The following is a 57,671-nucleotide window of genomic DNA, read 5'->3' on the forward strand; positions in this document are numbered from 1 at the left end:
CGAAAAGGCCGATTTAATTTCTACCTATTTTATTCAGAAATCTTTTACCAAAGAAACATTACTTATACAGGAAGGTAAGACTAGTAAAAATTCTTATTTTTTAGAGTCGGGCATAATAAGGTGTTATATTATAGATTTAAATGGGAACGAGGTAACTACCAGATTTTTTTCTGCTCCAGATTTTTTAAATGATTATTTATCTTTTTTTGAGCAGAAACCAAGCGAAGAAAATTACGAGCTATTAACAGATTGTGTTCTCTACAGTATTAGTTATGATAATGTGCAACATTGTTTTCATACCATACCAGAATTTAGAGAATGGGGCAGAATGCTTTTAACCTTAAATTACACGTTTGTAAATAAAAAAATGATATCCCTTTACAAAGAAACTGCGCAAGAACGTTACCTTAATTTAGAAAAAACAAATCCGGAAATTATAGAAAAAGTGCCCTTACATATTATAGCATCTTATCTAGGGATTACAAAATTTTCTTTAAGCAGAATTAGAAAAGAAATTCAAGAATTGTCATAGGGCAATTTGTAATTCTTTCATGTTCTACATCTTTGTAAAAAAAAGATGGATTTAGCAATAACACAAGTACCTGTTTGGTTATCAATACTTTTTATAATTAGCTTTAGTACTATTCCTGTTTTTTTAATAAACCAAGCAGTAAAATTTGCTTATGAAAATTATAAGACTAGCTCTTTGCTAAGAAAAAGGATAGTTATTTTTTATTGGTTGTATTTTGGAATAGTAGCAGTACTATCCTTAACAGGGTTTTTCATGAAAAATGTGCTACCGCCCAGAATAATCTTAGTTACTGTAATTCCTCTTTTTCTATTTTATATACTGTATGTGCAAAGAACAAAATGGTTTGCTATAGTATTTAAGCATATTAAGTTAGAGCAATTAGTTTTTATTCATGTCTTTAGGTTTGTGGGTGTGTTTTTCTTTTTGGTTTATTTTTATGATGTTATACCCAAAGAATTTGCATGTATAGGAGGTGCAGGAGATATACTAACAGCCGTTTTAGTTTTTCCAGTGGTAAGGGCATTAAAAAAAAGATATTCGTATGCAAAGTTAGTAACTTGGGTATGGAATATTATAGGGGTAATAGATATAGTTTCCGTGTTAGTAACAGCTATAGTTTTAACTAAAGTAGCTGTCCAAAATAATACAGAAGGAGTAAGTCAGTTCGGTACTTTCCCTTTTAGTTGGATTCCTGCTTTTGCACCAGCAACCATAATTTTCTTACATATATTGGTATTTAAGAAATTAAAAGAAGAATAATTAAGAAATAATTATTGTAAAGCAACCATTTTAAATTAGTGCATCTTTTTTCTAAATAGTTTTATATAACATTTATAGAATAAAAAAGCACTATTATGAAGGAAAAATGGATATTAATTATGGTTTCTCTATTTGTATTAAATTGTAATGATTCTAAGGAAGATTGTTCATTAGTCCTTTGTTTAGAAAGAGGTTATTTTATAGAGTTGATAAGCAAAGACACTAAGACTAATTGGATTATAGAGAATGGCTATACAGAAGAAGATATACAGGTGCTTAATACAGAGTCAGATACAGTCTATTTTAGCTTTAATAACTGTAGTATTTGGATTCCGGCATCTAATAGTGCTCATGGAATGCATACGCTGTTAATAGATGAAATTGAAATTCCATACAGTTATGATTTTACAGAACCGGGTGATGGTTGTTGCGATTTTGGAGATTTAACAGATGTTACAGTTACCAATTATGAATTTACAGCTAAAGATTATCAAATAGAAATCTTTTTATAGGTAGTTACTCTTCAAATTAAAACAGGATATTCCACTATCTTTGCCGCTTCAAAACATAGGAATGTCTTATAAATTATTAGCTTCTCCTTTACAAGGTTTTACCGATTTTAATTTTAGAAATGCGCAGCAGCATTTTTTTGGAGGCATAGACACTTATTATGCCCCTTACATTCGGTATAATAAAAAAATGATTATTAAAGGGTCGTATCAAAGAGATTTAGACCCAGCAGTAAACACCAGTTTAGAGGTAATACCGCAAGTAATGACTGCAGATGCAGATGCTTTTATATTCACTATAAAGTATATAGAATCTTTAGGTTATAAAGAATTAAATTGGAATTTAGGTTGTCCGTATCCTATGGTTACTAATAGCGGAATGGGTTCTGGACTTATTTGTAATACCGAAAAAATAGACCATATTTTGGAACGTGCGCATAACGAGACTAATGTTACTATTTCTATGAAAATGAGATTAGGATATGAGACTGCAAATGAGATATTAGACGCTTTTCCTATCCTAGAAAAATATCCGCTTAAGAATGTTGCTATACATGCTCGTCTTGGAAAACAATTATACAAAGGCGGTGTAGATTTAGACGCTTTTCAAAAGTGTGTAGACGTAGCTAAACATACGTTATACTATAATGGAGATATTACTACGGTAGCTCAGTTTAAAAAAATGCGAGAACGTTTCCCAACTATAGAGCATTTTATGATTGGCCGTGGTCTTATTGCAGACCCTTTTTTACCAAGTATGATAAAAGCAGATACCACAGAGTACCCTGCTAATAGATGGAAAATTTTTAAAGAATTTCATGATACCATATACCAGCAGTATGATGCTAAACTTTCTGGTCCAACCCCTATAAAAATGAAAATGTTAGGTTTTTGGGAGTTTTTTGCACAATCTACCCATGATCCTAGAAAAGTATATAAGGCAATAAAAAAAGCAGGGAACCCCTATAAATACCGAAACGCTGTAGCAGAAATTATTGCAGCGCAGAAATAAAACTAGTAAAATTTAAAACCCCTTAAAACGGGGTTGTTCTTATGAATGCAAATGAATATTTTTATAGAATGAAAAATATAAAACATATTCTAGTACTTTTTGTTATGGTAGTTTTAACTGCCTGTAGTGGTTCCGATACGTATAGAGGAGATTGGAAAGCTATTAATAACCAAGGAGAAAAATATAAATTAATTTTTGAGGCTAAGAGTTTTGTGGTTACCAATGCCAATGGAGAAACAACAAATTACAATTATACCCAAAACAAAGTAAGTATATCTAATGGCGTAGAAACTTATGGTTTAAATTTAGAAGATGGTAGAAAATACCAACTAAATTTTCCGCTTGCTGATGATGAATCTGTAGGTGTGTTACTAGATACTAACGGAAAGGTTTTGTATACTATTGCAAGAGATGAGTACATAACTTACGATGCTATTTTTGCTTTAGATTAAGACATTTTTAATAGCTGTTTTTATGAGGAAAATCTTTATAATCTTATTGTTTTTTAGCATAACTTTTAGTTATTCTCAGACAGAGGTTAAACCTAATTTATCGGATTGTGCTATGCAATTAACAAAGCAAAAAGTAACGTATGACCCAAGTTATTTTTCTATAGGCTATCCTAATGGTGATGTTCCAAGTGATAAAGGTGTTTGTACAGATGTTGTAATACGCGCTTATAGAAAATTAGGAGTTGATTTACAGAAAGAAGTACACGAAGATATGAAAGCCAATTTTAGTTTGTATCCTAAAATATGGGGGTTAAAAACTACAGATAAAAATATTGACCACAGAAGAGTTCCTAATTTAATGACTTATTTTAAAAGAAAGGGAGCAGAAAAAGAGATTTCTGAGAAGGCAAAAGATTATATCCCTGGGGATATTGTTTGTTGGAATTTGGGAGGAGCAATAACACATATTGGAATAGTTGTTGACAAAAAATCTACAGACGGAAAAAGGAATTTAATAGTTCACAATATTGGTGCAGGTCAAGTTTTGCAAGATTGTCTTTTTGAGTATAAAATTATTGGGCATTATAGTTATAATCGGTAGCAACTATCTGTAATAGTTAAACAGTTATATGAGGAATAACCTCTTTTACTAAATTCTTATTTTTTAATAATAATATTTAGATTATGTTTGATTTTAAATAAGAATAATACCGCAATCCTTAGTAAACATTTTATGAAATTAAAATCGCTAAAATTTATTGGAATACTTTTTTTAGGCTTTGTTTTATTAGTAGCAAATACAAGTTGTACTAGTCTTATAGAAGATGAAGTAGATAACCAGAAAGAAGAGGAGGAAAAGGAGGAAGTAATTGCAACAATGACAGCAGAGGTTAATGGTGAAGCTTTTGAGTCCTATATTATTGGTGATGGGGAAAGTGTTTCTGCTACCATAAATATATTATCTACAGGAGGCTACCTCGGAGCTATTTCGGGTTTTGATTTTACTATAGGATTAAAAAGACCCAAAGCCATTATTTTTTATTTTATCGGAGGCGATTATGAAGCGTTAAGTAATGGAGAAATTTACAATACTATTACTCCAGATTTTCTTTCTAGTGGTGCTTATGCGTGGTATACCCAAAACAATGGAGAAGAAGAAGGAAATGAAGGTTTTGGAGATAATAAAGAGCTTGAAGAAGTTTACGTAAAAATAACTAGTATAGATAAAGAAAACAAACTCCTTTCCGGAGAGTTTAATTATAAAGGGACTTCTTCTGTAACAGGTAAAAAGTATGCAATTACGAACGGAAAATTTTCTAATGTTCTTTATGTGTTAGACCAAGAGTAAATTAATAAACAGCTTTATTGTATATTTTTTTACACAGTAAAGCTGTTTTCTTTTTAAAAGAGAAATTGTTAGTAACGAATAGTTTTTACAAAATTGGCAATACCATTTACTCCCTCTTTATGTAAATGTTTTATAAAAGCAGAGCCAATAATAGCCCCCTTTGTAGATTTAGTTGCTTGAGTAAATGTTTCGGCATCTTTAATACCAAAACCAACTATTTGCGGGTTTTTTAATTTCATATTTTCTATTCTACTAAAATAATCTTCTTGGGTATTTCCAAAACCAGATTGTGAGCCAGTTACTCCCGCAGAACTAACCATGTATATAAATCCGTCCGAAGCAGCATCAATCTGTTGTATACGTGCATCGCCAGTTTGTGGTGTAATTAAAAAGATGTTTACAAGCCCGTGTTTTTCAAAAATAGCTTTGTAATCACGCTCATACACATCTAACGGAAGGTCGGGAATAATAAGTCCGTCAATTCCAATTTCTGCACATTTTGCACAAAAATCCTCTACGCCATATTGCAACATTGGGTTAAAGTAACCCATGATAATAAGAGGAATAGTAACCGTTTTTCTAATGTCTTTTAATTGATCAAAAAGAATCTCTGTAGTCATCCCATTTTTCAAAGCAATAGTAGAGCTCTCTTGTATGGTAGGACCATCTGCTAAAGGGTCGGAAAAAGGAAGTCCAATTTCAATAAAATCGACATCATTTTTTTCTAAATCCTGAATAATGGTAACAGTGTCATTTAAAGAAGGGAAACCAGCACTAAAATATATAGAGAGTAATTTTTTGTCCTCTTGTAGTTTTTGTTTTATTCTATTCATTACTTTGTTAGGTATTAAGTAAAGAGTACAAAGTAGTTAGTATAAAGTATTCTAACTACTTAATACTTTGTACTATAAATTAAAGTACTTTATATAATTATCTAAATCTTTATCTCCTCTACCGGAAAGGCATATAACTACCACATCTTCTGGCTTAAAGGCTTTATGTTTAAAAATAGCAAGGGCGTGGCTACTTTCTATAGCAGGAATAATGCCTTCTAGTTTAGTGAGTTCTAAACCTGCTTGCATTGCTTCATCATCCGTAGCGGAATAAAATTCAGCACGTTTAGTTTTATACAAATGCGAATGCATAGGACCCACACCTGGGTAATCTAAACCAGCAGAAATAGAATAAGGCTCTGTGATTTGTCCGTCCTTAGTTTGCATTAATAAGGTTTTGCAACCGTGTATAACACCTTCTTTCCCTAATGCTGAGGTTGCTGCACTTTCTCCAGAATGAACCCCTTTACCAGCAGCTTCAACAGCAATAATACCTACTTCTTCTTCATGTAGGAAGTGATAATAAGTTCCTGCTGCATTACTGCCGCCACCAATACAAGCAATTACATAATCCGGATTTTCTTTTCCTTCTTTTTCTTTTAACTGCCATTTTATCTCTTCTGAAATAACCGATTGAAAACGCGTTACCATATCTGGATAGGGGTGGGGGCCAATGGCAGAACCAATAATATAATGGGTATCTACAGGATTATTAATCCAATCTCGGATAGCTTCATTGGTAGCATCTTTTAAAGTTCTACTGCCAGATAATGCAGGACGAACTTCTGCGCCTAACATTTTCATACGAGCTACGTTTGGCGCTTGACGGGCAATATCAATTTCGCCCATGTATACAATACATTCTATGCCCATAAGTGCGCATACTGTAGCTGTAGCAACACCGTGTTGACCTGCGCCAGTCTCCGCAATAATACGTTTTTTGCCAAGGCGTTTAGCCATTAATATTTGACCAATAGTATTATTTACCTTATGTGCTCCAGTGTGGTTTAGGTCTTCTCTTTTTAGATAGACTTTAGTGTTATATTTTTTGGATAATCTTTTTGCTAAATATAGCGGTGATGGCCTACCAACATAATCTTTTAATAATTGGTCAAATTCTTCTTTAAAAGAAGGTTCTGCCATTATTTTTAGATAGTTTTGTCTAAGGTTCTCTACGTTTGGATAAAGCATTTCTGGAATAAATGCCCCGCCAAAGTCTCCGTAATATCCTCTTTCGTCAACGTTATAATTCATATTCTTTTTTCTTAATAGTAATAAGTCCTAAGTATTTAGTACAAAGTACTGAGTTCTCATTTATATTTTTCTAATTACTTTGTACTCATGACTAAATACTTAGTACTTAATCCTAAGTACTAATTTCATCAATAAACTGTTTTAATTTCTCAATATCTTTTAATCCAGGTTCTATTTCAAACTTGCTATTTACATCTAATGCGTAACAATATTTAGAGGCATCGGTTTGTAAAAAGGCTTTTATTTTATCCGTTTCTTCAAGACCAATTCCACCACTTAAAAAGAAAGGTTTGGTAGAAGGGTAATTTTTTAACACACTCCAATCAAAGGAATAACCGTTGCCACCTGGAAGTTTTCCTTTAGTATCAAACAAAAAGAAATCACACACCTTTTCAAAATCATTTAAAACTTCAAAATTGAATTCATTTTTTATAGAAAACACTTTAATAATCTCTATTCCTTTGGCTTTTTCATGTAATTCTTTACAGAATTCTGGGCTTTCTTTTCCGTGTAATTGTACTCCTAAAAGATTGTATTCCTGTATTTTGTATAGGATCTCCTGAAGACTTTCATTAACAAATACACCAATTTTTTTTATGCTGTGTTGTAGCTCTGGCATTTGGCTATTAAAGCATCTTTTAGAAGGTTTCCAAAAAATAAACCCTAAGTAATCTGGAGATAAGCTTGCAACTTCAGAGATATTAAGATGCATACCACAAATTTTAAGTTTAGGAAAACCATCTCTTTTAAACTCTTTTTTTTGTGTGTAATAATAATCGCTCATCTCAATTATTTTAAACTAGAAATAAAAGAGGCTGCACTTTCACCAGGATTGTTGGTCTTCATAAAATTCTCTCCAATTAAAAATCCTTTAAAACCAAAAGGCTGTAATTTTTTAATAGCTTCTATAGAGCTAATACCACTTTCTGAAACTTTTACAAAATCGTTCGGAATTAAGGTAGAGAGTTTTTTACTAGTTTCTAGACTAACTTCAAAAGTTTTAAGGTTGCGGTTGTTTACACCTAACATATCTAAACTAGGCATAATAGATTTTTGTAACTCTTGCTCATTATGCACTTCTAAAAGCACATCTAAACCTAAGCCTTTAGCAAACTCAGAAAAGCTTTTTATTTCTTCTCTAGTAAGTATAGCTGCAATTAATAAAATAACGTCTGCACCATAAGCTTTTGCTTCTAGAATTTGATAGGGATCTATAATAAACTCTTTGCGTAACAAGGGCATTTTTACAGACGCTCTTGCTAATAGTAAATCGTCCAGAGCACCACCAAAATATTTACCATCGGTTAAAACCGACATGCCACAAACACCAGCATTTTCATAACCAGTTGCAACATCTTGTACATTTAAGGTATGGTTTATTACAGATTTTGAAGGGGAACGCCTTTTATGTTCTGCAATAATACCGGTAGTACTATTTTTTAATGCATTTGCTAAAGAAACGGTTTCTCTAGAGAAAAGTACAGAACTTTCTAATTGGGAAACAGGAATTAAAGATTTACGTAAATCTACTTCCTTGCGTTTATCAATAACTATTTTTTCTAAAATATCCATTATGCGCTAAGGTTTTGTAATTTTTTAAGAGTTTCTAATCCTTTACCACTAAATAAGGATTCTTTAGCATGCTCAAAACCTTCTTTTGGCGTAATGTTCTTTACGGTTGCAATAGCAACACCAGCATTGGCACAAACAACATTATTTTGCGGTTCTGTTCCTTTGCCTTCGAGAACATTCATAAATATTTTTGCGGAGGATTCTACCGTATCACCACCATAAATTTGTGATTGTTGAATTGGCTGTAAACCAAAATCGGACGGTTTTATAATTCCTTCAGTATGGTTAGATATTGTTTTGGTATCTCCAGTTAAAGAAATTTCATCATACCCATCTAAAGCGTGTAAAACGGTAAAATTCTTATCTGTATTCTGATATAAATATCCATACATTCTTGCTAGTTCTAAATTAAAAACACCTACCATTTGGTTTTTAGGGAAGGCAGGGTTTACCATTGGACCTAACATATTAAAAAACGTTTTAACTGCTAGTTCTCTACGAATAGGGGCAACATTTTTCATAGCAGGGTGAAACAATGGTGCGTGTAATACACAAATACCAGTATCTGCTAAACACTTTTCTAAAAAGCCAGCATTGTTACTAAATTTTATACCAAGATATTCCATTACATTACTACTACCACAAGCAGAAGAAACACCATAATTTCCATGTTTGGTAACTTTAACACCAGCGCCAGCAGTAACAAAAGAGGATAGGGTAGAGATGTTAAAAGTATCTTTGCCGTCGCCACCAGTACCACATAAATCTATAGGATTATATGCTGATAAATCTACTGCTAAACAAAGTTCTAAAAGCGCATCACGAAAACCTTCTAATTCTTCTATAGTAATGCTACGCATCATATACACAGTTAAGAAAGCTGCAATTTGGCTCGTATTATAATCACCTTTAGCAATATTTACCAATACTTGTTTAGCATCTTCTTTTTCAAGAATATCGTGATTAATAAGTCGGTTTAATATTTTTTTCATTTTTTTGGTTTGTATAGTCTTAAGTAGATAGTACAAAGTACTAAGTAAATATGTCTAATTTTTTAAATAATTGTTAGAATTTATTTCTTCTTAATTTCATTTTCCTATTAAATACAGAGCATAAAAAATTCGATTAATACTTTTTACTTCTTACAGATTTTTAGCTCATTACCCAGTTTTCTAGTATTTTTTTTCCATTAGGAGTAAGTACAGATTCTGGATGGTATTGTACTGCAGAAACATCGTATAATTTATGACGAAGGGACATTACTTGTCCGTTTTCATCAAAAGAAGTAGCTTCTAAAACTTCTGGTAAATCTGGATTAACAACCCAAGAGTGGTAACGGCCTACTTCAATCTCTGTATCTAATCCTTTAAATAAAATATCTTCAGGTTTGGTAATTTCTATTTTAGTAGCAATACCATGATATACTTGGTCTATATTTATTAAAGAACCACCAAAAACTTCGGCAATGGCTTGTTGGCCTAAACAAACACCAAAAATACTTTTGGTAGGAGCATATTTTGCAATTATTTGTTTAAGGAGCCCTGCTTCATCTGGAATTCCAGGTCCTGGAGAAAGCACAATTTTATCAAAAGCATCTACTTCTTCTAAACTAAGTTGGTCGTTACGTTTTACAACAACTTCGCAATCTAAGTCTTCTAAATAGTGTACCAAGTTATAAGTAAAGCTATCGTAATTATCTATGACTAATATTTTTTTCATTTTATTCTCAATTTTGGAAATTTAGATAGATTTTGCTATTTCCAATGCTTTGGTTAAAGCACCTAGTTTGTTGTATGTTTCTTGTAACTCATCTTCTGCTTTAGAGGCAGCAACTATACCTGCACCAGCTTGGTAGTGTAATTGGTGGTTTTTACTTAGGAAAGTCCTAATCATTATGGCATGGTTAAAATTACCTTCAAAATCCATAAAACCTATGGCGCCACCATAATAGCCTCTACTTGTTTTTTCATACTTTTCTATAAGTTGCATTGCCATGTGTTTAGGAGCACCACTTAATGTTCCGGCAGGGAAAGTATCTGCTACAACTTTCATAGTTGGGATATCTTCTTTCTTTTGTCCGGTAACTTTAGAAACCAAGTGTATAACATGAGAAAAGAACTGTACTTCTCTATAGTTTTCTACTTTAACTGTATTTCCGTTTCTACTAAGGTCGTTACGCGCAAGGTCTACAAGCATAACATGTTCACTATTTTCCTTGTCGTCTTTAGTAAGTTTTTTTGCAAGAATGGCATCTTGCTCATCATTGCCTGTTCTTTTAAATGTACCTGCAATTGGATGAATTTCTGCTTTTCCTTCTTTTACAATAAGTTGTGCTTCTGGAGAACTTCCAAAAATTTTAAAATCTCCATAATCAAAATAAAACAGGTAAGGGGAAGGGTTTACGGAGCGTAATGCTCTATACACATTAAACTCATCTCCTTTAAATTCTTGAGAGAAACGTCTAGAAAGTACTAGTTGAAAAACATCGCCACGTTGGCAGTGTTTTTTAGCAAGTTCTACATGTTCTTTGTATTCCTCATCTTTTAAGTTAGAAGTTGGTTCTCCTTGGGTAGTAAAATTATAAGAAGCAAAACTTCTAATATTTAAAATTTGCTCTATCTCGGCAATATTTTCTTTACTGTTGTAACAATGTGCAAAAATATAAGCCTCATTATTAAAATGATTTATAGCTATTATATTTTGATATACCGCATAGTAAATATCTGGAATAATAGCACTATTTTCTTTTTTAGAAAGGTCTACATCTTCATAATAGCGTACTGCATCATAAGCCATATACCCAAAAAGACCATTGTTTATAAACTTAAAGTCATTTTTACTGCCTTTAAATTTTTTACTAAAATCATCTAGTATAGAAACAACATCTGTATCTTCTTTAATTTCTATTTCTTTAGAAGTACCATCTGGAAATTGTTGTAGGATTACCTCGTTCTCTACTTTAATAGATGCAATAGGATTGCAGCATATATAAGAGAAACTATTATCATTAGCGTGGTAATCGCTACTTTCTAATAGGATACTATTAGGAAAACGGTCTCTAATTTTTAAATACACACTAACCGGAGTAATGGTATCTGCAAGTATTTTTTTAAAATGTGTCTCTAATTGATATTTCATTAGATAAAGTATTAAGTTTTTTAAAAAAGGAAAGGCTTGTCGTGATGACAAGCCTTTTATATAGTTTTACTACAATGATGCTTTGCTCACGATGTTTTTCGTAAGTTACTCCACCACCAAATATTTGTTTTATTATTCCTCATTGTGCTTCAAATATAAAAAGGATTTTTATAATAGCCAATAGCCTATTGTAAAAAATAATAAAACCCTATTACTTTGTTATAAGTTATAGGGTTTTTAAAATGTTTTTGTTGTTTTTAGAAAGCTAATTCCACAACTAAATCAAACTCATCATAGATTGCTTTGTCTTTTAAATCATCAAAGAAACTAGAAGAACCATATTTAATATTGTATTTTGTTCTATCTACTTTTAAAGTAGCAGTAGCTTTATTTTCAAATACAGAAACTACAAATGTTACTTCTTTAGTAATCCCTTTAATAGTTAAATCTCCTGTTACCGTATAAGAATCTTTATTAAAAGACTTTAGGTCTTTGAAAACTAATTTTGCAGTAGGGTGCGCTTTTACACCAAAGAAATCATCAGAAGCTAAATGCCCATCTAATTTTCCTTTGTACTCTCCTTCTAAATCTGTAGTGTTAATTGTAGTCATGTCTACTACAAATTCTCCACCAGTAAGTTTACTTCCTTTAAAATCTAAAGAACCAGATTTTAAACTTATTGTGCCAGCATGTTCCCCGGTTACTTTGTAACCTTTCCATGTTACTGTACTTTCACTAGTTTTAATTGTTTTTTTGTCACCATCTATTGGTGTGTTGGCAGTAGCTGTAAATCCAAATACTACTGCAAATGCTAGACTTAATAATTTCTTTTTCATTTTTAATGTAATTAATAGTTAATGTTATATTTAAAATTTATTGAACAATACGTTCAGGTACTCTAGTTCTTCTTCGGAAAAATTTTGAACAATATGTTTGTCATTCTTGTTCATTGCAATATCCATGCTAGAAAGTGCTTTTTCTCCTTTTGTGGTAATATAAATCTCAATTTTTCTTCGGTTAGTTTCACAGGTTTTTCTTTTTACATACCCTTTTAGTATTAATTTATCTACTAACCTAGTAGTGTTACTCATTTTAGTAACCATACGTTCATTTAAGGTTTTTAAGTTGGCAGGTTTGCCACACTGTCCTCTTAAAATACGTAATACGTTAAATTGCTGAATAGAAACATCAAAAGGCTTTAAAGTTGCATTTATTGTTTCATTTACTTTATTGCTTACTAACATTAAATGGATTACCGTTTTACTTGGTAATTCCATTTTTTTATCCGTTTTTATTATTTCTTCAACATTCATGTCTCTACAATAATTGTATATACAAATGTATGTTGATTTGTTTTAATATATGTGTTTTTAGAATTAAATTTTTGTTAAAAAAAGAGTTTGTATTTAATATAAGAAGATTGAATAATTAAACTATTAAGTGTAAATTGAGTCAAACTACTAAAAAATCTATTTTGAAAGATACTCATATAAGGCATTTGTACCAGCGAGCAGGTTTTGGTATTTCTCCTAAAACAGTGGAGAAATTATCTGGTTTAAAAAAGAAAGAAGTAGTAAAAAAACTATTTAAATCTTCTAAATCTATTACGCATTTGTATTTGCCAACTCCAGATATAGATGCCTTTATGCAGACAGATACACCTAAAAAAAATCCAAAAAAATTTAGACAGCTAATAAAGGTGAGTAGGAGTAAGTTAAAGGATTACAATTTAGTTTGGGTAGATAAAATGGCAACTTCAAATGAAGAGTTAAGAGAACGTATGACTTTGTTTTGGGCTAATCATTTTGTAGTACGTACTAATAATATAGTTTTTTCCCAGCATTATAATGCAACTCTTAGGAAATATGCTTTAGGTAATTTTAGAGATTTTGTAATTGCTATAGCAAAAGAACCTGCAATGCTAAGCTATTTAAACAACCAACAAAATAGAAAAGGTAAACCTAATGAAAATTTTGCAAGGGAACTTATGGAGCTTTTTACGCTAGGAATAGGAGCCTATACAGAGAAAGATATTAAAGAATCTGCAAGAGCCTTTACGGGTTGGGGGCATACTTTTAAAGGAGAGTTTGTTTTGCGTAAGAAACAACATGATTTTGGGGAAAAAGAATTTTTTGGCGTAAAAGGTAATTTTAATGGGGAAGATATTATAGACTTAATTTTAAAAAGACCAGAATGCGCGCAGTTTATTGCTAAGAAAATATATCTCCATTTTGTTAATGATATTCCTAATGAAGGCAGAATAGAGGAGTTGGCAATTGTTTTTAGAGAAAACTATAATATAGAAGAAGTAATGCGTCACCTTTTTATGGCCAATTGGTTTTATGAAAAGGATGTGATAGGTCAAAAAATTAAATCTCCTATAGATTTATTAGTACAATTGAAAAGAACCATACCTTTTTCTTTTAAAAAACCAAATGAGTTTCTGTATATACAGCGTTTGTTGGGGCAGGTTTTGTTAGAACCCCCTAATGTAGCGGGTTGGTCTGAGGGTAGAAATTGGATAGATTCTAACACTATGATGGTTCGATTAAAATTACCTTCTGTTTTGTTTATGAATGGCACAATAGCCTTTGATGTTAAAGGGGAATTCGAAGATAGTTTTGAGGAGTTTAATAAGAAAAAATCTAATTTTAATAGAAGACTTACAGTAACAAAAAACTGGGAAGTGTTTCATGAAAATTATGGGCATTTAAATTATGAGGAGTTGTATCATAACTTAATAAGTACTACAACAAACAAAGGTACTCAGGAGTTTTTACAAAGTTTAAAAAAGACAAATAAGCAGGAGTTCTGTGTGCAATTAATGTCATTACCGGAATATCAATTATGCTAAAAAAAAGAAACTATGAAAAGAAGAGACTTTTTAAAAAATAGTGGTTTAGCAAGCACAGCTTTATTTGTGCCAAGTTTTGTGCAAGCTTATGAAACTACAGATGTTACTCCTAGAGATAAGAAAATAGTAATCCTACAGTTATCAGGAGGTAATGATGGTCTAAATACTTTGGTGCCGTATACAAATGATATATATTATAAGAATAGAAATACAATAGCTAGAAACAAGCATGAAGTATTAGCAATAAATGATACGCATGGTTTTCATGAAAGCTTAGCCGATTTTAAGTCTTTGTATGATGCAGGTTATGTGAGTGTTATAAATAATGTAGGGTATCCTAACCCAAGTAGGTCTCATTTTAGAGCTACCGATATTTGGCATACCGCTAGCGGTTCTGGAGAATATTTAAAAACAGGTTGGGTAGGTAGGTATTTAGCCGAAGTAAGTAAAAAACCTTTAGGAGCTATAGAAGTAGATGATACTTTGTCTTTATTAATGAAAGGAAAAACTATTAATGGGATAGCAACTAAAGACGCTTCTCTTTTTTATAAAACAACTAAGGATGCATATTTTGGTAAAATGCTAGATAAATATACAGCTTCCCATTTAAGCGAACATAATTTAGGCTACTTATATAAAACAGTTGTAGATGCTAAGTCTTCTGTAGCTCAGATATATGAAAAAACTAAAGTCTATTCTTCTTCTCAAGAATATCCGAATAATGCTTTTGGAAAACAATTAAAGACTATCTCAGAATTTATTAACTCAGGTCTAGAAACGCAAGTATATTATGCAAGCCTTGGCGGTTTTGATACACATGCAAATCAATTAAATTCTCAGAAAAGACTTTTAGATGTGTACTCTAAAGGGATAGCAACTTTTGTAAAAGATTTAAAGGAAACAGGTGCTTTTAAGGATACTATTATTGTAACTTTTTCTGAATTTGGTAGAAGATTAAAGCAAAACGCGGCTAAAGGTACCGATCATGGTGCTGCTAATATGGTTTTTTTATTAGGAGAAAACCTTAAGCATCCAGGAATGTATAATAAGCCAGATAATTTGTTAAACTTAGATAGTAATGGAGATTTAATATATGAGGTTGATTTTAGAAATATTTATGCCTCTCTTATTAAAGAATGGTTGGAAACAGAACCTAGTTCTATCCTAAACGGAAAATTTAAAACCTTAGATCTTGTATAAGAGATTGTTTAAATAATGTAGTATTTTTGATGTATTAAAATAAAGCAGTAAAAAATGGCAGATTTATCACAACAAGAATGGGAAGAACAATTAGAAAAAGATGATAATGCTTTTATCTTAGATGTAAGAACTCCTGAAGAAGTAGAAGAAGGTTATATTCCTAATTCTACAAATATAGATATATATTTAGGACACGATTTTTTGACAGAGGTAGAAAAATTAGATAAAACAAAGAACTTTTATGTGTATTGCCGTTCAGGTAACCGTAGTGGGCAAGCTTGTGCTATTATGAATAGTATAGGTTTTGAAAATACCTATAATTTAGTAGGTGGTTTTATGAACTGGGAAGGTGAAGTTGCGGAATAAGTAAAAAGGATTTAGTAAATTAAACCCGCTTTTAAGTGGGTTTTTTTATGACCAACACTCAGATTTTTATTAAAAATACATGCAAGAAGATTTATTACACTTTGTTTGGAAACATAAAAAAATACCAACAACTAATTTAAAGACAACAGATGGCGTACCGGTAACTGTTGTAAAAATAGGGCAGCATAATCATAAAGAAGGGCCAGATTTTTTTAATGCCCAAGTTCGTGTGGGGGAACAGTTGTGGGTTGGTAATGTAGAAATACACCTGAAATCATCAGACTGGTATGCGCATAATCATGAGGTAGATGATAATTATAATTCTGTAATACTTCATGTAGTTTGGGAAGATGATGTTTCTGTTTTTAGGAATGACAATAGTAAAATACCAACTTTAGAGTTAAAAACATATATAGAAGAGAAGCTTTTAATAAATTATGAGAATATATTTAATGCTACAGATGCTAAGTTTATAAATTGTGAAAAAGATATTAATGGAGTAGATGATTTTGTAGTCAATAATTGGCTAGAACGTTTGTTTTTTGAGCGTTTAGAGCAAAAAACAGAGGTGATAAAAGAACTCTTAAAAAAATCTAATAACGATTGGGAATATGTACTTTTTATTATGCTTTTAAAGAGTTTTGGGCTAAAAATTAATGGGGATTCTTTTTTTAGTTTACAGAAGAGTCTAAATGCATCTACAGTGTCTAAACTTAAAAATAATGACTTTCAGCTAGAGAGTGTGTTATATGGTTTGTTGGGACTTTTAGAAAAAAAAGACTGTGTAGATGTTTATTATATTAAACTAAAAAAGGAATATGAGTTTCTTAAAAATAAGCTAGAACTTAGTGAGGTAGGTATAGAAAAACCTCATTTTTTTAAACTTAGACCGCCTAATTTCCCAACAATAAGGCTTTCTCAATTTGCAAGTATGTATGGGGAACATCAAAATTTATTTTCAAAACTAATAAGCGAAACATCTTTAGAAGATTTGTATACTATTTTTACTGTTAGTGCTAGTGAATATTGGGATACGCACTACAGTTTTGGAAAGGAAAGTAAAAAAAGCAAAAAGAAAATAACTAAAAAGTTTATAGATTTAATAGTAATAAATACTATTATCCCCTTTAAATTTTATTATGCAAAAAGTCTTCGAAAAGATGTAAATGAAGAGCTGCTTAATATTATTTCAAAAATAGATACAGAAGATAATTCTAGAATAAATAACTTTAAAAAAAGAGGTGTAACTGTACCATCTGCAAAAGATAGTCAAGCTTTATTGCAGTTGTACAACGGTTATTGTACAAAAAATAAATGTTTACAATGTGCAATAGGAGTAAATTTATTAAAAGGAAATACCTAATTTTAAAGCATGAATTTTTTTTATAAAATCTTATATTTTTTCCAGAAACGAGGTTTTGAAGTATGTGGTCGTATTGCGGACCGTTTAGGTATAAGAGCAAGAGTGGTACGCACTTCATTTATATATGTAACTTTTGTAACTCTGGGCTTTGGTTTTGCGTTATATTTATTTGTTGCTTTTTGGTTAAAAATTAAAGATTTAGTATACACTAAAAGAACTTCTGTTTTTGATTTATAATTATGATAAAGCTTTTTAAGTCTAAATTTTATTTAGCACTAACATTAATGTTGGTAGTGTTTGTTTTTGGCGTGTTTGGTTATCGTTATATATCAGGTTTTTCTTGGGTAGATGCTTGTTATATGACAATAATAACAGTGACTACGGTTGGTTTTTCTGAAGTACAACCTTTAGACATGCAAGGAAAAATATTCACAATATTTTTAATTATATCTAGCGTATTTATTTTTGCTTTTGCAATTTCTGTAATTACAGAGTATATTTTAAGTAGAAACTCCGAACAACTTTTAAAAAAGAAAAAAGTGAAAAATACTATTAAAAAAATGTCTAACCATGTTGTAGTTTGCGGTTATGGTAGAAACGGAAGGCAAGCTGCAGAAAGATTAAGAGCGTATAAAAAGCCGTTTTTGGTAATAGAAAAGGATAAAGAAATTATTGAAAAACATGAAGAAGATGTTTTATTTGTAGAGGGAGATGCTAATGATGATGAGGTACTATTAGAAGCGGGTATAGATCGTGCACAGTATTTAATAGTAACACTTCCAGACGATGCCGCAAATTTATTTGTAGTGCTCTCCGCAAGACAAATAAATAAAAAGTTATATATAATTAGTAGGGCTTCTTTGGTAACTTCTCAGAAAAAACTTCAGTTGGCAGGAGCAAACCAAGTAATAATGCCAGATAAAATTGGAGGGGATCATATGGCATCTTTAGTTGTAATGCCAGATCTAATAACTTTTATGGATAAACTTTCAACAGAAGGGGAGCATACTACTAATTTAGAAGAAGTTGCAATTGAAGATTTTGCGGATCAAGTAGATTGTAATTCATTGAGGGACTTAGATTTAAGAAGAAAAACAGGGTGCACAATTATTGGCTATATAGCGCCAGATGGGGAATATATTATAAACCCAGAAGCAGATATGAAGTTGCAGCCAAAAAGCAAAGTAATAGTATTAGGAAGACCAGAACAGATAAAAAAACTAAACAATATGTTTCATATTGAATAATATTATTTTAGTATAATATTTGATTACGGGCATAATTTTTAGGATATTGCTTGCCGACTAATTAATTCATTAAAAATAACTCAAATATTATGAAGTATAAACTTCTGGCATTTCTTGCCTTTTTTTCACCATTATTAGCTATGGCCCAAGAGGTCGGGATGGATCAAAAAATAGATCAAGCTTTTAAACCAGTTTCCGATTTCTTTTCCGCAGTAATATTTTTCCCTGTATTTGGTGTTCCATTTGTTTTAATACTACTTGTAATGAGTGCTTTGTTTTTTACTTTATATTTTGGTTTTCCAAATATTAGGTATTTTGGAAAAGCAATAAATGTAGTAAGAGGTAAATATGATGAAGTAGATCATCATGGTGTAGAAAAATCGGATGTTAATATCATTGATGGTGATATTATGGATACGATAGAGGACGAAAGTAGAGAGGGAGAAGTAACACATTTTCAGGCTTTAGCAACTGCTGTATCTGGTACAGTAGGTAATGGTAATATTGCAGGTGTAGCTTTAGCAATTGCATTAGGAGGCCCAGGCGCTACTTTTTGGATGATAATTTGTGGACTCTTAGGAATGTCTTCAAAATTTGTGGAATGTACATTAGGAGTGCAATATAGAGATGTGGGAGAAGATGGTACTGTTTATGGAGGACCAATGTATTATATAAGTAAAGGACTTAAAGAAAGAGGGTATACGGTTTTAGGTAAAATAGCAGCAGCAATGTTTGCTATTTTTTGTATAGGAGGTTCTTTTGGTGGTGGTAATGCAGCGCAATCTAACCAAGCTACTATTGTGATAAAGGAATTAATGGGCTTAACAAGTTCTAGTGCAGGAGCAATAATTGGTGTTATTTTAGCAATTTTAGTGGGTATCATTATAATTGGTGGTATTAAAAGAATTGCACAGGTGACAGAGAAAGTAGTGCCTTTTATGGCAGTAATGTATTTAATTGCGTGCTTATATATAATTTTAAGTAATTTCTCTTTAATAGATGATGCTTTTGGATTAATACTATCGGAAGCTTTTAACCCTACTGCAATTGGAGTGGGAAGTTTAATTGGAGTGTTATTGGTAGGATTTAAAAGAGCAGCCTTTTCTAATGAAGCTGGGGCAGGTTCTGCTTCTATAGCACATTCTGCTGTTAAGACAAAATATTCAGCATCAGAAGGTTTGGTTGCATTATTAGAACCTTTTATAGATACGGTTGTAATTTGTACAATGACAGCTTTAGTAATTGTTATTTTTAATTTTGGAGGTTTCTTTGAGTATGGAGGTGAAGGTTCTGTTATGATTAATGGCGTGGCGTATGAAGGAGCTGGAATAACCTCTATGGCATTTGCGCAATATATTCCTTACTCAAATGTATTCTTAACTGTAGCAGTTGTTTTATTTGCAGTTTCTACAATGATATCTTGGTCTTATTATGGATTACAATCATGGAAGTTTTTATTCGGAAGAGGAAAAACAGCTGATATGGTTTATAAATTACTTTTCTTAACCTTTATAATTATTGGAGCAGCAGCAAGTATGAAATCTATTTGGGATTTCTCAGATGCTATGATTTTTGCTATGGTATTCCCTAATATGGTAGGTTTATTTTTCTTATTCCCTGTTGTTAAAAAAGAACTAGGTAGATATTTAAGTGCTATTAAGGAGGCTAAATTGTAAACAATACTCTTATTTTGAAAAATATAAAATCCCGCATTCAGTTTTCTAAACAAGAACAAAGTGGGATTTTCTTTTTGTTATTATTTATTGTTTTGCTTCAGGGTGGGTATTATTTGTATGATAAAAATTATTCAAAACCCCTAGAAGATAAATTTGTTTTAAATCTTTCGGAGCAGAATAAATTAGACCTTTTAAAGAAGGGTGTAGCTAATAAAAAATCTATAATACATCCTTTTAATCCCAACTTTATTTCAGACTATAAAGGATATACACTAGGAATGTCTGTTGATGAAATTAATCGTTTACATACATATAGAAAAACAAATAAGTATGTAAATACTGCAATAGAGTTTCAGCAAGTAACCAAAATTTCAGATTCTCTTCTTAAGAGAATACAACCTTATTTTAAATTTCCAGAATGGAAACAAGAAAAAACAAAGGAGTTATTTGTATCAAAAAAGGACAAAAAATCTGACTATATTAAAAAATATAAAGATTTAAATATAGCTACTTCTGTAGATTTAAGAGAAGTATATGGGATAGGAGAAGTTCTATCTAAAAGAATAGTTAAATACAGGAAAAAGCTTGGAGGTTTTTCTAATAATAATCAAATCTATAAGGTTTATGGCTTAAAGCCAGATGTAGCCAATAGACTTTTAGAGAAATTCCAAGTATTAAAAGCTTCGAATATTAAGAACTAAATTTAAAACTGTGTCAACTTTGTTATTCGATTAAAAATTATCATATGTATAATTTACAGTAATATAAGAGGTTTTTTTTACGTATTATTTATTTTTAATGCTTTATTTTTTAATATATGATAAAAAATAAAGACTTTCAGTTGTTATGAGATTCGTAAAATTAAGTTATATTTGGAACTCAAATAAGAATTTTTTGTATTGTAAATTAAGGCATGGATAAAAGATATTTTAGTGAAGAACACGAGTTGTTTCGTGAGAGTCTAAAAAGTTTTCTAAAAAAAGAAGTTGTTCCTCATGTAGATAAATGGGAGAAAGATGGTGTAATTGAACGCTTTATCTGGAAAAAATTCGGAGACATGGGTTATTTTGGTTTAACCTACCCAAGTCAATATGGCGGTTTAGAGTTAGATTTATTTTATACGGTTATTTTCTTAGAGGAACTGCAGAAAATAAATTCTGTTGGTTTTGCTGCTGCAATGTGGGCGCATATGTATTTAGCAATGACCCATTTAAATAAAGAAGGGGATGAGCGTATAAAACAAGAATATTTAGCGTCTAGTATTTCAGGAGAAAAAATAGGTTGTTTGTGTATATCGGAACCTTTTGGAGGGTCAGATGTTTCAGGAATGAGGACTAATGCAGTAAAAGAAGGAGATTATTATATATTAAATGGTTCTAAAACTTTTATAACCAATGGTGTTTATAGTGATTATTTAGTGGTGGCTGCTAAGACCTCTCCAGAATTAGGTAATAAAGGTATAAGTATGTTATTGGTGGATAGAGAAACTCTAGGGGTCTCTGCAACTAAATTAGATAAATTAGGGTGGAGAGCATCAGATACTGGAGAAATAGCTTTTGATAATGTAAAAGTTCCTGTAGCTAATTTGTTAGGGGAAGAGGATAAAGGTTTTTCTTATATAATGCAGCATTTTTCATTAGAGCGTTTAATTATGGCAATTAATGCGCATGCTCGTGCAGAATATGCTTTAGATTATGCAATAAATTATATGTCAGAAAGAACTGCATTTGGAAAAAAAATAAATGAGTTTCAGGCTTTAAGGCATAAAATGGTAGAAAGAACTGCCGAAATGGAGATGTGTAAAGAGTATAATTACTCTGTAACCTATAAGTTAAGTCGTGGAGAATATGTAGTTAAAGAAGCTACAATGTCTAAATTATTATCAACAAAAATGGCAGATGAGGTAATATACGATTGCCTTCAAATGCTTGGCGGCTACGGTTTTATGGAAGAGTATCCTATGGCTAGATTGCTTAGAGATAGTAGGTGTGGCCCAATAGGTGGGGGTACGTCAGAAATATTAAAAGAAATATTATCAAAAATAATCATAGATAAAAAAACATATAAACCTGCAGTGGAGGTTTAATTTAAATAAAATAATAATAAGGTTTGTTATGTAAATATAAATAGTATATTTGCACCCTTAATCACAAAAGAGAGGAGGTAGTAGCATATGTTAATTATACCAATTAAAGAAGGAGAAAACATAGATAGAGCTTTAAAGCGTTTTAAGCGAAAGTTCGATAAAACTGGAACAATGCGTCAGTTAAGAAAGCGTCAACAATTTACAAAGCCATCTGTAGCTCGTAGAGCGCAAATACAGAAAGCTCAGTATATTCAAGGTTTAAGAGATCAAGAAGAAGTTTAGGTCTGTAAATCTGTTTAGATATTTAAAATCCTGCTATTAGCAGGATTTTTTTATGGATTAATTTTAAATTATATACTAACTTTGAGAGTATGTTGATAACTCCTTTTTTAGATTATTTAGGTTTAGAAAAAAAATATTCTGTCCACACTGTTTTGGCATATAAGAAAGACATTCAGGAATTTATATCCTTTTGTGAGGAGGAATATGCTGTTACAGATGTAGTGCATATAGAGTATAAAGTTATTCGTAGTTGGGTTGTTTATTTAAGTGAAAAGAAAATTTCTAATAGAACAATAAATAGAAAAATAGCATCTTTAAAAGCATATTATAAATTTCTTCAAAAAGTAGGAGACATAAAGGTATCGCCATTAGTAAAACATAGGGCTTTGAAAGTTTCAAAAAAAATAGAAGTTCCGTTTTCAGAGGTAGAAATGGAGCAAATGCTGTCGCAAATTACTTTTAACGAAGGTTTTGAGGGTGTTAGAGATAAATTAATAATAGATGTATTGTATGCGACTGGAATGCGTAGAGCGGAGCTTGTAAATTTAAAACTTTCAGATTTAGATTTAAAGCAAGGTGTTCTTAGGGTTTTAGGGAAAAGAAAAAAAGAAAGAATAATCCCTTTATTATCAAAAACCATAAAGTTATTTAATGTATATCTAGAGGAGAGAAATACTTTAACAAAAATTAACGATTCGGAGTATCTTTTTCTTTTAAAGTCGGGCAATAAAATCTATGAAACTTTTGTTTATAGAATAATAAATGGGTATTTTAGTAAGGTGTCTTCTAAAGTAAAAAAGAGTCCGCATATATTAAGGCACACTTTTGCAACACATTTGTTAAATAAAGGCGCAGATTTAAATGCGGTAAAAGAATTACTAGGTCACTCAAGCTTGGCATCGACTCAAGTTTATACCCACAATGGTATAGAGGAATTAAAAAAAGTGCATTCTAAAGCGCATCCTAGAGGAAAAAAATAATAGTACTTAATTGTTTAACTTTTTAAAATAATATTCTATGAAAGTAAATGCACAATCCGTGAACTTTAATGCAGATAAGTCTCTAATACATTTTGTACAAAGTAGGTTAGATAAGCTAGAAACTTTTTATGATAAGGTCATAAGTTCAGAAGTTTTTTTAAAATTAGATAATAATAAATTGAAAGAAAATAAGATTGTAGAGATAAAATTGAATATACCTAAAGATAATTTTGTGGTAAAAAAGCAATGTAAATCTTTTGAAGAAGCTGTTGATTCTGCATGTAATTCACTGGAAAGAAGGCTAATAAAAAAGAAGCAAAAAATAAGAGCACAAGCTTAGTTAAATTTTTTTCATTTTTTGTTTTGTTTAAACAAAAAAACGTATACATTTGCAGTCCGTTAGAAATAGCGGACTTTTTTATAGCTAAAAAAGTATAAAAAGCCGATGTAGCTCAGCTGGCTAGAGCAGCTGATTTGTAATCAGCAGGTCGTGGGTTCGAGTCCCTCCATCGGCTCTTTAAAAAGTTCTTTAAATAATGGTTTGGGGAGATACTCAAGCGGCCAACGAGGGCAGACTGTAAATCTGCTGACTACGTCTTCGCAGGTTCGAATCCTGCTCTCCCCACAAAAAATTTTAGAAAGTACTTTTAAAAGGTTACTTTTGCAAAGCTAAAATCAAAATTAGCTTTTAAGTAAAAGATTATTTTAAAATAGTTTTTTGAAATTTTGAAAATGTTGTAATTTTGCTTTCTGAATTTTTTCAAGAAGTAAATAAGCGGGAGTAGCTCAGTTGGTAGAGCGTCAGCCTTCCAAGCTGAATGTCGCCGGTTCGAACCCGGTCTCCCGCTCAAAACATAAGAAACAGAACAGCCATGGGTTGCTTCTGTTTTTTGTGTAATAAACACCTTTAATGGGCTTTGGTTGTTTAAGGTGTTAAATTGAGCACTTTACGCCGGTGTAGCTCAGGGGTAGAGCGTTTCCTTGGTAAGGAAGAGGTCACGAGTTCAAATCTCGTCATTGGCTCATTTTGAAGATAAAATTTGTACACTAATATAAACTAAAGATTAAAATTCATTAAACATGGCAAAGGAAACTTTCGATCGTTCCAAACCGCACTTAAATATAGGTACTATTGGACACGTAGATCACGGTAAAACTACATTAACTGCTGCTATTACTACAGTATTAGCAAATGCAGGTCTTTCTGAATTAAGAAGTTTCGATTCTATCGATAACGCTCCTGAAGAAAAAGAAAGAGGTATTACAATTAATACATCGCACGTAGAATATGCTACTGCAAATCGTCACTACGCACACGTAGATTGTCCTGGTCACGCCGATTATGTTAAGAACATGGTAACTGGTGCTGCTCAAATGGATGGTGCTATATTGGTTGTTGCTGCTACAGATGGTCCAATGCCACAAACACGTGAGCACATTTTATTAGGTCGTCAGGTAGGTATTCCAAGAATAGTTGTATTCATGAATAAAGTGGATATGGTTGATGATGAGGAGCTTTTAGAGCTTGTTGAGATGGAAGTAAGAGAATTACTTTCTTTCTATGAGTATGATGGTGATAATGGGCCTGTTGTTGCTGGTTCTGCTTTAGGTGCGCTTAACGGTGAGCAAAAGTGGGTTGATACAGTAATGAAATTAATGGAAGAGGTTGATGCTTGGATTGAGTTGCCAAAGAGAGATGTTGATAAAGATTTCTTAATGCCAATTGAAGATGTATTTACAATTACTGGTCGTGGAACTGTTGCTACAGGTCGTATCGAAACTGGTGTTGCTAATACTGGAGACGCTGTTGATATTATTGGTATGGGTGCAGAAAAATTAGCTTCTACAATTACAGGGGTTGAGATGTTCCGTAAGATATTAGATAGAGGTGAAGCTGGTGATAATGTTGGTATCTTATTAAGAGGTATTGAAAAGACTGATATTAAAAGAGGTATGGTAATCTGTAAGCCAGGTTCTGTAACTCCACATGCTAAATTTGAAGCTGAGGTTTATATCCTTAAAAAAGAAGAAGGTGGTCGTCATACGCCATTCCATAATAACTATCGTCCTCAGTTCTATGTAAGAACAACGGATGTAACAGGTACAATTAATCTTCCTTCTGGAGTAGAGATGGTTATGCCTGGTGATAACCTTACTATTACTGTTGAGTTATTATCTCCAATTGCATTAAGCGTAGGATTACGTTTTGCAATACGTGAAGGTGGTAGAACAGTAGGAGCTGGTCAGGTAACTAAGATTTTAGATTAAAATAATTTATAGTTTTACATTATAAGGTGTCCGCCATTGGCGGATACCTTTCAGTGTAAAATACACACGGTTGTAGCTCAGTTGGTAGAGCACTGGTCTCCAAAACCAGGTGTCGGGAGTTCGAGTCTCTCCTGCCGTGCAAATTGTAAAAGAAATATTTATTTCTTTTTTCTAATCAAACTGAAAAAAATAATATAGCTATGTTGTCATACATAAAAGAGTCTATTGAGGAGCTAAAAAATAATGTCACACTGCCTCCGCGTTCGGAGTCATCGAACCTTATGGTGGTAGTTGCGGTATTTTCAATTTTGTTCGCATTAGCTACTTGGGGTGTAGACTCTGCTTTAAGTAAGTTGGTTCAGTTGTATTTTAATAATGTTTTAAACTAAGCTCAATCATGTCTGAAGTTTTAGAGAAGAAGTGGTATGTGGTAAGAGCTGTTAGTGGGCAAGAGCATAAAATAAAAGGATATATCGAAAGTGAGGTTACTCGTTTAGGTTTTTCTGATTATTTAGAAGATGTTTTGGTTCCAACGGAGAAAGTTATTCAGATTAGAAACGGAAAAAAAATTAATAAGGAAAGAGTGTATTTTCCTGGTTACATCATGATCAAAGCTAATTTAGGTGGAGAGATGATTCATATTATTAGATCTATTACCAATGTTATTGGTTTTTTAGGAGAAACTAAAGGAGGTGATCCTGTTCCGCTTAGAAAATCTGAAGTAAATAGAATGTTAGGTAAAGTGGATGAGTTAACTGTGAATACAGATAGCGTTGCAATACCTTTTGTTTTTGGAGAAACAGTGAAAGTAATAGATGGTCCTTTTAATGGTTTTAACGGTACAGTTGAAAAAATTAATGAGGAAAAACGTAAACTTGAGGTAATGGTTAAGATTTTTGGAAGAAAAACACCATTAGAATTAAGTTACATGCAAGTAGAAAAAATTTAATTTAATAATTTGTTACATATTTAAAAGTAGTATCGCTTCCACTGGTACACTTTCAATTTAATTAAAAACAATGGCAAAAGAAGTAGGTAAAGTAGTTAAACTACAAGTTAGGGGAGGTGCAGCGAATCCATCGCCACCGGTTGGACCCGCCTTAGGTGCTGCCGGTGTTAACATAATGGAGTTCTGTAAGCAGTTTAATGCTCGTACACAGGATAAACCAGGTAAAGTATTACCAGTTGTTATCACCGTATACAAGGATAAATCGTTTGATTTTATTGTAAAAACACCACCAGCGGCAGTTCAGCTATTGGAAGCAGCTAAGATTAAAAAAGGATCTGGCGAACCTAACAGAGTAAAATCAGGTAATGTAACTTGGGACCAGGTTAAGGCGATAGCCGAAGACAAAATGGTAGATTTAAATGCATTTACTGTAGAATCAGCAATGAGCATGATCGCAGGAACGGCAAGATCTATGGGTTTAAAAGTTGCAGGTAAAAGACCTTTTTAAAATCTTAAAAGCAATTTAAATGGCAAAGTTAACAAAGAACCAAAAGGAGGCTCGTGCTAAAATAGAAAAAGATAAACTTTATTCTGTTGATGAGGCGTCTGCTTTAGTAAAAGAAATTACCAAAACAAAATTTGATGCATCTATAGATTTAGCTGTTCGTTTGGGTGTAGATCCAAGAAAAGCAAATCAAATGGTTCGTGGGGTTGTTACACTTCCACACGGAACGGGTAAAGATGTAAAAGTTTTAGCTTTGGTTACTCCAGATAAAGAAGCCGAAGCTACAGCAGCTGGTGCAGATTATGTTGGATTAGATGAATATTTGACAAAAATAAAAGCGGGTTGGACAGATGTTGATGTAATTATCACAATGCCAAGCGTAATGGGAAAATTAGGTCCTTTAGGACGAGTATTAGGTCCAAGAGGTTTAATGCCTAACCCAAAAACAGGTACTGTTACTATGGATGTGGCTAAAGCAGTTACAGAAGTAAAAGCAGGTAAAATAGATTTTAAAGTTGATAAGACTGGTATAGTGCATACGGCAATTGGAAAGGCATCTTTCTCTGCTGATAAAATTGCAGGAAACTGTAAAGAGTTATTAGATACTTTAAATAAATTGAAACCAACGGCTTCTAAAGGTGTGTATATTAAATCAATATTCATGTCTAGTACAATGAGTCCTAGTGTTCAATTAGACCCAAAAACAGTTTAATTAACTGGTAGTTTAAAAATTTAATTATGACAAGAGAAGAAAAAGCAAACGTTATACAAGATTTGACTACGCAGTTAGGAGATAGTTCTACTATTTATTTAGCAGATATCTCTGGTCTTGATGCAGTTACTACTTCTGATTTAAGAAGAGCGTGTTTCAAGGCAGATATTAGACTGGCAGTAGTTAAAAATACATTGCTTGCAAAAGCAATGGAGGCTTCTGATAGAGAATTTGGAGAACTTCCTGAGGTACTTAAAGGGAATACTTCTTTAATGTTTTCTGAAGTAGGAAATGCGCCTGCAAAATTAATAAAGAATTTCAGAAAAAAATCTGATAGACCTTTATTAAAAGGTGCTTTCGTAGAAGAAGCAGTTTATATTGGTGATGAGAATTTGGATGCTTTAGTTAGCATTAAGTCTAAAGAAGAAATGATTGGAGAGATTATAGGATTATTACAATCTCCTGCTAAGAATGTTATTTCTGGACTTAAATCAGGTGGTGGTAAACTGGCTGGTATCCTTAAAACATTATCAGAGAAATAGTACGCACTAAAAACAATTATATTTTAAAAATTTATTAAACGATAGTAAAAATGGCAGATTTAAAAGATTTCGCAGAACAATTAGTTAATCTTACTGTAAAAGAAGTAAACGAATTAGCTGATATATTAAAAGATGAATACGGTATAGAGCCTGCAGCTGCTGCAGTTGCTGTTGCTGCTGGTGGAGCTGCTGCTGGTGGTGAAGCTGCTGAAGAAAAATCAGAATTTGATGTAATATTAAAAGCCGCTGGTGGTTCTAAATTAGCAGTTGTAAAATTAGTTAAGGAATTAACTGGTTTAGGTTTAAAAGATGCTAAAGATATCGTTGATAGCGCACCAAAAGCAATTAAAGAAGGTGTTTCTAAAGACGAAGCTGAAGGAATTAAAAATTCATTAGAAGAAGCAGGAGCAGAAGTTGAGCTTAAATAATAGCAACAACATATAGCACTTATGGTTTAGGTCTTTTCGCAATTTGCGCTTAGACCTAAGCCTTTTTTATATATTATGTATATTAGGTAATATACAACCCATTTAGTATTCACGATCAAAATACTGTCCATAGATGTTCAAAAATCAGACTCAGAGAATTAATTTTGCATCCGCTAAGAACACTCCGGAATATCCAGATTTCTTGGATATTCAGATTAAATCATTTCAAGATTTCTTTCAACTTGAAACTAAATCTGATCAAAGAGGAGATGAAGGATTATACAATACCTTCATGGAAAATTTTCCAATAACTGATACTAGAAATCAGTTTGTATTGGAATTTTTAGATTATTTTATAGACCCACCTAGATATTCAATTCAAGAATGTATTGAGCGTGGACTTACTTACAGTGTGCCTTTAAAGGCTAGACTTAAATTATATTGTACAGATCCAGAACATGAGGATTTTGAAACAATTGTACAGGATGTTTACTTAGGTACTATACCTTACATGACACCTAGTGGTACATTTGTTATAAATGGTGCAGAAAGAGTTGTTGTATCTCAGTTACACCGTTCTCCAGGGGTATTCTTTGGACAATCTTTTCACGCAAATGGAACTAAGCTTTATTCTGCAAGAGTAATACCTTTTAAAGGTTCTTGGATAGAATTTGCTACAGATATCAATGGCGTTATGTACGCTTATATTGATAGAAAGAAAAAATTACCTGTTACTACTTTATTTAGAGCAATTGGTTTTGAAAGAGATAAAGATATTTTAGAAATTTTTGACCTATCTGAGGAAGTAAAAGTTTCTACAGCAGGATTAAAAAAAGTATTAGGTCGTAAACTTGCGGCTAGAGTACTTAATACATGGCATGAAGATTTCGTTGATGAAGATACTGGTGAAGTTGTATCTATTGAAAGAAATGAAATAGTTTTAGATCGTGACACTATTCTTGAAAAAGATCATATTCAAGAAATTATGGATGCAGATGTTAAGACGGTATTATTGCATAAAGAAAATAATGCGCAGTCTGATTATGCAATTATTCATAACACACTACAGAAAGATCCAACAAACTCTGAAAAAGAAGCTGTTGAACATATATACCGTCAATTACGTAATGCAGAACCGCCAGATGAGGAAACTGCAAGAGGTATAATTGATAAATTATTCTTCTCTGATCAACGTTATAACTTAGGTGAAGTTGGTCGTTATAGAATGAACAAAAAATTACAGTTAGATATTGGAATGGATAAGCAAGTCTTAACCAAAGAAGATATTATAACTATTATCAAATATTTAATTGAGTTAATTAACTCAAAAGCAGAGATTGATGATATTGATCACCTTTCTAACCGTCGTGTACGTACCGTGGGAGAACAATTGTCATCTCAATTTGGAGTAGGTTTAGCTCGTATGGCAAGAACTATTCGCGAGCGTATGAATGTTCGTGATAATGAAGTCTTTACACCAATTGACTTGATTAATGCTAAAACATTATCTTCTGTAATTAACTCATTCTTTGGAACTAACCAGTTATCTCAGTTTATGGATCAAACAAATCCATTAGCAGAGATTACACACAAGCGTAGATTATCTGCTCTTGGACCTGGAGGTTTATCAAGAGAAAGAGCTGGTTTTGAAGTACGTGATGTTCACTATACACACTACGGAAGATTATGTCCTATTGAAACACCAGAAGGACCAAACATTGGTCTTATATCTTCTTTAGCAGTTTTTGCAAAAGTTAACCCAATGGGGTTCTTAGAAACGCCATACCGTAAGGTAACAGATTCTAAAGTTGATATTGAAGAGTTTAGGTACCTAAGTGCAGAAGAGGAAGAAGGAATGAAAATTGCGCAAGCAAATATTCCTTTAAAAGAAGATGGTACAATAGATACAGAAAAAGTAATTGCAAGAGAAGAAGGAGATTTTCCAGTTGTAGATCCATCAGAAATACAATATACTGATGTTGCACCTAATCAAATTGCATCTATATCTGCATCTTTAATTCCATTCTTAGAACATGATGATGCCAACCGTGCATTAATGGGGTCTAACATGATGCGTCAGGCTGTGCCATTATTAAAGCCACAATCTCCGATTGTAGGTACTGGTTTAGAGCGTCAAGTAGCATCAGATTCTAGAGTATTAATAAATGCTGAAGGGGCAGGTGTTGTTGAGTATGTTGATTCTCAGAAAATTACTGTAAAGTACGATCGTACAGATGATGAGAGACTAGTTAGTTTTGAAGAAGATTCCAAGACCTACAAATTAGTTAAGTTTAGAAAAACAAACCAAGGAACAAGTATTAACCTTAAACCTATTGTTCAAAAAGGAGATAGAGTTAATAAAGGACAAGTACTTTGTGAAGGATATGCAACTGAAAAAGGAGAATTAGCATTAGGTAGAAACTTAGTGGTAGCATTTATGCCTTGGAAAGGATATAACTTTGAGGATGCAATTGTAATTTCTGAAAAAGTTGTTCGTGAGGATGTATTTACATCAATACACGTAGATGAATATTCTTTAGATGTTCGTGATACCAAATTAGGAGCTGAAGAATTAACACATGATATTCCAAATGTTTCGGAAGAAGCAACAAAAGATTTGGATGAAAATGGTATGATTCGTATTGGAGCAGAGGTTAAGCCTGGTGACATACTTATTGGTAAAATTACACCAAAAGGAGAATCAGATCCAACTCCTGAAGAAAAATTACTACGTGCAATATTCGGGGATAAAGCTGGAGATGTAAAAGATGCTTCATTAAAAGCGTCACCATCTTTAAGAGGTGTTGTAATTGAAAAGAAATTATTCTCTAGGTCTATAAAAGATAAGCGTAAGCGTTCTGAAGATAAAGAAGCAATTTCTAAATTAGAATTAGAATACGAAGTAAAGTTTCAACAACTAAAAGATATCTTAATTGAAAAATTATTTATCATAGTTAATGGGAAAACATCACAAGGAGTATTGAACGATTTAGGGGAAGAGGTTTTACCAAAAGGTAAAAAATATACCATGAAGATGTTAAATGCTGTAGATGATTTTGCACACTTAGTTGGTGGAAGCTGGACTACAGATAAAGATACAAATGCACAATTAGCAGATTTATTACATAACTATAAGATTAAGTTAAATGATCTTCAGGGTAACCTAAGAAGAGATAAGTTTACCATATCTGTAGGAGATGAATTGCCAGCAGGTATTATCAAATTAGCTAAAGTTTATGTTGCTAAAAAACGTAAATTAAAAGTTGGTGATAAAATGGCGGGACGTCACGGAAATAAAGGTATTGTTTCTCGTATAGTACGTCATGAAGATATGCCATTCTTAGAAGATGGAACACCAGTAGATATTGTATTAAATCCGCTAGGGGTACCTTCTCGTATGAACATTGGTCAAATTTATGAGACTGTATTAGGTTGGGCAGGACTTAAACTTGGTAAAAAGTTTGGAACTCCAATTTTTGATGGAGCTACTTTAGATCAAATTAATGCATATACAGATGAAGCAGGTATTCCAAGATTTGGACATACATACCTTCATGATGGTGGTACAGGTCAGCGTTTTGACCAGCCAGCAACAGTAGGTGTAATCTATATGTTAAAATTAGGACATATGGTAGATGATAAAATGCACGCTCGTTCTATAGGACCATACTCTTTAATAACACAACAACCATTAGGTGGTAAAGCACAATTTGGTGGTCAACGTTTTGGAGAAATGGAAGTATGGGCATTAGAAGCATATGGAGCATCTGCAACATTACGTGAAATATTGACTGTGAAGTCTGATGACGTTATAGGTAGAGCAAAAACATATGAATCTATTGTAAAAGGCGAAACAATGCCAGAACCTGGTTTACCAGAATCCTTTAACGTATTAATGCATGAACTTAAAGGTTTAGGTTTAGACATTAGATTAGAGGAATAAGTAAAAATCGATAAAACGATTTAAGAACACATTGTTAATTTAGTATCACCATTATATTATGGCTAGAATAAAAGATAATAACCCAATTAAAAGGTTCGATAAAATTTCCATCGGATTAGCATCTCCTGAAGCAATTTTAGGAGAGTCTAAAGGTGAAGTTTTAAAGCCTGAAACTATTAACTATAGAACTCACAAACCAGAGAGAGATGGTCTTTTCTGTGAGCGAATTTTTGGTCCTGTTAAGGATTATGAGTGTGCTTGTGGTAAATATAAAAGAATTCGTTACCGTGGTATTGTTTGTGACCGTTGTGGGGTAGAAGTAACAGAGAAAAAAGTACGTAGAGATAGAGTAGGGCACATTAATTTAGTTGTTCCTGTAGCGCATATCTGGTATTTCCGTTCTTTACCTAATAAGATTGGATACCTTCTTGGATTACCATCTAAGAAACTAGATATGATTATCTATTACGAGCGTTACGTGGTTATACAACCAGGTATAGCTAAAGGTCCAGAAGGAGAAGAAGTTAAGAAAATGGATTTCTTAACAGAAGAAGAGTATTTAAATATTGCTGAGGAATTACCGCAAGAAAATCAATATTTAGAAGATTCTGACCCAAATAAGTTTATTGCTAAAATGGGAGCGGAATGTCTTATAGATTTATTGGCTAGAATTGACTTAACGGAATTATCTTATGAGTTAAGACATAAAGCTAATACAGAGACTTCTAAGCAAAGAAAGACAGAAGCTTTAAAAAGACTTCAAGTTGTTGAAGCTTTAAGAGAATCTCAGGAAAATAGAGATAACAGACCAGAATGGATGATTATGAAAGTAATCCCTGTAATTCCACCAGAATTACGTCCATTAGTACCATTAGATGGCGGTCGTTTTGCAACATCAGATTTAAATGATTTATATAGAAGAGTTATTATCCGTAATAACCGTTTAAAGCGTTTAGTTGAAATTAAAGCTCCAGAAGTTATTCTTAGAAATGAGAAACGTATGCTTCAGGAATCTGTAGATTCTTTATTTGATAACACTCGTAAAGCATCCGCAGTAAAAACAGAATCTAACAGACCATTAAAATCTCTTTCAGATTCATTGAAAGGTAAGCAAGGTCGTTTCCGTCAAAACTTACTTGGTAAGCGTGTGGATTATTCTGCTCGTTCTGTAATTGTTGTAGGGCCAGAATTAAAATTATACGAATGTGGTCTTCCTAAAGATATGGCTGCGGAACTTTACAAGCCTTTTGTAATTCGTAAATTAATCGAAAGAGGAATTGTAAAAACAGTTAAATCTGCTAAGAAGATAATAGATAAAAAAGAACCTGTAGTTTGGGATATCTTGGAAAATGTTCTTAAAGGACATCCAGTATTACTTAACCGTGCTCCTACGTTGCACCGTTTAGGTATACAATCTTTTCAACCTAAATTAATTGAAGGTAAGGCGATACGTTTACACCCATTAGCATGTACGGCATTTAACGCCGATTTTGATGGGGATCAAATGGCAGTTCACTTACCATTAGGGCCAGAGGCTATTTTAGAAGCACAACTATTAATGTTGGCATCTCAAAATATCTTGAACCCAGCAAATGGTTCTCCTATTACAGTACCTTCTCAGGATATGGTATTAGGTCTATATTATATGACAAAGGAAAGAAAGTCTACACCAGAGGTTCCTATTAAAGGAGAAGGGTTAACTTTCTATTCTTATGAAGAAGTAGAAATTGCTTTAAATGAAGGAATGGTAAATCTTAATGCAGGAATTAAAGTTCGTGCTAAAGATTTTAATGAAGAAGGAGAATTAGTAAACAAAATTATACCAACAACGGTAGGTAGAGTATTGTTTAATATGAGAGTTCCTGAACAAGCAGGATACATTAATGATGTATTAAATAAGAAATCATTAAGAGATATTATTGGTGGAATTTTAGCTGTTACGGATGTTCCTACAACAGCAGATTTCTTAGATAGAATTAAGACTTTAGGATATGATTATGCCTTTAAAGGTGGATTATCTTTTAGTTTAGGTGATATTATTATTCCAAAAGAGAAACATGAAATGATTGCAGATGCTAATGGTCAAGTAGACGGCATTATGGCAAACTATAACATGGGTCTAATTACTAATAACGAACGTTATAATCAGGTTATTGATGTTTGGACTTCTACCAATGCGCAGTTAACAGAGTTAGCAATGAAGCGTATTAGAGAGGATCAGCAAGGATTTAACTCGGTATATATGATGCTTGATTCTGGTGCGAGGGGTTCTAAAGAGCAAATCCGTCAGTTAACAGGTATGCGTGGATTAATGGCGAAACCTAAAAAATCTACCGCAGGTGGTGGAGAGATTATTGAAAATCCGATTCTTTCTAACTTTAAGGAAGGTCTTTCCATTTTGGAATACTTTATCTCTACGCACGGTGCTCGTAAAGGTCTTGCCGATACCGCTCTTAAAACGGCAGATGCCGGTTACTTAACACGTCGTTTAGTAGATGTTTCTCAAGATGTTATTATTAACATTGAAGATTGTGGAACATTAAGAGGTGTTGAAGTTCAGGCACTTAAAAAGAATGAAGAAGTTGTAGAAACTTTAGGTGCTAGAATTTTAGGTAGAGTTTCATTACATGATGTTTATAATCCTTTAACTGAGGAACAATTACTTACTGCTGGTCAGGAGATAATGGAATCCGATGCGAAGAAGATTAATGAGTCACCAATAGAAAAAGTAGAAGTACGTTCTGCTTTAACTTGTGAGGCAAAGAAAGGTATTTGTGCTAAATGTTATGGTAGAAACTTATCTACTAATAAGATGGTACAAAGAGGAGAAGCTGTTGGTGTTGTTGCAGCGCAATCTATTGGAGAACCAGGAACACAGTTAACATTGCGTACCTTCCACGTGGGTGGTATTGCAGGTAACATTTCTGAAGATAATAAGCTTATCGCTAAATTTGGCGGTGTTGCAGAGATAGAAGATTTAAGAACGGTAACTGGAGAAGATTCTGAAGGAAACCCGGCAACAATTGTAATATCTAGAACATCGGAAATTAAAATTGTAGAGCCTAAGTCTGGTATCATATTAAGTACAAATAACATACCTTATGGTTCTCAATTATTCATTGAGAATGGAGCTAAAATTGCTAAAGAAGATGTAGTTTGTTCTTGGGATCCATATAACGGTGTAATTGTTTCTGAATTTCCAGGTCAAATTTCTTATGAGAATATTGAGCAAGGGGTTACGTATCAAGTTGAAATTGATGAGCAAACAGGATTCCAAGAAAAAGTTATTTCAGAATCTAGAAACAAGAAACTAATTCCAACATTATTAATTAAGAATGGTGATGAAGTATTGCGTTCTTATAACTTACCAGTAGGTTCTCACTTAATGGTAGATGATAATGATAAGATTAAAGAAGGACAAATTTTAGTTAAGATTCCTCGTAAATCTGCTAAAGCAGGTGATATTACGGGTGGTCTTCCAAGAGTTACCGAGTTATTTGAAGCTCGTAACCCATCTAACCCAGCTGTTGTTTCTGAGATTGATGGTGTGGTTTCTTTTGGTAAAATTAAAAGAGGTAACCGAGAGATAATTATAGAATCTAAATTAGGAGAAGTTAAGAAGTATTTAGTAAAACTTTCTAACCAAATCTTAGTTCAGGAAAATGATTATGTTAGAGCTGGTATGCCACTTTCTGATGGATCAATTACTCCAGAAGATATTTTAAAAATTAAAGGCCCATCTGCTGTGCAGCAGTACTTAGTTAACGAGGTACAGGAAGTATACCGTTTACAAGGAGTGAAAATTAATGATAAGCACTTTGAGGTTGTTGTAAGACAAATGATGCGTAAAGTACGTATTGTTGATCCAGGAGATACTATTTTCTTAGAAAACCAATTAATTCATAAGCAAGACTTTATTGTTGAGAATGATGAAATTTATGGAAAGAAAGTTGTTGTAGATGCTGGAGAGTCTGACACAATAAAGCCAGGCCAAATTATTACAGCTAGAGAGCTTAGAGATGAAAACTCTATTTTAAGAAGAGCAGATAAAAATTTAGTTGAAGCTAGAGACGCTGTAGCTGCTACAGCAACTCCAATACTTCAAGGTATTACACGTGCATCTTTACAGACTAAATCATTTATATCTGCTGCTTCCTTCCAGGAAACAACTAAAGTGTTAAATGAAGCTGCTGTAAGTGGTAAAGTAGATACTTTAGAAGGATTAAAAGAGAATGTAATTGTAGGTCATAAAATACCTGCAGGAACTGGAATGCGAGATTATGATAATATTATTGTTGGCTCTAAAGAAGAGTATGATGAAATTATGGCTCGTAAAGAAGCTTTAAAGTTTTAAATTATAATAACCCTCGATGAAAATCGAGGGTTATTTTTTTATACCTACTTTCTATACTAATTTTACATTAGTAAAGTTTTATAAGAGTATTAAAAATTGAATAATATTATGAGTGATGAATCTAAAAAACAACAACAAATAAATATAGAATTAGATGAAAAAACTGCCGAAGGAACATATTCCAATCTTGCGGTAATTAATCATTCTGTCTCTGAGTTTGTTGTAGATTTTATAAGTATGATGCCTGGTGCTCCAAAAGCCAAGGTAAAGAGTAGAATTGTTTTAACACCACAACATGCTAAAAAATTCTTAAGAGCTTTAAGTGATAATGTAGATCGTTTTGAAAAAGCTCATGGAACTATAAAAGATTATGAGCAGCCACCTATTCCAATGAATTTTGGGCCAACTGGTGAAGCATAAAAAAAGCGATGAAATTTAATTTCATCGCTTTTTTTTATTATAGAAAATTCTGCTAATCAAATTCAGAAGTAAAATGTAATTTTACATTAGAATATTTCTGTTGTGTCATTTGTAAAGAGAAACTAGAGTCTGCTAAGAAAACTAGTTGCCCTTTTTTATCTTTTGCTAAGAACTTCTGTTTAACACGAATGAACTCTTTGAATTCATCTGTCTTATTGTTAGATTGGTCTACCCAACAAGCTTTATGTACTGGGAAGTTTTCATAGCTGCATTTTGCACCGTATTCATGCTCTAGTCTATATTGAATCACTTCAAACTGTAAAGCTCCAACAGTACCTATAACTTTTCTGCCATTTAATTCTAAAGTAAAAAGTTGTGCTACACCTTCATCCATTAGTTGGTCAATCCCTTTATAAAGTTGCTTAGATTTTAATGGATCTGCATTGTTAATATATCTAAAATGTTCTGGAGAAAAACTTGGAATGCCTTTATAGTTTAATTGTTCTCCTTCTGTTAATGTATCCCCAATTTTAAAATTTCCAGTGTCATGTAAACCTACAATGTCCCCAGGATAGGAGATGTCTACAATTTCTTTCTTTTCAGCAAAAAAAGCATTAGGACTTGAAAATTTTAACTTTTTACCTTGACGAACATGTAAGTAGGGTTTATTTCTTTCAAAAGTACCAGAAACAATTTTAACAAAAGCTAATCTGTCTCTATGTTTAGGGTCCATATTAGCATGTATTTTAAATACAAATCCGGAAAGTTCTTTTTCATTTGAATCTACAAGGCGTTCTTCTGCTAATTTAGGTCTAGGAGGTGGGGCAATATTTATAAAACAATCTAATAATTCACGTACACCAAAGTTATTTAGGGCTGATCCAAAAAACACAGGTTGTTGTTCTGCTTTTAAATAAGCTTCTTTATTAAATTCTGGGTAAACTCCATTTACTAATTCTAAATCATCTCGTAATGTGTCTGCTGCTTTTTCTCCAATTAATGTTGTGAGTTCAGGGCTTTGTAAATCATCTATAGCAATAGTATCTTCAATATTCTTTTTACTATCCCCACTAAATAGGTTTACATTTTTTTCATAGATATTGTATATTCCTTTAAAATCATATCCCATACCTATAGGAAAACTTAAAGGAGTAACTTTTAGTCCAAGTTTTTGTTCTAAATCATCTAATAAATCAAAAGCATCTTTACCTTCTCTATCTAATTTGTTAATAAAAACAAGCATAGGAATGTTTCGCATTCTACAGACTTCAACAAGCTTCACAGTTTGTTCTTCAACACCTTTTGCAACATCAATAACGACAATGACACTATCAACAGCTGTAAGAGTTCTAAAAGTATCCTCAGCAAAATCTTTGTGACCAGGAGTATCTAAAATATTAATCTTTTTGTCATTGTATATAAAGGCTAAGACAGATGTGGCAACAGAAATTCCTCTTTGCCTTTCTATTTCCATAAAATCACTTGTAGCAGTTTTTTTTATTTTGTTGTTTTTTACTGCTCCTGCTTCTTGTATGGCCCCGCCAAATAATAATAACTTTTCTGTTAAAGTGGTTTTTCCTGCATCTGGGTGAGATATTATACCAAATGTTCTCCTTCGTTGAATTTCTGTCTTAAAGTCCATCATCTAAATTTGGCACAAAAATAAGGTAAAATATAAGATTATTTAGCTAGGATTTTAGTAATATTAACAGGAGTGTTTTAGAATAGGATAAATTCAAATATCGATTAACGGTATATTTTATCGATAAAATGCATGCTTGTGATTATTCAAAAAAAACCAATTTTATCGGTGTATTGTTAAGAGACTGTATATGATTAACATTTTAACGAGGATATTAGTTTTTTAAAGATTTTACACAATTTATAGAAAGAAAAGAATTTGATGAAAAGATTTTTACATTTATCTTGCGTTATTATATTTAATGCTCCCAGCATCTTACTATTTATAAATTTTCTTACTAGCCATGGTGATAAGTAAAACTAAAATTACTACCACTTATGGAACTTTTTACTGCTTATATTTTTAAGAAAAGTATAATATCTAAATTAGGTTTATGTTTGTTTTTAATAACATCTTCATCTTTTGCTATAGATGATGGTGACGTTAAAACTGAAAATAAACTTTTTCTAAATTTATTATTTAATAGTGATTTAGATTTAGATAATGATGGTATTTTAAATAGTGTAGAAGATGGTAATGCGGATGGTGATGATAACTATTTAACAAACCCCACAGATTCAGACGATGACGGGATTCCTAATTATATGGACATAGATTCAGATAATGATGGTATTCTGGATAATGTAGAGGGACAAAAATCATCTAGTTATGTTGCACCTTCTGGGTTCGATTCTAACAATAATGGTCTAGATGATGCTTATGAAGGTTCTTTTGGTTTTGGAATTAATCCTTATGATACAGATAATGGAGGGATTCCAGATTATTTAGATATAGATTCTGATATAGATGGTATAAGGGATAATTTTGAAGCTCAAGAATTTACGGATTATGTTGCACCTTCTGGATTAGATGCAAATGATAATGGATTAGATGATGCTTATGAAGGCTCCTATGGTTTTGGAATTAATCCAATTAATTGTGATGATGATGAATTTCCAAATTTTAGAGATTTTGATTCAGATAATGATGGAATTAAGGATAAAGTGGAAGCACAAAATTCAGAGGACTATATTGCACCTACAGGAGATGCAAATAATAATGACATAGATGATTCTTATGAATTAGGATTAAATCCAATAGATACAGATGGAGATAATATTCTAGATTATGTAGATATAGATAGTGATAATGATGGTATTTTGGATAATGTTGAAAGTCAATTGTATACAAGTTATATAGCTCCTTCCGGTGTAGATGCTAATAATAATGGTTTAGATGATATTTACGGAGGAGATGGTATTGACCCTATAAATTCAGATAATGATACTAAACCAGATTTTAGAGACATTGATTCGGATAATGATGGTATTCCAGATAATATTGAAGCTCAAACTACAATAGGTTACATTGAACCATCTGGCTTAGATTCTGATTTTGATGGTTTAGATAATGCCTACGAAGGAGTCAATGATGAAGGTATTGTTGTTGTAAATACAGATGGTGAAGATGCTCCAGATTATTTAGATTTAGATAGCGATAATGATAGTGTTTCAGATAATAATGAAGGGAACGATTTTAATTTTGATGGAGTTCCGGATCAGACATATACAGGAGTAGATACCGATGGCGATGGTCTAGATGATGGTTATGAAGGCAGTGATGTAAATGATGGTTTCGATGTAAATGATGAGATTAATGATCCAGCAAATGATTTACCAGATACCGATGGAACAGAGGATGTAAACTATAGAGATTTAGATGATGATGGAGACGGAATAAACACTCCGGATGAAGATGCAGATGGTGATGGCGATCCAACCAATGATGATACAGATGGCGATGGTACTCCAGATTATTTAGACCCAACAGATAATAGTCCAGATACAGATGGCGATGGTGTTCCAGATGTTGTTGATTTAGACGATGATAATGATGGAATCTTAGATAGTGTTGAGGATCCAAATTTAGATGGCGATGATGACCCATCAACGGATGCATTGGATACGGATGAAGATGGTATTCCAAACTATTTAGATATAGATGCAGATAATGATGGTATTCCAGATAATGTAGAAGTACAAACTACGGATGGCTATATTGCACCAAATGATGATGACGCAGCAACTTATACAGATAATCAAGGATTAAATAGTGCCTATCCAGATGGATTAACACCAGTTAATACAGATGGTGAAGATGCTCCAGATTATTTAGATTTAGATAGTGATAATGATAGTGTTCCAGATAATAATGAAGGGAACGATTTTAATTTTGATGGAGTTCCGGATCAGACATATACAGGAGTAGATACCGATGGCGATGGTCTAGATGATGGTTATGAAGGCAGTGATGTAAATGATGGTTTCGATGTAAATGATGAGATTAATGATCCAGCAAATGATTTACCAGATACCGATGGAACAGAGGATGTAAATTATAGAGATTTAGATGATGATGGCGATGGAATAAATACTCCTGATGAAGATGCAGATGGCGATGGCGATCCAACCAATGATGATACAGATGGCGATGGTACTCCAGATTATTTAGACCCAACAGATAATAGTCCAGATACGGATGGCGATGGTGTTCCAGATGTTGTTGATTTAGACGATGATAATGATGGAATCTTAGATAGTGTTGAGGATCCAAATTTAGATGGCGATGATGACCCATCAACGGATGCGTTGGATACGGATGAAGATGGTATTCCAAACTATTTAGATATAGATGCAGATAATGATGGTTTACCAGATAATATAGAAGCCCAAACTACCGATGGTTATATAGCACCAAATGATGACGACGCAGCAACATATACAGATAATCAAGGATTAAACAGTGCCTATCCAGATGGCTTAACACCAGTTAATACAGATGGTGAAGATGCTCCAGATTATTTAGATTTAGATAGTGATAATGATAGTGTTCCGGATAATAATGAAGGGAACGATTTTAATTTTGATGGAGTTCCGGATCAGACATATACAGGAGTAGATACAGATGGCGATGGATTAGATGATGGTTATGAAGGCAGTGATGTAAATGATGGTTTCGATGTAAATGATGAGATTAATGATCCAGCAAATGACTTACCAGATACCGATGGAACAGAGGATGTAAATTATAGAGATTTAGATGACGATGGTGATGGTATAAATACACCAGATGAAGATGCAGATGGTGATGGTGACCCAACCAATGATGATACAGATAATGATGGTACACCAGATTATTTAGATCCAATAGATGATACACCAGAAATATTTGAAATAGAAATAAATCAAATAGTATCTCCAAACTCTGATGGTAAAAATGACTTTTTGTTTATTCGTGGCGTTGAGAATGCATTAAATAATTCTTTAAAGATATTTAACCGTTGGGGTGTTGCTGTATATGAAGGAGAAGAATATAACAATCAAAATAATGTTTTTGACGGAAGGTCTAAGGGTAGGTCAACTGTAAGTGGAGGAGAATACTTACCAGCTGGGGTATATTTTTATATATTTGAATACCAGAATCAAAACGATAGTCTTAAACAAGTAACCAATAGTGGTTATATTTATGTAAGTAAGTAATCAATTATAAAACACATGATTATTAAAAAAAGATTTTTAGCATTAATACTTTTAGGTTTCGTTTTCTTAGAAAACGCTCAAGCACAACAAGATGCCCAGTATACGCAATATATGTTTAATACTATGAGTGTTAATCCTGCTTATGCAGGCTCTAGAGGGCAATTAAGTGTTGCTGCCTTATATAGAGCACAATGGGTAGGTTTAGATGGGGCACCAAAGTCACAAACTCTTAATGTGCATTCTCCTATAAGAAATAGTAAATTGGGGTACGGTTTTTCTATTGTTAATGATGAAATAGGGGATGGGGTAGTACAAGAGACGTATTTTGATGCAGTTTTATCCTATACAATAGATGTTTCCTTGGAAGGGAAATTATCTTTTGGAATTAAAGCAGGTGGTAATATGCTTAATTTAGACTTTAATGGTCTTCGTAATTTTGATGTTGAACCAGTAAATGCAGATAATATAGAAAATAGATTTTCGCCAAACTTTGGTTTAGGTATTTATTACCATACAGATAGGTTTTATGCAGGTTTATCTGCACCAAATTTATTACAAACAGATCATTTTGATAACTCTAAACAAGACGCAAACTCGGTACAGTTTTTATCTCAAGAAAGAATAAATTTTTACTTTATTACGGGTTATGTTTTTGATTTAAATGGTGACTTTAAATTTAAACCAGCCTTATTAACTAAAATAGTAGGAGGAGCACCGTTACAGGTAGATTTTTCTGCTAATTTTATGTATAACGATCGTTTTACTTTTGGCGCAGCTTATAGATGGGATGCAGCTTTAAGTGGTATGGTAGGTTTTCAAATATCAGACCAATTTATGTTAGGCCTTGCTTATGATAGAGAAACTACAGATTTAGGAGGAACACAATTTAATGATGGTTCTTTTGAAGTTTTCTTACGTTATGAGTTAGTTAAATCATTTAGAAGATTAGTTTCACCTAGATTCTTTTAATTTATAAAAAATGAAAAAAAGATTACAAATATTAATTTTTGTCTTCTCACTTTTAATTGGAGTAGGTTCTGTTGCTCAAGAGAAAAGGGTTACAAAAGCAGATACTGAATATAATGAGTATTCATTTAGCCCCGCTATAGATATTTATAAAAAAGTATTAGATAAAGGATATGTTTCGGCAGACTTACTTAAGAATTTAGGAAACTCCTACTATTTTAATGCAGATTATAAGCAAGCCTCAGATGTCTACAAAAGATTAATAGATGATTATGGTAAAGAAGTAGGAGCAGAATACTTTTTTAGATATGCCCAAACTTTAAAATCTCTAGGAGATTATGAGGGATCTAATGCTATCATGACAAAATTTTCTGAAATTACAGATAATGATGCTAGGGCTAGTGGTTTTAAAGAAGAGAAAAACTACATAGAAGATATTAAGAAAAATTCAGGAAGGTATACAGTAAAGCCTTTTAAGTTTAACACTTCTTACACAGAGTTTGCGCCATCTTTTTACAAAGAAGGATTACTATTTTCTTCGGATAGAGATACTGGAAATTTAGCTAGATATAGACATACATGGAATTCTAAAGATTTCTTAGACCTCTATGATACGAATGATTCCATTGTAAATAAATTAGGAAAAGAAGTTAATACACGTTTACACGAATCTACATCAGTAACAACTAAAGATGGTAAAACACTTTATTTTACACGAAATAATTTTAAGAATGGTAAATATGTAAAAGACGAAAAAGGAGTTATACGTCTAAAAATATTTAAAGCAACCTTCGTAGATAGTACTAATGTTTGGTCTAATTTAGAAGAGCTTTCTATTAATAGTGATTCTTATTCAGTTGCGCACCCAGCTTTAAGTGCAGATGAAAAAAGACTATATTTTGCGTCAGATATGCCTGGCTCTCTAGGAGCATCAGATATATTTAGAGTAAACATAAATGAGGATGGTACATATAGTACTCCAGAAAACCTTGGAAGTAATATAAATACAGAGGCTAGAGAAACATTTCCTTTTGTCACTAATGAAGGAGTTTTATACATGTCATCAGATGGGCATCCTGGTTTAGGTGGCTTAGATGTTTTTGCAACTAATGTTGCTGATGGAAAATTAAATGGTTCAGTAGTAAATGTAGGAGAACCTGTAAATAGTAAGATGGATGATTTTACATTCATTTTTAATTCAGAAACAAAAAAAGGATATTTTGCATCTAATAGAGAAGAAGGTAAAGGAGCAGATGATATCTATAGTTTTATAGAGAATGAGCCTTTACTGTTAGATTGTCATCAGGCAGTAACAGGAACAGTAAGAGATAAAATTTCTAACGAAGTTCTTGTGGGGGCTGCAGTTAAAATAATTGATGAAAATAATACTGAAATATCTTCTGCTATAACAGATTCTAGTGGTGCATACGCTATAGATTTAGACTGTAATCAAGGTAATTTTGTTAGAGCGGTGATGGAAGGTTATGTGCCTGCAGAAGAATATTTAGGAAAATCTGATGGGAAGGCTAAAATTATTGATTTTTATTTAGAAAGAGATAAGGTTTCTGGAGGATATGGAGATGATTTAGCTAAATTACTTCAACTAAGTACTATATATTTTAATTTTGATAAATATAATATTCGTAAAGATTCAGAAATTGAAGTACAAAAAGTAATTGCAGCAATGGAGAAATACCCAAGTCTTAAAATTAAAGTAAATTCTCATACAGATAGCAGAGGAAAAGATTCATACAATTTATGGCTATCTCAAAAGAGAGCACAAGCAACTGTAGATTATATGATTTCTAAAGGTATTTCTAAAGATAGATTACAAGGACAGGGTTACGGAGAAACGAAGTTAATAAACAAGTGTTCTAACGGTGTAAAATGTTCAGGTAAAGAGCATGAATTAAATAGAAGATCAGAGTTTATAATTTTAGAATAAATAGATAAAATTATTATTTTTTAAAAGCTGCCATTAGGCAGCTTTTTTTGTTTAGAAGTATATGTACTTATTGGAAACACCACTTTTTTGCATATTCACCATCTCTTTATGGTCATATACAACAAATATTAAATAAAGAGAGTTATGCTTCTTATATTTATTTTCAATTTGGTGATTAAAATATAGATACTATTATTTGTGTCAATTTTTCACCGTTCTTTTTTTAGTGAAATATTATGAAACTCCCCCTTTCTTTAATATACTTATTATTTGCTACAGTTTCCCTGACAGCACAGGAAACCTATAGAGATAATTTTAGTTCTGTTTCTTACTCTAACAACAATGGTTCTCAAAACTGGGCAACAAATTGGATAGAAACAGGAGATACAGATACTGGACCCAATAGTCAATATATTAGAATTAGTAGTAATCGTTTAGAATTATACTACATCTGGAATGAAAATATTAGAAGAACAGCAAATTTAAATGGTGCAAGTTCTGCAACCTTAAGTTTTACCTGGCAGGCCATTAGCTTAGGAGGTAATAGATCTTTAGGAATAGAAATGTCTAATAATGGAGGGGCTAGTTATACGCAAATAGGGACGGTAACAGGGAATAATTCTTCAGGTACATTTAGTCAAGATATATCTGCATATATATCTGCAAATACAACAATAAGATTTTCAAAATCAAATTCTAATTGGCGTAATGATGATTATGCCTATATAGATAATGTACAAATATCTGCTACATATCCATCAGCTACACCAGAATTGTCTATTGATGATGTTGTGGTAAGTGAAGATGGAGGTAATGCAATTTTTACAGTTACACATACGGGAACAAACGCTTTAGGTCCTTTTATTGCAAATTATAGTACGGTTAATAGTAGTGCAACATCTGGGTCAGATTATACTACAACATCTGGATCATTAAATTTCACTGGAATTTCAGGAGATACAGGTACTATTACTGTTCCTATTTTGGATGACTCTACAATAGAAAATATAGAAAATTTTACAGTAGAATTTACAAGTGTAACAAATACCAATGTAGATATTACAGATATAGGTACTGGTACCATTAATGATGATGATGCCTTAATAATGACTGATGGTGGTTCAGCAACTACTTGTAGTGATACTTTTTTAGACCCAGGCGGACTAAATAATTATGGTAATAATCAAGATATAGAATATACTATTTGTCCAGACATTGCTGATAATTATGTTAATATAGATTTTTCTAGTTTTGATGTAGATAATAGTGATTTATTATATATATATGACGGCAACTCTACTGGAGGTACTTTAATAGGGCAATATAATAATAACAATGTACCTACAAATATAGAGGCAACAGGAGCTAGTGGTTGTTTAACTTTCAGATTTGTTTCTAATGGTAATAATACAGGTGCAGGTTGGGTAGCTTCAGTTAATTGTTATCCAGAAGGACCTAGAATTGTAATTGACGATATTTCTTTTGATGAAACAGTAGGTAATGCCGTTTTTACAGTTAGATCAACAAGAGCACCACATGGTAGAAATGTTTTTCTTTTTGGTTTTGTCGAAACACCTTTTACAGTAGATTTTCAAACGGTAGATGGCACCGCATTAGCTGGTAGTGATTACACAGCATCATCAGGAACTTTAACATTTAATGGAGAAGTAGGAAATATACAGACAATATCTGTCCCCATTTCTAATGATGGAGTACCAGAAATTGCGGAAGATTTCACAATAGAATTTACAGGAGCAAATGCACCAGATGTACCAGTAAATTATTCAGATACAGGTACTGGAACAATAAACTCACAAATTCTTGCAAACGATCCATTAACTCTTTTTGATGAATTTGATGGTTATTATGATTATACAACTACAGGAGGGTCTTTAAGAACAAATAGTAATACTACCAATGCATGTTCTATTACAACATCTTCATCTAATACATTGGTTTCTCAGATACCTGGTACAGCAAATATTGTAAAAGCATACTTATATTGGGCACATTCTAGTACAGTAACAGATCCAGTTGTAACTTTTGAAGGGCAAACGGTAAATGCAAATTATTTATACCAAACCACATTAACTACAAGGAATTTTTATGGGTATGTAAGTGATGTAACAACTATAGTACAAGGAGTAGCAAATCCATCAACCAATGTTTTTGATTTCTCTGACCTTACAGTAGATAATACAGGTAATTATTGTTCTACAGCAACAGTTTTAGGAGGCTGGTCTTTAATGGTTTTTTATGAAGATAAATCCTTACCAGCCGTAAATATTAATTTATATCAAGGTTTTGATGGTCTTAGTAATGATGGAACATCCTTTACGTTAGACTCATTTTATGCCATTGCAGGCTTAGGAGCCAAGGCCTCTTTTCTTTCTTGGGAAGGCGATGCTACGCTAGATGGTTCTAGTTCTGGATCCACAAACCCAGAAGAGTTGTCTATTACAAACCAAGCAGGAACAACATTTATACAATCTGGTGATGGCGGACAAACAGGCAACAATGTCTATAATTCTACTATATATGATAATACAGTAGCCCCCATATATAACGTTTCTACGACCTATGGTTTAGATTTAGATACGTATGATATATCCTCTTATATTTCTCCTGGAGATTCCCAAGTTACAGCAAATGTAGATGTGGGGCAGGATTTTGTAATATCAGCAGCGGTAGTTTTAAAGGTGCCATCTAATTTAATAGCAGGAACAGTATTTGAAGATTATAATTACCCAGGAGGACAAGGTAGAGATCAAGTAACGTCTGGAGGAGCTGGTGTATCAGGAGCAATAGTAGAATTATTTGATTCTTCTGGTAATTTTATTCAAAGGAAGTCAACTGATATTGATGGTAATTATTCCTTTGGAGGAATGGCAGATGGAAATTATAATATTAAGGTTGTAAACTCTACAGTAAAATCTACAAGAACAGGAGGGCTTAATTGTTCGGCATGCTACCCGGTACAAACTTATAGATCTTATGGTACAGTTGGTTCTTTAGTAGATGAAGTAAATGAAATAGGAGGAGCAAACCCAGCAAGAACGCAAGATGTAGCTTTAGGAGTAATTAATAACGCCCAAAGTGTATCTGAAGTTTCTGTAGCTAGTAATGGTGTTGTTGGTATTAATTTTGGATTTAATTTTAATACTATTGTAAATACTAATGATAGTGGGCAAGGTTCATTAGAACAGTTTATAGTAAATTCTAATAACTTAGAGGAAGCTATTATAGATATTGAGGCAAATTCAATTTTTAACCCTGCAGCAGGAGAAGACACTTCAATTTTTATGATACCAACAACAGGAGATCCTTTAGGGAGAACAGCAGATGTAAATTATGCAAGCGGAATTTTTAATATTTTAATTCCTAATGGTAATCCATTAACAGAAATCACAGGAACAAGAACTATAATAGATGGTAGGACACAAACTGCTTATTCAGGAAATAGTAATTCTGGGACAATAGGAGCAGGAGGAACTACAGTAGGTACTTCGTTAACAGCGTTACCTATTTATGATAGACCCGAAATACAGATTAATAAAGGCAATGGAGATGTTATGACTACTTCAGGTTCAGATGTGGTTTTAAGAAATGTATCCATATTTGCAGGAAACAATGCTGGAGTCATAATAAATGGAGGTGCAGCAACAGTTTCAAATTCATTATTAGGTGTTAATGCCTCAGGAGTTAATGCAGGTAACATAGATTTTGGGGTAGAAGTTATAGGAGGAGCCGCTATACTAGATTCAAATTATATTGCGAGTAATTCTAATGCAGGTATTCTTGTAAACGGAGGAACATCAACCATAATACAAAATAATCATATTACTGATAATGGAGCAGGAGCTTGTTTTGATAATATAACATTGCAAAGTGGTTCTGGGATAAATATTAACCATAATTTAATAAATAATGCCGCTGCGGCAGGTATAGATGGGGATGGTATAACAGGAAATGTACTTATAGAAGAAAATACTATCAGTAATTCTGGTCAAGATGGCGGTAATTGCGGAGGAAATATAGAAAATATAGGTATTAAATTAGACGGAGACAACTCATCAATACTAAAAAATACAATCTACTCTAATGGTGGTTCAGGTATCGTTTTAACTGGTGGGAATACATCTGGGAATTTAATTTCACAAAATTCTATTTATGCAAACGGAACTGGTAGCCCAGCTTTAGGTATAGATTTGGACCCTACAGATAATGTGGGAGATGGAGTTACTTTAAATGAAACAGGAGATACAGACAATGGCCCAAATGGGTTGTTAAATTTCCCAATAATTACAGGTGCATTTGTTTCTGGATCAAACTTAATAGTAGAAGGTTGGTCTAGGCCAGGAGCTACAATAGAACTTTTTTTAACAGATGTTAATCAAGGTACAGCTACTGTTGGGGACAACCAATTGGGAATGGTAACTGATTATGGGGAAGGGCAAACCTACTTAGCAACTTTTATAGAAGGTAGTGGGGCAGATACAGCATCTGGCTCATCGGCTTATACAGATTTGGATGGTAATACAGATAATACAAATAAATATAGAGTTGTAATCTTATTACCTTCGGGTGTTGCAAGAGGAAATGTTGTTACAAGTACGGCTACAATAGCAAATTCTACATCAGAGTTTTCGCCTACGAGTATTGTTAAATCGTATACCGTTATTACTAATAGAAGAATAACTTATAGAGTAAATAAAAACTAATAAACTTAAATACTTTTCCTTAACACCAGTAAGTTTAATCTTACAGTTTGTGAATATCCTTTTTTTGATGAATAATTAATACTTCATGTTTTCTGTTTTTAACCATATAATTAAGGGTTTACACAACATAAATAAGTATTAGAAGAGGCGTAGCCCTAATTTTATAGATTAGTTCCCCAAACTAATAAATAACCTTAAGGTCAAAAATGGCAAGGAACAAAAGATTTAGTCTTATTGTTAGAACTTTAAAAGCAAGTTTTACAATTTTCGCATTTTTATTTTTCGCAAAAACCTACTCCCAAACTACTTTCACAGAAAGTGCGGCAGCTTATGGTCTTAACTTAGGCCAGAATAAAGATGGTGGGCACGCATGGTCAGATTTTAATGGAGATGGTTTATTAGATGTTTTAGTTTTAGAAAATAACAACAGCGCATCTGTAAAAAGTTTTCTAATGAGGCAGGGCCCTGCTGGTACATTTACTAATGTACAAGCTAGTTTAGCACCAGGAATGTTGGGAGACTATGCGGAAAGGCAAGCTGCTTGGGGAGATATAAATGGAGATGGTCGTCCAGATTTTATGATTAACTCCTCTGGTAATTCTACTGCTAGGCAAGCAATCCAAATTTTTATTCAAAATACAGACGGTACTTTTGGTGATGGTGCCGGAGGGTATACTCCAATTACTGTTGGTAGATCAGGAGCAACAATTAATATACCTAGTGTTAATTCTGAAGGAACTGGTTTTTTCGATTTTGAAGGAGATGGGGATTTAGACATCTTTTTTGATAACCACAATTTTGGTATAGAGCTTTTACGTAATAATTATATAGACCATACTACACATACCGTTGTTAATCCGGCAGCAGCATCTTTATTTACGCATATAACACCAGGGAGTGGTAATGGCGTTGTAGAGTATGGCCTAAACCAATTTGCTACAGACGGAGACTATGGTTCTGCGGCGGATGTTAATGATGATGGTTGGGTAGATATTTTTATGCGTAAAAGAGATGAAAACGATTTTTTCCTTAACCAAGGAGGAACTTTTACTAATGGAGCAAATTTAGGACAAGCCAATAATAGTAATAAAGGGGCAAATGGTCTATGGGATTTAGATAATGATGGCGATTTAGATGCCGTTTGGACAGAAAACGGACTTACACAAATTTTTAGGAATGATGGGCCAGGAGTTTGGACACCATTAGGAGCAGTTACATTTCCGGGCTTACCCCAACCCTCGAATACTAATGCGGGAAACTCTTCAAATGATATCGATGGCCTTACCGCAGGAGATGTAGATAATGATGGAGATATAGATATTCTGTTTATAGGAGATGGAGCAGGTAATGCTTCTAATAGAAGAAGTTATTTATTTATAAACCAATTAAATAGCCCAACACCTGCACCAGGAGTAATAGGTAGTGGTGCAGCAATGAGTTTCACATTAGACGCAGAGTTTTTTAATACTAGAGATGGGGAAGGTGCTACAATGATTGATATTGATGATGATGGAGATTTAGATATTTATATGAATATTAATGGAGCAGCAAATGAGTTATATATTAATAATTTACCAGCAGCAAACAGGAATAATCACTTATTGATAGATGTGTCAGAAGATAGGGGTGCAGATGGCAATACTGGAGGTTTACCGCCTAGAGTTGCTATTGGTACTAATGTTTTAATTAGAGATTGTGCCGGTAATATAGTAAGTGGTTTAAGACAGGTAAACGGTGTTTATGGCCATGGTACGCAAAGTCCAGAAGAAGTCCATTTTGGGTTGCCTTTAGGAGAAAATGAAACTTACATTATAGAGGTTCGTTATCCTAATTTTTATGATGCATCAGACCCAAATGGGTATTCCAGATTAATATCTACAATAATAGCACAACCAAGTACAATTTCAGGAACCAATCATTACGATTTATCTACAACAGATGCTGAAATACTAGAAAATGAAAATCCGCCAGACGCAGAAAATGATTTAGTGGTTGTTCCTCAAGGAAATTCTGTTTCAGTTCAAATTAATTTATTTGATAATGATACAGAACCAGACGGAGAAAACTTCTTTATAGAAAGTATTGTACAGCCAGCAATTGGTTCGGTCGTAATAGATGATGCAAATGCAGGATTGGTTACTTATACCTATAGTGCAGGAACCCCTTTTACCGGAACAAGTTTTGATTATACTATTACAGATTCTACAGTATCTGTTTGTCCTGCATTAGGGAAAAGCGATACAGCAACAGTGTATATAGAAGAACCTTGTACAGATTTATCTGGAATAGATACAGATGGGGATGGTATAAATGATATATGTGATGTAGATGATGATAATGATGGAATTCTTGATGTAGATGAGTGTCCTCCACTTCCTGGAGTAGTAGAGCCACAAGCAGACGCTTTAGATTGGATAAAAGGTAACCACCGTATATTTGTTATAGGTAATAATACAAATGCTAACGGGTATTTAGAATCTGGTTTTCAGAAAGAAGCATATCATAGACAACTAGGTCTTACGGTTTTAAATGGAAATAATGATTTTTCCTCAACGGCTTCAGGAGACGGTTCAGGAGTAAGTAGTGTAGTTACTTTTAGTAATGGTACAATGTCTTTTAGTACTAGTTATATTACTACGAATAGAAATGAATTTAGGAGAACTACAGGTGGAGCATTTAAATCTGGAAATTCTGGGGATGCTGTTTTTGTAGAACCAGAACAAGGAGGTGTAGCTGGAGATTTCTATACCGTTGATATTGATTTTACAACACCAGTAACTGCCTTTAGTTTTGATATGGTAGATATTTTAGATACCATTATTGGAGACGATCCAGTATTAAGTTATGCAGTATATGCAGACGGGGTTTTAATAGCTTATATAAAAGACACTATAATTGGTGATGATGCAACTGGTCCGGTTACAGTTTTTGATGGTGCCGATTTTCCAAGAGGAGATGTTGTAGCTGGTCAAAATAGAGAAACAAATTTTGGTTTCATTACAGATACTCCAGTAAATAATGTAGAAATTAGGTACGAAATTTTAACTGAAAGTATAACTTCAACAGCACGTGATCCTCATGGTTTAGATAATTTTGCTTTCAGTACAGATACACCTTGTACTAATTCTAAAAATACAGATAGTGATGGCGATGGTTGTTCGGATGCTGATGAAGCATATTTAGGATTAGTCCCTAATGCAGATTCAGATAATAATGGAACCTATGGTTCAGGAACGCCAACAGTAAATTCTAACGGGCAAGTTAATGGAGCTGCATATAATACAACAAATACCTATTATCTAGATGGTTCAGTTAATGCCTGTAATGACGTAGATAATGATGCAATACCAGATGATGCCGATTTAGATAATGATAATGATGGTATTTTGGACTCCGAAGAATGTTTAAATTCTGAAGGTTTAGTAACCAACGGAGATTTTTCTGATTGGATATATTATAATAGTTGGACAAGGTCTGGCCAGCAATGGGGCATAAATGCAGATCGTGCTTATTTCCCAAACTGGAGTAATGGTACGGCAACTTTTTATCAAACTATAAACGTATCCGCAAATACAGAAAATACCATAACTTTTGATGTAGGAGCAGATACTAACACGTATAATAATCAAGTAACATTTAATGTTTTAATTGATGGTACTACAATGTTGTCAGAAACATCAAACCAGATTGTAGCAACTAATGGAGGGCAATCTCAAAATGGTAATGCTACATTAAATATGACTTCTAGAACATTTACTTTTACCCCAACAACCAGTACAGTTACTTTAAGTTTTCAGGGGGTTTCAACATCAGGAAATCATGATAGATTGTATGTAGATAATGTGGTTTTAAAAACAGGTTGTGTAGATTTTGATGGAGACGGCGTGCCAAATTATTTAGATTTAGATAGTGATAATGATGGTATTTATGATGTCATTGAAGCAGGTCATGATATTGGCCATACCAATGGAAGACTTTCGGGTCCTTATGGAACAGATGGTATTGCCAATAGTGTTCAAAATTCAGGACAAGAAAATTCAGGGAATGTTAATTATACAGTGTTAGATTCTGATAATGATTCTAATAAAGATTTTATAGAAATTGATAGTGATAATGATGGTTGTAATGATGTTATTGAAGCAAATTTTACAGAAAGCGGAACTAATGCAGGAGAATTACAAGGAACAGGATACAATGCTACAACAGGTATTGTAACAGGCAATGCAAATGGGTATACAACTCCAGCCGATGATAATTCAGATTCGCAGTACGATTATAAAGTTCCAGGTTTACCAAACGCTATAGATACACAACCGCAAGATCAAAATGTTGCAGAAGGAAGCAATGCAACTTTTTCGGTAACAACTAGTGCTACAGGTAATACTTATCAATGGCAAGTAAGTACAAACGATGGTGGCAGTTATGCTAATATTAGTGGAGCAACTGGAATAAGTTATACCGTTACAAGTGTTACAAATGCACAGGATAATAATTTATATAGAGTTATAATTACCAATGCAAGTTTTTCTTGTAGTTCTATAACTTCTAATTCGGCTTTACTAACAATTGCGCCTGATTTTGATAATGATGGTATTATAGATACAGATGATTTAGATGATGATAATGATGGTATTTTAGATGAGGTTGAGGCAAATAATTGTAATGCATCAAACCCACAAGTAGATGTTGTTATTTTTAATGAAGATTTTGGAACTGCTAATGGTAGTAGAGCAACTACGCCATATACAAATTATTTATTTGAAGACGGTTCTGGTTCTGCAGGCGCAGACTCTAATTTACAGGATGGGGAATATACTATTTTTGAAGATATAACAGCAACAGCATCTTGGGCAAATAGTATTTGGCAAACACAAGGTGATCATACTACGGGAAGTGACCGTATGGCTATTTTTAATGCGAATAATACTCCAGGGTTAGAATTTTATAGAAGGTTTTTAGTCCAAGTTACACAAAACGTGCCCTTAAATATTTCCTTATGGGCAATGAACTTAGATACTAATATATCTGGAAATAATGGAAGAACAGAGCCAGATATTACGGTACTAATACAACAATCAGGAACAACAGTATATTCTTTTAATACAGGAGCAATTGCACGCGAACCTAATGGAGCTACAAATGCATGGAAAAATTTTACAGGTTCATTTACACCAACATCTAACGCAACTTTAGAATTAGTTCTTATTAATAATGCTCCAGGTGGTGGCGGTAACGATTTAGCTATAGATGATATTCAGATAACACAAGCATTTTGTGATTCTAATGGAGATGGTATTCCTAACGCTTATGAAGCAGATAGTGATGGCGATGGTTGTAATGATTCGGATGAAGCATATGGAGATGTAAATGCAGATTCCGATAACAACGGAATGTATGGTTCTGGTACTCCTTCTGTTAACCCAGATGGTACTGTAATTGGAGCTTCCTATCAAACACCAGAAGATGCAGATGCAAACACATATTATGACTTTTTAGAGGCAGGTTTAGCCCCAGCAATTACTACAGAGCCAACAGATGAAAATGCATGTCCTGGAGGTGGAACATCTTTTACTGTAGTAGCAACAAATAGTAATGAATACCAGTGGCAACAACGCATTAGTAATACTTGGACAAATATTACAGATACAGGAATTCATAGCGGAACAGACACAGCAACATTAACAATAACGAACGCAGCACTCTCAGATAACAATAATTTATACAGAGTTTTAGTATATAACGCTGCATATGTTTGTGATAATGAAACATCTAACCAGGTAAGGTTAAGAGTAAGACAACCTAATGTAAATGCAGGTGCTAACCAAACAATTTGTGATGGGGAGTCTACAACATTAACAGCAACAACAACAGGAGGAAGTGGTACTGGATACACCTATTTATGGAGCACTGGAGAAACAACACCAACTATTACAGTAACTCCAGCAGGTAATACTAACAATAATGTAAATGTAGACTATACCGTAACTGTAACAGATAGTAATAGCTGTACAGATACAGATACGGTTAGAGTAATTGTAGAACCAACACCAACAATAACAGTTTCAAGTGCACCAAGTTGTACTTTTAGATTGTTTCAACCAACAACCTATACTTTTGAAGTAACTGTAAGTGCAGGGACCGTAACTGCAACCGCAGGAACAGTAACAAACCCCTCAGGGAATGTATGGAGAATTGCCGATGTGCCAGATGGTACAGATGTTACAGTAACAGCAACGCAAGGTAATTGTAGTAGAGACTTAGTAGTAGCAGCACCAAATTGTGTTTGCCCAACTGTAGATGCACCTACAAGTGGAGGAGATGAAGAGTTTTGTGTAGGATCTCCTATTCCGCAAATAACAGCAAATCCAACAGCGGGGCAAGAAACTATAGATTGGTATACTGCGGCATCTGGAGGTACTTTATTACAGAGTGGAAGTACAAGTTATCAGCCTACAGCAGCAGGAACGTATTATGCAGAATCTAGGAATACAACAACTGGTTGTGTTAGTGCAACAAGAACAGCAGTAACTGTTACCCAAAATGCATTGCCAAATGCAAGTGCAGGAGCAAACCAAACAATTTGTGATGGGGAATCGGCTACACTTACAGCATCTGCTTCCGGCGGAAGTGGTAGCGGATATACGTATCTATGGAGCACAGGAGCAACTACACCTTCAATTACAGTTACACCTGCAGGTAATCCTAACAGTAATACAACCTATATTTATACAGTTACAGTTACAGATAGTAATGGTTGTGAAAACTCAGATTCTGCAAATGTTATTGTTTATTCAAATCCAACAGCAACGGTAACTACAACAGATACCTCTTGCGGTATAGATAATGGAGTAATTAGATTTAGTTTCCCAGACCATCCAAATAGATCAGGAATAGCATTTAGTATAGATAATCAAGCAAGTTACTCAAATACTGCCGATGCAAATGGAACTTATGATTTTACAAACCTTGCAGCCGGAACCTATAATTTATGGGTAAGGTGGGGAAATAGTAGTTGCCCGGTTAGTTTAGGAAGTTACCAAATTAATACAATACCAGTAGTTAGTTATAGTACGCAACCAACTAACCAGACAGTTTTTGCAGGAGATAATGGGGTGTTTACTTCAAGTGTTTCAAATGCAGATACGTATCAATGGCAAGTAAGTGTAGATGGTGTTTCGTATACAAATGTGACCAACGGAACAGAGTATTCTGGAGCCCAAACAGCAAGTTTAACA

44 protein-coding genes and 5 tRNA genes (2 of these 49 only partly in view) are annotated in these 57,671 nt (G+C 33.0%); 39 read left to right on the forward strand and 10 right to left on the reverse strand.

From position 1 onward, the window contains the following. The 7 genes from CLV91_RS16000 to CLV91_RS16030 form a co-directional block, all read left to right on the forward strand. On the forward strand, positions 1 to 532 hold the 3' portion of the coding sequence (locus CLV91_RS16000; RefSeq protein WP_170146776.1) for a Crp/Fnr family transcriptional regulator. Its footprint begins 8 nt before the window's first position; only the last 532 of its 540 coding nucleotides appear in the window; its start codon lies beyond the left edge, outside the window; it ends in the stop codon at positions 530 to 532. 45 nt (positions 533 to 577) lie between these two features. After that, on the forward strand, positions 578 to 1,291 hold the full coding sequence (locus CLV91_RS16005; RefSeq protein WP_121069242.1) for a hypothetical protein: 714 nt from the start codon (positions 578 to 580) through the stop codon (positions 1,289 to 1,291). Between the two features lie 95 nt (positions 1,292 to 1,386). Further along, positions 1,387 to 1,803, forward strand: a complete 417-nt coding sequence (locus CLV91_RS16010; RefSeq protein ID WP_121069243.1) for a hypothetical protein — start codon at positions 1,387 to 1,389, stop codon at positions 1,801 to 1,803. A 61-nt stretch (positions 1,804 to 1,864) separates the two neighbouring features. Beyond that, positions 1,865 to 2,812: a tRNA dihydrouridine synthase gene (locus tag CLV91_RS16015; RefSeq protein WP_121069244.1), complete on the forward strand. Its 948-nt coding sequence runs from the start codon at positions 1,865 to 1,867 to the stop codon at positions 2,810 to 2,812. A gap of 68 nt (positions 2,813 to 2,880) precedes the next feature. Then, entirely contained in the window at positions 2,881 to 3,264 is a 384-nt protein-coding gene (locus CLV91_RS16020) for a hypothetical protein (RefSeq protein WP_147406433.1), read from the forward strand. Positions 3,265 to 3,286: 22 nt separating this feature from the next. Further along, a complete protein-coding gene (locus CLV91_RS16025) occupies positions 3,287 to 3,865 on the forward strand; it encodes a DUF1287 domain-containing protein (RefSeq protein WP_121069246.1) in 579 nt (192 codons plus the stop codon). A 132-nt stretch (positions 3,866 to 3,997) separates the two neighbouring features. Continuing rightward, on the forward strand, positions 3,998 to 4,612 hold the full coding sequence (locus CLV91_RS16030) for a hypothetical protein (RefSeq protein WP_121069247.1): 615 nt from the start codon (positions 3,998 to 4,000) through the stop codon (positions 4,610 to 4,612). Between the two features lie 68 nt (positions 4,613 to 4,680). On the opposite strand, the gene trpA is transcribed toward CLV91_RS16030, so the two are convergent. The 9 genes from trpA to CLV91_RS16075 form a co-directional block, all read right to left on the reverse strand. Continuing rightward, the gene (gene trpA, locus CLV91_RS16035) at positions 4,681 to 5,445 is read right to left on the reverse strand and encodes a tryptophan synthase subunit alpha (protein ID WP_121069248.1); all 765 of its coding nucleotides are present in this window, start codon (positions 5,443 to 5,445) and stop codon (positions 4,681 to 4,683) included. A 72-nt stretch (positions 5,446 to 5,517) separates the two neighbouring features. After that, entirely contained in the window at positions 5,518 to 6,699 is a 1,182-nt protein-coding gene (gene trpB, locus CLV91_RS16040) for a tryptophan synthase subunit beta (RefSeq protein ID WP_121069249.1), read from the reverse strand. A 112-nt stretch (positions 6,700 to 6,811) separates the two neighbouring features. Next, on the reverse strand, positions 6,812 to 7,483 hold the full coding sequence (locus tag CLV91_RS16045) for a phosphoribosylanthranilate isomerase (RefSeq protein ID WP_121069250.1): 672 nt from the start codon (positions 7,481 to 7,483) through the stop codon (positions 6,812 to 6,814). A 5-nt stretch (positions 7,484 to 7,488) separates the two neighbouring features. Further along, positions 7,489 to 8,271: an indole-3-glycerol phosphate synthase TrpC gene (gene trpC / locus CLV91_RS16050; protein WP_121069251.1), complete on the reverse strand. Its 783-nt coding sequence runs from the start codon at positions 8,269 to 8,271 to the stop codon at positions 7,489 to 7,491. After that, positions 8,271 to 9,263: an anthranilate phosphoribosyltransferase gene (gene trpD / locus CLV91_RS16055; protein WP_121069252.1), complete on the reverse strand. Its 993-nt coding sequence runs from the start codon at positions 9,261 to 9,263 to the stop codon at positions 8,271 to 8,273. The genes trpC and trpD overlap by 1 nt, the downstream gene beginning before the upstream one ends. A 160-nt stretch (positions 9,264 to 9,423) precedes the next feature. Next, positions 9,424 to 9,990, reverse strand: a complete 567-nt coding sequence (locus CLV91_RS16060; RefSeq protein ID WP_121069253.1) for an anthranilate synthase component II — start codon at positions 9,988 to 9,990, stop codon at positions 9,424 to 9,426. A gap of 21 nt (positions 9,991 to 10,011) precedes the next feature. Further along, positions 10,012 to 11,409: an anthranilate synthase component I family protein gene (locus CLV91_RS16065; protein WP_121069254.1), complete on the reverse strand. Its 1,398-nt coding sequence runs from the start codon at positions 11,407 to 11,409 to the stop codon at positions 10,012 to 10,014. Positions 11,410 to 11,666: 257 nt separating this feature from the next. Further along, positions 11,667 to 12,245, reverse strand: a complete 579-nt coding sequence (locus CLV91_RS16070; RefSeq protein ID WP_121069255.1) for a YceI family protein — start codon at positions 12,243 to 12,245, stop codon at positions 11,667 to 11,669. Positions 12,246 to 12,275: 30 nt separating this feature from the next. Next, on the reverse strand, positions 12,276 to 12,722 hold the full coding sequence (locus tag CLV91_RS16075; protein ID WP_121069256.1) for a MarR family winged helix-turn-helix transcriptional regulator: 447 nt from the start codon (positions 12,720 to 12,722) through the stop codon (positions 12,276 to 12,278). Between the two features lie 161 nt (positions 12,723 to 12,883). Here CLV91_RS16075 and CLV91_RS16080 point away from each other — a divergent pair, with 161 nt between their 5' ends. From CLV91_RS16080 to CLV91_RS16210, 27 genes are all read left to right on the forward strand, one after another. Continuing rightward, a complete protein-coding gene (locus CLV91_RS16080; RefSeq protein ID WP_121069287.1) occupies positions 12,884 to 14,263 on the forward strand; it encodes a DUF1800 domain-containing protein in 1,380 nt (459 codons plus the stop codon). A 12-nt stretch (positions 14,264 to 14,275) separates the two neighbouring features. Then, positions 14,276 to 15,463, forward strand: coding sequence for a DUF1501 domain-containing protein (locus tag CLV91_RS16085; protein WP_121069257.1), 1,188 nt, complete (start codon positions 14,276 to 14,278; stop codon positions 15,461 to 15,463). 54 nt (positions 15,464 to 15,517) lie between these two features. Continuing rightward, positions 15,518 to 15,829 carry a rhodanese-like domain-containing protein gene (locus CLV91_RS16090; protein WP_121069258.1) on the forward strand — a complete coding sequence of 104 codons (312 nt, stop codon included), beginning with the start codon at positions 15,518 to 15,520 and terminating at the stop codon, positions 15,827 to 15,829. Positions 15,830 to 15,908: 79 nt separating this feature from the next. Beyond that, a complete protein-coding gene (locus CLV91_RS16095; protein WP_121069259.1) occupies positions 15,909 to 17,192 on the forward strand; it encodes a DUF2851 family protein in 1,284 nt (427 codons plus the stop codon). A gap of 9 nt (positions 17,193 to 17,201) precedes the next feature. Next, positions 17,202 to 17,429 (forward strand): PspC domain-containing protein, encoded by a 228-nt coding sequence (locus tag CLV91_RS16100; RefSeq protein ID WP_121069260.1) that lies wholly within the window; start codon positions 17,202 to 17,204, stop codon positions 17,427 to 17,429. 2 nt (positions 17,430 to 17,431) lie between these two features. Next, positions 17,432 to 18,439 carry a potassium channel family protein gene (locus tag CLV91_RS16105; RefSeq protein WP_121069261.1) on the forward strand — a complete coding sequence of 336 codons (1,008 nt, stop codon included), beginning with the start codon at positions 17,432 to 17,434 and terminating at the stop codon, positions 18,437 to 18,439. Between the two features lie 89 nt (positions 18,440 to 18,528). Then, on the forward strand, positions 18,529 to 20,115 hold the full coding sequence (locus CLV91_RS16110) for an alanine/glycine:cation symporter family protein (protein ID WP_121069262.1): 1,587 nt from the start codon (positions 18,529 to 18,531) through the stop codon (positions 20,113 to 20,115). 14 nt (positions 20,116 to 20,129) lie between these two features. After that, positions 20,130 to 20,816, forward strand: coding sequence for a ComEA family DNA-binding protein (locus tag CLV91_RS16115; RefSeq protein WP_121069263.1), 687 nt, complete (start codon positions 20,130 to 20,132; stop codon positions 20,814 to 20,816). Positions 20,817 to 21,028: 212 nt separating this feature from the next. Next, positions 21,029 to 22,201 (forward strand): acyl-CoA dehydrogenase family protein, encoded by a 1,173-nt coding sequence (locus tag CLV91_RS16120; RefSeq protein WP_121069264.1) that lies wholly within the window; start codon positions 21,029 to 21,031, stop codon positions 22,199 to 22,201. A gap of 87 nt (positions 22,202 to 22,288) precedes the next feature. Continuing rightward, positions 22,289 to 22,483 (forward strand): 30S ribosomal protein S21, encoded by a 195-nt coding sequence (rpsU, locus tag CLV91_RS16125; RefSeq protein ID WP_121069265.1) that lies wholly within the window; start codon positions 22,289 to 22,291, stop codon positions 22,481 to 22,483. An 89-nt stretch (positions 22,484 to 22,572) separates the two neighbouring features. Continuing rightward, positions 22,573 to 23,463 carry a tyrosine-type recombinase/integrase gene (locus CLV91_RS16130; protein ID WP_121069266.1) on the forward strand — a complete coding sequence of 297 codons (891 nt, stop codon included), beginning with the start codon at positions 22,573 to 22,575 and terminating at the stop codon, positions 23,461 to 23,463. A gap of 37 nt (positions 23,464 to 23,500) precedes the next feature. After that, positions 23,501 to 23,803 (forward strand): ribosome hibernation-promoting factor, HPF/YfiA family, encoded by a 303-nt coding sequence (gene hpf / locus CLV91_RS16135; RefSeq protein WP_121069267.1) that lies wholly within the window; start codon positions 23,501 to 23,503, stop codon positions 23,801 to 23,803. Between the two features lie 101 nt (positions 23,804 to 23,904). Then, positions 23,905 to 23,978 (forward strand) — tRNA-Thr (locus CLV91_RS16140). A gap of 28 nt (positions 23,979 to 24,006) precedes the next feature. Continuing rightward, positions 24,007 to 24,088, forward strand: a tRNA-Tyr gene (locus tag CLV91_RS16145). A 150-nt stretch (positions 24,089 to 24,238) separates the two neighbouring features. Further along, positions 24,239 to 24,311: transfer RNA gene (locus CLV91_RS16150), tRNA-Gly, on the forward strand. A gap of 103 nt (positions 24,312 to 24,414) precedes the next feature. Beyond that, positions 24,415 to 24,486 (forward strand) — tRNA-Thr (locus CLV91_RS16155). 57 nt (positions 24,487 to 24,543) lie between these two features. Continuing rightward, complete coding sequence (gene tuf / locus CLV91_RS16160) at positions 24,544 to 25,731, forward strand: elongation factor Tu (protein ID WP_121069268.1); 1,188 nt, start codon at positions 24,544 to 24,546, stop codon at positions 25,729 to 25,731. Between the two features lie 66 nt (positions 25,732 to 25,797). Next, positions 25,798 to 25,870, forward strand: a tRNA-Trp gene (locus tag CLV91_RS16165). Between the two features lie 61 nt (positions 25,871 to 25,931). Continuing rightward, positions 25,932 to 26,120, forward strand: coding sequence for a preprotein translocase subunit SecE (secE, locus tag CLV91_RS16170; protein ID WP_121069269.1), 189 nt, complete (start codon positions 25,932 to 25,934; stop codon positions 26,118 to 26,120). 8 nt (positions 26,121 to 26,128) lie between these two features. Next, complete coding sequence (gene nusG, locus CLV91_RS16175; RefSeq protein ID WP_121069270.1) at positions 26,129 to 26,680, forward strand: transcription termination/antitermination protein NusG; 552 nt, start codon at positions 26,129 to 26,131, stop codon at positions 26,678 to 26,680. A 70-nt stretch (positions 26,681 to 26,750) separates the two neighbouring features. Next, a complete protein-coding gene (rplK, locus tag CLV91_RS16180) occupies positions 26,751 to 27,188 on the forward strand; it encodes a 50S ribosomal protein L11 (protein WP_121069271.1) in 438 nt (145 codons plus the stop codon). Between the two features lie 19 nt (positions 27,189 to 27,207). Then, positions 27,208 to 27,897 (forward strand): 50S ribosomal protein L1, encoded by a 690-nt coding sequence (gene rplA, locus CLV91_RS16185; protein WP_121069272.1) that lies wholly within the window; start codon positions 27,208 to 27,210, stop codon positions 27,895 to 27,897. Positions 27,898 to 27,923: 26 nt separating this feature from the next. Continuing rightward, entirely contained in the window at positions 27,924 to 28,439 is a 516-nt protein-coding gene (gene rplJ / locus CLV91_RS16190) for a 50S ribosomal protein L10 (RefSeq protein ID WP_121069273.1), read from the forward strand. A gap of 50 nt (positions 28,440 to 28,489) precedes the next feature. Then, positions 28,490 to 28,867 (forward strand): 50S ribosomal protein L7/L12, encoded by a 378-nt coding sequence (rplL, locus tag CLV91_RS16195; protein WP_121069274.1) that lies wholly within the window; start codon positions 28,490 to 28,492, stop codon positions 28,865 to 28,867. Between the two features lie 133 nt (positions 28,868 to 29,000). Continuing rightward, positions 29,001 to 32,810: a DNA-directed RNA polymerase subunit beta gene (rpoB, locus tag CLV91_RS16200; protein WP_121069275.1), complete on the forward strand. Its 3,810-nt coding sequence runs from the start codon at positions 29,001 to 29,003 to the stop codon at positions 32,808 to 32,810. Positions 32,811 to 32,868: 58 nt separating this feature from the next. Then, positions 32,869 to 37,164, forward strand: coding sequence for a DNA-directed RNA polymerase subunit beta' (gene rpoC, locus CLV91_RS16205; RefSeq protein WP_121069276.1), 4,296 nt, complete (start codon positions 32,869 to 32,871; stop codon positions 37,162 to 37,164). 108 nt (positions 37,165 to 37,272) lie between these two features. Further along, positions 37,273 to 37,584 (forward strand): DUF3467 domain-containing protein, encoded by a 312-nt coding sequence (locus CLV91_RS16210; protein WP_121069277.1) that lies wholly within the window; start codon positions 37,273 to 37,275, stop codon positions 37,582 to 37,584. Between the two features lie 52 nt (positions 37,585 to 37,636). Here CLV91_RS16210 and CLV91_RS16215 read toward each other — a convergent pair whose 3' ends face one another. Then, positions 37,637 to 39,226 carry a peptide chain release factor 3 gene (locus tag CLV91_RS16215; RefSeq protein WP_121069278.1) on the reverse strand — a complete coding sequence of 530 codons (1,590 nt, stop codon included), beginning with the start codon at positions 39,224 to 39,226 and terminating at the stop codon, positions 37,637 to 37,639. A gap of 377 nt (positions 39,227 to 39,603) precedes the next feature. On the opposite strand from CLV91_RS16215, the gene CLV91_RS16220 reads away from it, so the two are divergent. From CLV91_RS16220 to CLV91_RS16240, 5 genes are all read left to right on the forward strand, one after another. Next, a complete protein-coding gene (locus tag CLV91_RS16220; protein WP_121069279.1) occupies positions 39,604 to 42,804 on the forward strand; it encodes a T9SS type B sorting domain-containing protein in 3,201 nt (1,066 codons plus the stop codon). A gap of 15 nt (positions 42,805 to 42,819) precedes the next feature. Continuing rightward, complete coding sequence (locus CLV91_RS16225) at positions 42,820 to 43,773, forward strand: PorP/SprF family type IX secretion system membrane protein (RefSeq protein WP_121069280.1); 954 nt, start codon at positions 42,820 to 42,822, stop codon at positions 43,771 to 43,773. Positions 43,774 to 43,783: 10 nt separating this feature from the next. Continuing rightward, a complete protein-coding gene (locus CLV91_RS16230) occupies positions 43,784 to 45,715 on the forward strand; it encodes an OmpA family protein (protein ID WP_121069281.1) in 1,932 nt (643 codons plus the stop codon). A gap of 236 nt (positions 45,716 to 45,951) precedes the next feature. After that, positions 45,952 to 50,436, forward strand: coding sequence for a beta strand repeat-containing protein (locus tag CLV91_RS16235; protein WP_121069282.1), 4,485 nt, complete (start codon positions 45,952 to 45,954; stop codon positions 50,434 to 50,436). A 206-nt stretch (positions 50,437 to 50,642) separates the two neighbouring features. Next, positions 50,643 to 57,671: the 5' portion of an FG-GAP-like repeat-containing protein gene (locus CLV91_RS16240; protein WP_121069283.1), read on the forward strand. 165 nt of this gene lie beyond the right edge of the window; only the first 7,029 of its 7,194 coding nucleotides appear in the window; its start codon is at positions 50,643 to 50,645; the stop codon falls past the right edge of the window.

Source organism: Maribacter vaceletii (genome assembly GCF_003634105.1).
GTDB lineage: Bacteria > Bacteroidota > Bacteroidia > Flavobacteriales > Flavobacteriaceae > Maribacter_B > Maribacter_B vaceletii.

What these genes read in the sequence shown, in the direction of transcription:
- CLV91_RS16005 (WP_121069242.1), top strand. Translation starts at nt 578, where the DNA reads ATGGATTTAGCAATAACACAAGTACCTGTTTGGTTATCAATACTTTTT.
- CLV91_RS16010 (WP_121069243.1), top strand. Translation starts at nt 1,387, where the DNA reads ATGAAGGAAAAATGGATATTAATTATGGTTTCTCTATTTGTATTAAAT.
- CLV91_RS16015 (WP_121069244.1), top strand. Translation starts at nt 1,865, where the DNA reads ATGTCTTATAAATTATTAGCTTCTCCTTTACAAGGTTTTACCGATTTT.
- CLV91_RS16020 (WP_147406433.1), top strand. Translation starts at nt 2,881, where the DNA reads ATGAAAAATATAAAACATATTCTAGTACTTTTTGTTATGGTAGTTTTA.
- CLV91_RS16025 (WP_121069246.1), top strand. Translation starts at nt 3,287, where the DNA reads ATGAGGAAAATCTTTATAATCTTATTGTTTTTTAGCATAACTTTTAGT.
- CLV91_RS16030 (WP_121069247.1), top strand. Translation starts at nt 3,998, where the DNA reads ATGAAATTAAAATCGCTAAAATTTATTGGAATACTTTTTTTAGGCTTT.
- trpA (WP_121069248.1), bottom strand. Translation starts at nt 5,445, where the DNA reads ATGAATAGAATAAAACAAAAACTACAAGAGGACAAAAAATTACTCTCT.
- trpB (WP_121069249.1), bottom strand. Translation starts at nt 6,699, where the DNA reads ATGAATTATAACGTTGACGAAAGAGGATATTACGGAGACTTTGGCGGG.
- CLV91_RS16045 (WP_121069250.1), bottom strand. Translation starts at nt 7,483, where the DNA reads ATGAGCGATTATTATTACACACAAAAAAAAGAGTTTAAAAGAGATGGT.
- trpC (WP_121069251.1), bottom strand. Translation starts at nt 8,271, where the DNA reads ATGGATATTTTAGAAAAAATAGTTATTGATAAACGCAAGGAAGTAGAT.
- trpD (WP_121069252.1), bottom strand. Translation starts at nt 9,263, where the DNA reads ATGAAAAAAATATTAAACCGACTTATTAATCACGATATTCTTGAAAAA.
- CLV91_RS16060 (WP_121069253.1), bottom strand. Translation starts at nt 9,990, where the DNA reads ATGAAAAAAATATTAGTCATAGATAATTACGATAGCTTTACTTATAAC.
- CLV91_RS16065 (WP_121069254.1), bottom strand. Translation starts at nt 11,409, where the DNA reads ATGAAATATCAATTAGAGACACATTTTAAAAAAATACTTGCAGATACC.
- CLV91_RS16070 (WP_121069255.1), bottom strand. Translation starts at nt 12,245, where the DNA reads ATGAAAAAGAAATTATTAAGTCTAGCATTTGCAGTAGTATTTGGATTT.
- CLV91_RS16075 (WP_121069256.1), bottom strand. Translation starts at nt 12,722, where the DNA reads ATGAATGTTGAAGAAATAATAAAAACGGATAAAAAAATGGAATTACCA.
- CLV91_RS16085 (WP_121069257.1), top strand. Translation starts at nt 14,276, where the DNA reads ATGAAAAGAAGAGACTTTTTAAAAAATAGTGGTTTAGCAAGCACAGCT.
- CLV91_RS16090 (WP_121069258.1), top strand. Translation starts at nt 15,518, where the DNA reads ATGGCAGATTTATCACAACAAGAATGGGAAGAACAATTAGAAAAAGAT.
- CLV91_RS16095 (WP_121069259.1), top strand. Translation starts at nt 15,909, where the DNA reads ATGCAAGAAGATTTATTACACTTTGTTTGGAAACATAAAAAAATACCA.
- CLV91_RS16100 (WP_121069260.1), top strand. Translation starts at nt 17,202, where the DNA reads ATGAATTTTTTTTATAAAATCTTATATTTTTTCCAGAAACGAGGTTTT.
- CLV91_RS16105 (WP_121069261.1), top strand. Translation starts at nt 17,432, where the DNA reads ATGATAAAGCTTTTTAAGTCTAAATTTTATTTAGCACTAACATTAATG.
- CLV91_RS16110 (WP_121069262.1), top strand. Translation starts at nt 18,529, where the DNA reads ATGAAGTATAAACTTCTGGCATTTCTTGCCTTTTTTTCACCATTATTA.
- CLV91_RS16120 (WP_121069264.1), top strand. Translation starts at nt 21,029, where the DNA reads ATGGATAAAAGATATTTTAGTGAAGAACACGAGTTGTTTCGTGAGAGT.
- rpsU (WP_121069265.1), top strand. Translation starts at nt 22,289, where the DNA reads ATGTTAATTATACCAATTAAAGAAGGAGAAAACATAGATAGAGCTTTA.
- CLV91_RS16130 (WP_121069266.1), top strand. Translation starts at nt 22,573, where the DNA reads ATGTTGATAACTCCTTTTTTAGATTATTTAGGTTTAGAAAAAAAATAT.
- hpf (WP_121069267.1), top strand. Translation starts at nt 23,501, where the DNA reads ATGAAAGTAAATGCACAATCCGTGAACTTTAATGCAGATAAGTCTCTA.
- tuf (WP_121069268.1), top strand. Translation starts at nt 24,544, where the DNA reads ATGGCAAAGGAAACTTTCGATCGTTCCAAACCGCACTTAAATATAGGT.
- secE (WP_121069269.1), top strand. Translation starts at nt 25,932, where the DNA reads ATGTTGTCATACATAAAAGAGTCTATTGAGGAGCTAAAAAATAATGTC.
- nusG (WP_121069270.1), top strand. Translation starts at nt 26,129, where the DNA reads ATGTCTGAAGTTTTAGAGAAGAAGTGGTATGTGGTAAGAGCTGTTAGT.
- rplK (WP_121069271.1), top strand. Translation starts at nt 26,751, where the DNA reads ATGGCAAAAGAAGTAGGTAAAGTAGTTAAACTACAAGTTAGGGGAGGT.
- rplA (WP_121069272.1), top strand. Translation starts at nt 27,208, where the DNA reads ATGGCAAAGTTAACAAAGAACCAAAAGGAGGCTCGTGCTAAAATAGAA.
- rplJ (WP_121069273.1), top strand. Translation starts at nt 27,924, where the DNA reads ATGACAAGAGAAGAAAAAGCAAACGTTATACAAGATTTGACTACGCAG.
- rplL (WP_121069274.1), top strand. Translation starts at nt 28,490, where the DNA reads ATGGCAGATTTAAAAGATTTCGCAGAACAATTAGTTAATCTTACTGTA.
- rpoB (WP_121069275.1), top strand. Translation starts at nt 29,001, where the DNA reads ATGTTCAAAAATCAGACTCAGAGAATTAATTTTGCATCCGCTAAGAAC.
- rpoC (WP_121069276.1), top strand. Translation starts at nt 32,869, where the DNA reads ATGGCTAGAATAAAAGATAATAACCCAATTAAAAGGTTCGATAAAATT.
- CLV91_RS16210 (WP_121069277.1), top strand. Translation starts at nt 37,273, where the DNA reads ATGAGTGATGAATCTAAAAAACAACAACAAATAAATATAGAATTAGAT.
- CLV91_RS16215 (WP_121069278.1), bottom strand. Translation starts at nt 39,226, where the DNA reads ATGGACTTTAAGACAGAAATTCAACGAAGGAGAACATTTGGTATAATA.
- CLV91_RS16220 (WP_121069279.1), top strand. Translation starts at nt 39,604, where the DNA reads ATGGAACTTTTTACTGCTTATATTTTTAAGAAAAGTATAATATCTAAA.
- CLV91_RS16225 (WP_121069280.1), top strand. Translation starts at nt 42,820, where the DNA reads ATGATTATTAAAAAAAGATTTTTAGCATTAATACTTTTAGGTTTCGTT.
- CLV91_RS16230 (WP_121069281.1), top strand. Translation starts at nt 43,784, where the DNA reads ATGAAAAAAAGATTACAAATATTAATTTTTGTCTTCTCACTTTTAATT.
- CLV91_RS16235 (WP_121069282.1), top strand. Translation starts at nt 45,952, where the DNA reads ATGAAACTCCCCCTTTCTTTAATATACTTATTATTTGCTACAGTTTCC.